53 protein-coding genes and 1 riboswitch are annotated in these 52,827 nt (G+C 34.4%); of the genes, 42 read left to right on the top strand and 11 right to left on the bottom strand.

Annotated elements, in window-relative coordinates; genetic code table 11:
• Positions 1–322 precede the first annotated feature (322 nt).
• The 12 genes from C1726_RS24990 to C1726_RS24940 all read left to right on the top strand — a co-directional run bounded on the left by C1726_RS24990 (position 323) and on the right by C1726_RS24940 (position 13,963).
• Positions 323–937: a DUF1989 domain-containing protein gene (locus C1726_RS24990; protein ID WP_235822847.1), complete on the top strand. Its 615-nt coding sequence runs from the start codon at positions 323–325 to the stop codon at positions 935–937.
• Positions 937–2,106 (top strand): M20 family metallopeptidase, encoded by a 1,170-nt coding sequence (locus C1726_RS24985; protein ID WP_102275627.1) that lies wholly within the window; start codon positions 937–939, stop codon positions 2,104–2,106. Before C1726_RS24990 ends, C1726_RS24985 begins: the two co-directional genes overlap by 1 nt.
• Positions 2,103–3,440: a 5'-deoxyadenosine deaminase gene (locus C1726_RS24980; protein WP_102275626.1), complete on the top strand. Its 1,338-nt coding sequence runs from the start codon at positions 2,103–2,105 to the stop codon at positions 3,438–3,440. The genes C1726_RS24985 and C1726_RS24980 overlap by 4 nt, the downstream gene beginning before the upstream one ends.
• 264 nt (positions 3,441–3,704) lie before the next feature.
• Positions 3,705–4,118 carry a CoA-binding protein gene (locus C1726_RS24975; RefSeq protein ID WP_102275625.1) on the top strand — a complete coding sequence of 138 codons (414 nt, stop codon included), beginning with the start codon at positions 3,705–3,707 and terminating at the stop codon, positions 4,116–4,118.
• A 370-nt stretch (positions 4,119–4,488) separates the two neighbouring features.
• On the top strand, positions 4,489–6,465 hold the full coding sequence (parE, locus tag C1726_RS24970; RefSeq protein ID WP_102275624.1) for a DNA topoisomerase IV subunit B: 1,977 nt from the start codon (positions 4,489–4,491) through the stop codon (positions 6,463–6,465).
• Entirely contained in the window at positions 6,465–8,912 is a 2,448-nt protein-coding gene (gene parC / locus C1726_RS24965) for a DNA topoisomerase IV subunit A (RefSeq protein ID WP_102275623.1), read from the top strand. The genes parE and parC overlap by 1 nt, the downstream gene beginning before the upstream one ends.
• Positions 8,913–9,081: 169 nt before the next feature.
• A complete protein-coding gene (locus C1726_RS24960; protein WP_102275622.1) occupies positions 9,082–10,509 on the top strand; it encodes an alanine/glycine:cation symporter family protein in 1,428 nt (475 codons plus the stop codon).
• Positions 10,510–10,626: 117 nt separating this feature from the next.
• Positions 10,627–11,394: a hypothetical protein gene (locus C1726_RS24955; RefSeq protein ID WP_102275621.1), complete on the top strand. Its 768-nt coding sequence runs from the start codon at positions 10,627–10,629 to the stop codon at positions 11,392–11,394.
• 65 nt (positions 11,395–11,459) lie between these two features.
• A complete protein-coding gene (locus tag C1726_RS24950; RefSeq protein WP_102275620.1) occupies positions 11,460–11,939 on the top strand; it encodes a staygreen family protein in 480 nt (159 codons plus the stop codon).
• Positions 11,940–12,054: 115 nt separating this feature from the next.
• The gene (locus tag C1726_RS26425) at positions 12,055–12,192 is read left to right on the top strand and encodes a hypothetical protein (RefSeq protein WP_180968334.1); all 138 of its coding nucleotides are present in this window, start codon (positions 12,055–12,057) and stop codon (positions 12,190–12,192) included.
• A gap of 534 nt (positions 12,193–12,726) precedes the next feature.
• A complete protein-coding gene (locus C1726_RS24945) occupies positions 12,727–13,323 on the top strand; it encodes a cell wall hydrolase (RefSeq protein ID WP_102275619.1) in 597 nt (198 codons plus the stop codon).
• A gap of 154 nt (positions 13,324–13,477) precedes the next feature.
• Positions 13,478–13,963, top strand: coding sequence for a glutathione peroxidase (locus C1726_RS24940; RefSeq protein WP_102275618.1), 486 nt, complete (start codon positions 13,478–13,480; stop codon positions 13,961–13,963).
• 53 nt (positions 13,964–14,016) lie between these two features.
• On the opposite strand, the gene C1726_RS24935 is transcribed toward C1726_RS24940, so the two are convergent.
• Complete coding sequence (locus C1726_RS24935) at positions 14,017–15,033, bottom strand: copper resistance D family protein (protein ID WP_180968299.1); 1,017 nt, start codon at positions 15,031–15,033, stop codon at positions 14,017–14,019.
• A gap of 77 nt (positions 15,034–15,110) precedes the next feature.
• Complete coding sequence (locus C1726_RS24930; protein WP_102275616.1) at positions 15,111–15,674, bottom strand: copper resistance CopC family protein; 564 nt, start codon at positions 15,672–15,674, stop codon at positions 15,111–15,113.
• Between the two features lie 187 nt (positions 15,675–15,861).
• Here C1726_RS24930 and C1726_RS24925 point away from each other — a divergent pair, with 187 nt between their 5' ends.
• Positions 15,862–16,068, top strand: a complete 207-nt coding sequence (locus tag C1726_RS24925) for a hypothetical protein (protein ID WP_102275615.1) — start codon at positions 15,862–15,864, stop codon at positions 16,066–16,068.
• Positions 16,069–16,159: 91 nt separating this feature from the next.
• Here the strand turns inward: C1726_RS24925 and C1726_RS24920 are convergent, their stop codons facing one another.
• Positions 16,160–17,167: a DUF3231 family protein gene (locus C1726_RS24920; RefSeq protein WP_102275614.1), complete on the bottom strand. Its 1,008-nt coding sequence runs from the start codon at positions 17,165–17,167 to the stop codon at positions 16,160–16,162.
• Positions 17,168–17,445: 278 nt separating this feature from the next.
• On the opposite strand from C1726_RS24920, the gene C1726_RS24915 reads away from it, so the two are divergent.
• From C1726_RS24915 to C1726_RS24875, 9 genes are all read left to right on the top strand, one after another.
• Positions 17,446–18,027, top strand: coding sequence for a TetR/AcrR family transcriptional regulator (locus tag C1726_RS24915; protein WP_102275613.1), 582 nt, complete (start codon positions 17,446–17,448; stop codon positions 18,025–18,027).
• Positions 18,028–18,173: 146 nt separating this feature from the next.
• Complete coding sequence (locus C1726_RS24910) at positions 18,174–19,586, top strand: MFS transporter (RefSeq protein ID WP_102275612.1); 1,413 nt, start codon at positions 18,174–18,176, stop codon at positions 19,584–19,586.
• A 789-nt stretch (positions 19,587–20,375) separates the two neighbouring features.
• Positions 20,376–20,828, top strand: coding sequence for a MarR family winged helix-turn-helix transcriptional regulator (locus C1726_RS24905; RefSeq protein WP_102275611.1), 453 nt, complete (start codon positions 20,376–20,378; stop codon positions 20,826–20,828).
• Between the two features lie 25 nt (positions 20,829–20,853).
• Positions 20,854–21,372: a GNAT family N-acetyltransferase gene (locus C1726_RS24900; RefSeq protein ID WP_102275610.1), complete on the top strand. Its 519-nt coding sequence runs from the start codon at positions 20,854–20,856 to the stop codon at positions 21,370–21,372.
• Between the two features lie 18 nt (positions 21,373–21,390).
• Positions 21,391–22,014: an FMN-binding negative transcriptional regulator gene (locus C1726_RS24895; protein WP_102275609.1), complete on the top strand. Its 624-nt coding sequence runs from the start codon at positions 21,391–21,393 to the stop codon at positions 22,012–22,014.
• 318 nt (positions 22,015–22,332) lie between these two features.
• Positions 22,333–22,974 (top strand): hypothetical protein, encoded by a 642-nt coding sequence (locus C1726_RS24890; RefSeq protein WP_235822846.1) that lies wholly within the window; start codon positions 22,333–22,335, stop codon positions 22,972–22,974.
• A gap of 269 nt (positions 22,975–23,243) precedes the next feature.
• The gene (locus C1726_RS24885; protein ID WP_102275608.1) at positions 23,244–23,630 is read left to right on the top strand and encodes a hypothetical protein; all 387 of its coding nucleotides are present in this window, start codon (positions 23,244–23,246) and stop codon (positions 23,628–23,630) included.
• Positions 23,631–23,800: 170 nt separating this feature from the next.
• On the top strand, positions 23,801–24,451 hold the full coding sequence (locus C1726_RS24880) for a lysozyme inhibitor LprI family protein (RefSeq protein WP_102275607.1): 651 nt from the start codon (positions 23,801–23,803) through the stop codon (positions 24,449–24,451).
• Between the two features lie 351 nt (positions 24,452–24,802).
• Positions 24,803–25,261, top strand: a complete 459-nt coding sequence (locus C1726_RS24875) for a DUF523 domain-containing protein (protein ID WP_102275606.1) — start codon at positions 24,803–24,805, stop codon at positions 25,259–25,261.
• Positions 25,262–25,531: 270 nt separating this feature from the next.
• Here the strand turns inward: C1726_RS24875 and C1726_RS24870 are convergent, their stop codons facing one another.
• Both C1726_RS24870 and C1726_RS24865 read right to left on the bottom strand, forming a co-directional pair.
• Positions 25,532–26,530, bottom strand: coding sequence for an NADP-dependent oxidoreductase (locus C1726_RS24870; RefSeq protein WP_102275605.1), 999 nt, complete (start codon positions 26,528–26,530; stop codon positions 25,532–25,534).
• A 3-nt stretch (positions 26,531–26,533) separates the two neighbouring features.
• Positions 26,534–26,893: an ArsR/SmtB family transcription factor gene (locus C1726_RS24865; RefSeq protein WP_102275604.1), complete on the bottom strand. Its 360-nt coding sequence runs from the start codon at positions 26,891–26,893 to the stop codon at positions 26,534–26,536.
• A gap of 262 nt (positions 26,894–27,155) precedes the next feature.
• On the opposite strand from C1726_RS24865, the gene C1726_RS24860 reads away from it, so the two are divergent.
• The 15 genes from C1726_RS24860 to spoIIP all read left to right on the top strand — a co-directional run bounded on the left by C1726_RS24860 (position 27,156) and on the right by spoIIP (position 41,658).
• Complete coding sequence (locus C1726_RS24860) at positions 27,156–27,602, top strand: NUDIX hydrolase (RefSeq protein ID WP_102275934.1); 447 nt, start codon at positions 27,156–27,158, stop codon at positions 27,600–27,602.
• Positions 27,603–27,769: 167 nt separating this feature from the next.
• Positions 27,770–28,006: a DUF2651 family protein gene (locus C1726_RS24855; protein ID WP_102275603.1), complete on the top strand. Its 237-nt coding sequence runs from the start codon at positions 27,770–27,772 to the stop codon at positions 28,004–28,006.
• Between the two features lie 91 nt (positions 28,007–28,097).
• Positions 28,098–28,616, top strand: coding sequence for a GNAT family N-acetyltransferase (locus C1726_RS24850; RefSeq protein ID WP_102275602.1), 519 nt, complete (start codon positions 28,098–28,100; stop codon positions 28,614–28,616).
• Positions 28,617–29,037: 421 nt separating this feature from the next.
• Positions 29,038–30,021 carry a phosphotransferase enzyme family protein gene (locus C1726_RS24845; protein WP_102275601.1) on the top strand — a complete coding sequence of 328 codons (984 nt, stop codon included), beginning with the start codon at positions 29,038–29,040 and terminating at the stop codon, positions 30,019–30,021.
• Between the two features lie 211 nt (positions 30,022–30,232).
• The gene (locus C1726_RS24840; RefSeq protein WP_102275600.1) at positions 30,233–30,973 is read left to right on the top strand and encodes a GNAT family N-acetyltransferase; all 741 of its coding nucleotides are present in this window, start codon (positions 30,233–30,235) and stop codon (positions 30,971–30,973) included.
• A 527-nt stretch (positions 30,974–31,500) separates the two neighbouring features.
• A complete protein-coding gene (locus tag C1726_RS24835) occupies positions 31,501–32,685 on the top strand; it encodes a YVTN family beta-propeller repeat protein (RefSeq protein ID WP_102275599.1) in 1,185 nt (394 codons plus the stop codon).
• 232 nt (positions 32,686–32,917) lie between these two features.
• Positions 32,918–33,361: a MarR family winged helix-turn-helix transcriptional regulator gene (locus C1726_RS24830; protein WP_102275598.1), complete on the top strand. Its 444-nt coding sequence runs from the start codon at positions 32,918–32,920 to the stop codon at positions 33,359–33,361.
• A gap of 52 nt (positions 33,362–33,413) precedes the next feature.
• Positions 33,414–34,358, top strand: a complete 945-nt coding sequence (locus C1726_RS24825) for a ring-cleaving dioxygenase (RefSeq protein WP_102275597.1) — start codon at positions 33,414–33,416, stop codon at positions 34,356–34,358.
• A 2-nt stretch (positions 34,359–34,360) separates the two neighbouring features.
• Positions 34,361–35,422 carry an LLM class flavin-dependent oxidoreductase gene (locus C1726_RS24820; RefSeq protein WP_102275596.1) on the top strand — a complete coding sequence of 354 codons (1,062 nt, stop codon included), beginning with the start codon at positions 34,361–34,363 and terminating at the stop codon, positions 35,420–35,422.
• Between the two features lie 102 nt (positions 35,423–35,524).
• Entirely contained in the window at positions 35,525–36,091 is a 567-nt protein-coding gene (locus C1726_RS24815; protein WP_102275595.1) for an NADPH-dependent FMN reductase, read from the top strand.
• Positions 36,092–36,592: 501 nt separating this feature from the next.
• A complete protein-coding gene (locus C1726_RS24810) occupies positions 36,593–37,042 on the top strand; it encodes a MarR family winged helix-turn-helix transcriptional regulator (protein ID WP_042473640.1) in 450 nt (149 codons plus the stop codon).
• A gap of 4 nt (positions 37,043–37,046) precedes the next feature.
• Positions 37,047–37,895 (top strand): MBL fold metallo-hydrolase, encoded by an 849-nt coding sequence (locus C1726_RS24805; RefSeq protein WP_042473643.1) that lies wholly within the window; start codon positions 37,047–37,049, stop codon positions 37,893–37,895.
• Positions 37,896–38,058: 163 nt separating this feature from the next.
• Entirely contained in the window at positions 38,059–39,399 is a 1,341-nt protein-coding gene (locus C1726_RS24800) for an ISL3 family transposase (RefSeq protein ID WP_102275594.1), read from the top strand.
• A 383-nt stretch (positions 39,400–39,782) separates the two neighbouring features.
• Entirely contained in the window at positions 39,783–40,403 is a 621-nt protein-coding gene (locus tag C1726_RS24790) for a YdhK family protein (protein ID WP_102275592.1), read from the top strand.
• 238 nt (positions 40,404–40,641) lie between these two features.
• Positions 40,642–41,658, top strand: a complete 1,017-nt coding sequence (spoIIP, locus tag C1726_RS24785; protein ID WP_102275591.1) for a stage II sporulation protein P — start codon at positions 40,642–40,644, stop codon at positions 41,656–41,658.
• Positions 41,659–41,908: 250 nt separating this feature from the next.
• On the opposite strand, the gene C1726_RS24780 is transcribed toward spoIIP, so the two are convergent.
• The 4 genes from C1726_RS24780 to C1726_RS24765 all read right to left on the bottom strand — a co-directional run bounded on the left by C1726_RS24780 (position 41,909) and on the right by C1726_RS24765 (position 44,716).
• Positions 41,909–42,283 carry an rRNA methyltransferase gene (locus tag C1726_RS24780; protein ID WP_102275590.1) on the bottom strand — a complete coding sequence of 125 codons (375 nt, stop codon included), beginning with the start codon at positions 42,281–42,283 and terminating at the stop codon, positions 41,909–41,911.
• Between the two features lie 146 nt (positions 42,284–42,429).
• Positions 42,430–42,633: a hypothetical protein gene (locus tag C1726_RS24775; protein WP_102275589.1), complete on the bottom strand. Its 204-nt coding sequence runs from the start codon at positions 42,631–42,633 to the stop codon at positions 42,430–42,432.
• A gap of 606 nt (positions 42,634–43,239) precedes the next feature.
• Entirely contained in the window at positions 43,240–44,121 is an 882-nt protein-coding gene (locus C1726_RS24770; RefSeq protein ID WP_235822845.1) for a M23 family metallopeptidase, read from the bottom strand.
• 205 nt (positions 44,122–44,326) lie between these two features.
• Positions 44,327–44,716: an ATP-dependent DNA ligase gene (locus tag C1726_RS24765; RefSeq protein WP_102275588.1), complete on the bottom strand. Its 390-nt coding sequence runs from the start codon at positions 44,714–44,716 to the stop codon at positions 44,327–44,329.
• A gap of 369 nt (positions 44,717–45,085) precedes the next feature.
• Here C1726_RS24765 and C1726_RS24760 point away from each other — a divergent pair, with 369 nt between their 5' ends.
• The 5 genes from C1726_RS24760 (at position 45,086) to C1726_RS24740 (ending at position 50,668) form a co-directional block, all read left to right on the top strand.
• The gene (locus tag C1726_RS24760) at positions 45,086–45,559 is read left to right on the top strand and encodes a hypothetical protein (protein ID WP_407642081.1); all 474 of its coding nucleotides are present in this window, start codon (positions 45,086–45,088) and stop codon (positions 45,557–45,559) included.
• A 267-nt stretch (positions 45,560–45,826) separates the two neighbouring features.
• On the top strand, positions 45,827–46,303 hold the full coding sequence (locus C1726_RS24755; protein ID WP_102275586.1) for a hypothetical protein: 477 nt from the start codon (positions 45,827–45,829) through the stop codon (positions 46,301–46,303).
• A gap of 158 nt (positions 46,304–46,461) precedes the next feature.
• Positions 46,462–46,679, bottom strand: a riboswitch (cobalamin riboswitch).
• Between the two features lie 205 nt (positions 46,680–46,884).
• Positions 46,885–48,411 (top strand): spore germination protein, encoded by a 1,527-nt coding sequence (locus C1726_RS24750; RefSeq protein WP_102275585.1) that lies wholly within the window; start codon positions 46,885–46,887, stop codon positions 48,409–48,411.
• An 11-nt stretch (positions 48,412–48,422) separates the two neighbouring features.
• Positions 48,423–49,529 (top strand): GerAB/ArcD/ProY family transporter, encoded by a 1,107-nt coding sequence (locus C1726_RS24745; RefSeq protein WP_180968298.1) that lies wholly within the window; start codon positions 48,423–48,425, stop codon positions 49,527–49,529.
• The gene (locus C1726_RS24740) at positions 49,526–50,668 is read left to right on the top strand and encodes a Ger(x)C family spore germination protein (RefSeq protein ID WP_102275583.1); all 1,143 of its coding nucleotides are present in this window, start codon (positions 49,526–49,528) and stop codon (positions 50,666–50,668) included. The genes C1726_RS24745 and C1726_RS24740 overlap by 4 nt, the downstream gene beginning before the upstream one ends.
• 747 nt (positions 50,669–51,415) lie before the next feature.
• On the opposite strand, the gene C1726_RS24735 is transcribed toward C1726_RS24740, so the two are convergent.
• Both C1726_RS24735 and C1726_RS24730 read right to left on the bottom strand, forming a co-directional pair.
• Positions 51,416–52,000: a hypothetical protein gene (locus C1726_RS24735; protein ID WP_102275582.1), complete on the bottom strand. Its 585-nt coding sequence runs from the start codon at positions 51,998–52,000 to the stop codon at positions 51,416–51,418.
• Positions 52,001–52,147: 147 nt separating this feature from the next.
• A partial coding sequence (locus C1726_RS24730; protein WP_142385082.1) for an IS3 family transposase occupies positions 52,148–52,827 on the bottom strand: 680 nt, incomplete at its 5' end.

Genomic DNA, 52,827 nt, shown 5'->3' with positions numbered 1-52,827 from the left:
AAAATTCATTTTATGCAAAAAACCTGGTAGCTTGCAAATAAAATTCAGTTTACGCAAAAAAACCTGGTAGCTTGCAAATAAAATTCAGTTTACGCAAAAAACCTGGTAGCTTGCAAATAAAATTCAGTTTACGCAAAAAAACCTGGTAGCTTGCAAATAAAATTCATTTTATGCAAAAAAACCTGGTAGATTGCAAATAAAATTCATTTTACGCAAAAAAATCTGGTAGCTTGCAAATAAAATTATGTATTTTGCAAATAAAATGAATTCCTTCCCAAATTAGGCGTTCCCGCAAAATAAAAAAGCATGGCAGGTGGATGAGATGTTAAATCAAGAACGGATTCGTGAGGAAATTATCATTCCTCCGTACGAAGGAAGAAGTGCATTTCTACGAAAGGGAGAAGAGCTCATTATAATTGATATGGATGGCAAACAGGTAGGCGATTTCGTTTGCTTTAATCATGCGGATCCGAGCGAATATGTCTCTCCCGTACATATGAGGGCATCTTTAAGCAGCATCCGGTTAAAAATTGGTGACTTCCTGTACAGTAACAGACGCCGTCCGCTCATGCAGCTTGTTGAAGATACGGTCGGAAAGCATGATTTCTTCTTTCCAGCATGTGATTATTACCGCTATAAGATGGATTTTGATATGGAGGATCATCCGAACTGTCATGATAACCTGCAAACGGCATTGAGAAAATACAACATCGATCCTCCAATCATTCCAGATCCAATAAATTTATTTATGAATAATGTTGTAGATGATTTAGGTGATTATTTTATTGCCGAACCGCTTTCGAAGCCAGGTGATTATGTCAGGCTAAAGGCATTGGATGATACCGTCATAGCATGTACTACATGTTCTCAAGACCTTGCGCCTGTTAATGGGTGGAAGGTCACTTCGTTAAAAATGCAAATTGTGGAGGCGAAATAATGGATGATGTCCAGTTTCTCCAAAAGCTGCTCCGCATTAATAGTTCAAATCCACCAGGGAATGAACATGAAGTAACAAAGGCTTTTATCGAAAGATGCATGGTGAACGATTTGCCTTATAAAGTAACTAGTCTTGGAAATAACCGCAGTAATTTTGAGGTTACATTGAAAGGCTCTGGAGATAAGCATCTCTTCTTTTGCGGTCATATGGATACAGTATCTCCCGGAGAATCGGAATGGACCTATCCGCCTTTTTCTGGTGAGGTTATTGGCAACAAAATTTATGGCAGAGGCGCTTCCGATATGAAGAGCGGATTAGCGGCAATGTTTTTAGCAATTGAATCGATATTTCTAGAAAAAATAGTTCCTATTCCAACCATCACGTTCCTTGCAACAGCTGGTGAGGAGGTAGATAGCTGTGGGGCTAGAGCCTTCTTAGAAGAAAATGAGAATCGAACGGTTGATGCACTTGTAATCGGTGAACCGACGAATGAGAAAGTGGTCGTTGGTCATAAAGGTGCACTTTGGCTTGAAATTACCGCCTATGGGAAAACAGCTCATGGTTCAATGCCTGATTATGGAATTAATGCTGTCGATCATATGGTACATGTGATAAATGAACTAACATCATTGAAATTAAGCTGGAAAATAGCTAGAGAACCTCTAGGCAGCAGCAGTGTAGCAGTAACAATGATTGAAGGCGGAATCCAGACAAATGTGATTCCCGATCGCTGTACCATTCGAGTAGATATTCGCACGGTTCCTCCACAAGATCATGAAGAATTAATTAAGGAACTAAACAATAAGTTAGATAAACTTGTCGAGAATCATCAGCTTTATGAATACAAAGTAGCAAAAATATTAGATCGGCCTTCCATTATTACATCATCATCATCCGCTCTTATTCAATCTGCCTTAGCTATAAAAGGTGAAACTGATGACCAATGCTATGGTGTCTCATATTATACAGATGGTACAGTCCTCAATCCGAGAAGTGAAATTCCAACTTTAATATATGGACCTGGAGATGAAAAGCTGGCTCATCAGCCAAATGAATCAGTTCCCATCGATGCATTTATCCGCGCGATAGAATTTTATAAAAAACTTGCACTTACTTTTGAGTCACAAATGGATTGGCATAATAGCCCGCTGCAAGGAGGAATAAAATGAGCAGCATCCTGATCAAAAATGCCGAAATCATCACGATGAATAGGAATGAAGAAATCGTAACTGGTGATATTTATATTGTGGATGACCGAATTGTCGAGATTGGCCATGATCTAGTTCATACAGCAGATAAAGTCATCCATGCGACTGGCCGAACGGTCATTCCAGGCTTTGTTCAGACACATATTCACCTTTGTCAGACATTATTTCGGGGTCAAGCAGATGACCTTGAACTAATGGACTGGTTAAAGCAAAGAATTTGGCCTCTCGAAGCATCACATGATGAGGAATCCATTTATTATTCGGCTATGCTTGGAATCGGAGAGCTTTTACAAAGCGGAACAACAACAGTAGTTGATATGGAAACCGTTCACCATACTGAATTTGCCTTTCAGGCACTAGCGAAGAGCGGGATACGCGCACTTGCAGGCAAGGTAATGATGGATAAGGGAAATGAAGTTCCTGTCCGCTTACGTGAAGATACAAAAACGTCCCTTCAAGAAAGTGTGGATTTGCTAGAAAAATGGCATGGATATGATAGCGGCCGTATTCAATATGCTTTTTGCCCTAGATTTGTAGTTTCGTGTTCCGAGGAATTACTAACAAATGTAAGAGATCTTTCAGCAAAATACAAGGTTTGCGTGCATACCCATGCCTCTGAAAATGCGAATGAAATCCTTCTGGTTGAGAAAGAACACGGAATGCGCAATGTTGTCTATTTAGATCATATTGGATTAGCAAATGAACGTTTGATCCTTGCTCATTGCGTATGGCTTGAAGAGGAAGAAAAAAGAATTATTAAAGAGCGGGGCGTAAAGGTAAGTCATTGTCCAGGCTCCAATTTAAAGCTTGCTTCAGGCATAGCTGAAGTGCCATCTCTTCTTAACCATCATGCGCATGTAAGCTTAGGTGCTGATGGCGCCCCGTGTAATAATAATTTGGATATGTTTAATGAGATGAGGCTAGCCGCTATTATTCAGAAGCCTGTCCATGGACCAACAGCGATGAATGCACGAACAGTCTTCCGGATGGCAACAATTGGCGGGGCAAAGGCAGTAGGAATGGAGAATGAAATTGGCAGCATTGAGACTGGGAAAAAAGCGGATCTAGTCATCTTAAACTTAAACGATTTTCATGTGTACCCTTCGTATGATATTGATCCGATTTCGCGGATTGTCTATTCTGCAACAAGAGCGGATGTAGAATCAACGATTGTAAATGGAAAATTATTAATGGAAAATCGGCAGCTTCACACAATAGATAAGGCAATCATATTAAAAGAGTCTAATATTGCGATTAAACGGCTATTAAAAAAGCTTGAGAATGTGGTTTATTAGAAATATTTTTGTCAATGATTAGAAAACGAACTAACTTTTCTGTATTATAAAGATAGATGAATAATATCTAGCTTCAGCGCCTAGCCCCTCGATGGTCTACAGCCAATCCTCCCAAAAAGGTAAAGAGCACCTTTCTGTAAGGATTGTCTTATGCTTGTCGGGGCTGAGCATTAAGGAAAGCTCCAATGAGTAATCCTCGCAGGAACAATCTGCATTTTGATTGTTCCAAAGGCGCTTACGCTTTTAAATAAGGAGGTTCGTAAATTGACAATTGAAATTCCAAGCCGGGAAGAGCTCGGGGTTATATTGAAAAAAGCAAAGAGAATTGCAGTCGTCGGTCTAAGCGGCAACCCTGAAAGAACATCTTATATGGTTTCTAAAGCGATGCAGGATGCAGGGTATGAGATTATCCCTGTTAATCCGACGGTTGATGAAGTTTTGGGAGTAAAAGCGGTTAAATCTTTAAAGGAAATTGAAGGACATATTGATATCGTAAATGTGTTTAGACGTTCAGAGCATTTGCCACAGGTAGCAGAGGAATTTGCGGATATTGATGCAGAGGTTTTTTGGGCACAGTTAGGCTGCATCAATGAAGAAGCGTATCATTTTCTTAAAGAAAAGGATTATACAGTAGTGATGGACCGCTGCATTAAAGTAGAGCATGCCTTAACAAAATAATTAAAAATGCATGAGATCGATACAGATCTCATGTTTTTTAATTATTTTTCAAAAACGTTGAAATAACGGGCTTTCTAAGCAGAAAAACCGTTGATGGATGAAAGAATTAACAGATACGTCATTTGCCAAAACAGAATAAATAGATACAATAAGCAATAGGCAACGATAAAAATTATGGTAAAATAAAGAGATGGAACGTTCGTTCTTATTTCTGGTTTTCCATATAAATAAAGGATATTTTTTATTTTAAACGAATACATAAACGAGTGTTTAACTGTATACATAGAATAAAATTTTGTTTACCGCAAAAGGTTTTCTATATACAAGTAAATTGTTAACCTGCGTTCTTGGAAATGAAAGGGGTATGTTTGTGGCAAGGAATCAAGAAACCTTTGATTATAATGATGATGCCATACAAGTACTCGAAGGGCTTGAAGCTGTAAGAAAACGCCCTGGTATGTACATTGGAAGCACAGATGCAAGAGGTCTTCACCATCTTGTTTATGAAATTGTCGACAATGCGGTGGATGAAGCGCTGGCAGGCTTTGGAGACCATATTATTGTCAAAATACATAAAGATAACTCAATAAGCGTAGTTGATAAAGGCCGGGGAATGCCAACTGGGATGCACCGTATGGGTAAGCCGACTCCAGAAGTCATTTTAACCGTTCTGCATGCTGGCGGAAAATTTGGCCAGGGCGGCTATAAAACGAGCGGCGGCCTTCATGGTGTAGGTGCCTCAGTTGTTAACGCACTATCAGAATGGCTGGTTGTAAAAATTAAACGTGACGGAATTGTATATGAACAGCGGTTTGAAGATGGTGGAAAACCAGTTACTACTCTTGAAAAAGTAGGGAAAACCAATCAATCAGGAACAACCATTCATTTCAAACCGGATCCATCTATTTTCTCGACAACGACTTATAATTATGAAACGCTTTGTGAGCGCTTGCGAGAATCAGCATTTCTATTAAAAGGGATGAAAATTGAAATCATTGATGATAGAAATGGTGTGCAGGAAACCTTTCATTATGAAAATGGAATTGAAGCATTTGTAGAATATTTAAATGAGGAAAAAGATGTCCTCCATCAAGTCGTCAGCTTTGAAGGACAGCATAATGAAATTGAAGTGGAGTTTGCTTTTCAATTTAATGATGGATATTCAGAAAATGTTCTTTCATTTGTTAATAATGTCCGCACGAAAGATGGCGGTACTCATGAAGCAGGGGCAAAAACAGCCATGACTCGGATCTTTAATGAGTACGCGAGAAAAGTGAATCTTTTAAAGGAAAAAGATAAAAATCTTGATGGTTCTGATATACGAGAAGGATTCACAGCAATTGTTTCTGTACGAGTGCCAGAGGATCAGCTTCAATTTGAAGGGCAAACAAAAGGAAAGCTTGGGACAAGTGAAGCCCGCTCAGCAGTGGATTCCGTTGTTTCTGAGCATCTTTCCTATTTTCTTGAAGAGAATCCGAATGTTAGTTCGCTTTTAATAAAAAAGGCAATAAAAGCGTATCAAGCGAGAGAAGCTGCGCGTAAAGCTCGAGAGGATGCGAGAAGCGGAAAGAAAAGAAAACGGTCTGAGGCTGTCCTCTCCGGTAAATTAACCCCAGCACAATCACGTAATCCTGAGAAAAATGAATTATATTTAGTTGAGGGAGATTCAGCTGGCGGTTCCGCAAAGCAAGGAAGAGATCGACGCTTTCAAGCAGTTTTGCCACTAAGAGGGAAAGTAATTAATACAGAGAAGGCAAAGCTTGCGGATATATTTAAAAATGAAGAGATTAACACGATTATTCACGCTGTCGGCGGAGGTGTCGGAGCGGATTTTAACGTAGCAGATATCAATTATGATAAGGTTATTATCATGACAGATGCAGATACGGATGGAGCTCATATTCAAGTGCTGCTTCTGACCTTTTTCTATCGTTATATGAAGCCATTAATTGATGTAGGAAAAGTCTTCATCGCTTTGCCTCCACTATACAAGGTAAGCAAAGGAACTGGAAAAAAAGAAATAATAGAATATGCCTGGAGTGATGATGATCTCCAAGATACGATTAAAAAGGTTGGAAAAGGATATATTCTGCAGCGGTACAAAGGGCTTGGGGAAATGAATGCGGACCAGCTTTGGGAAACGACAATGGACCCAGAAACAAGAACATTGATTCGAGTGAGGATTGATGATGCTGCCAGAGCAGAACGACGTGTAACAACACTAATGGGAGACAAGGTTGAGCCGCGCCGAAAATGGATTGAATCGAATGTGGCATTTGGACTTGAAGAGGATGCCAGCATTCTTGAAAATGAGAATATTTCTGTATTAGAGGAGGGAAATGAATAATGAATGCACCAGAAAAATTTCGTGACCTCCCTCTTGAAGACGTTCTTGGTGATCGTTTTGGCAGATATAGTAAATATATAATACAAGAACGTGCGCTACCGGATGCACGTGATGGATTAAAGCCTGTTCAGCGAAGAATTCTATTTGCTATGCATGTAGAAGGAAATACGCATGAAAAAGGATTTAGGAAATCAGCGAAAACGGTTGGTAACGTTATAGGTAATTATCACCCGCATGGAGACACTTCTGTTTATGAAGCGATGGTTCGAATGAGCCAGAATTGGAAGGTTCGTAATGTGCTCGTTCAAATGCATGGGAATAACGGCAGCATTGACGGAGACCCCCCTGCAGCAATGCGTTACACGGAAGCAAGACTATCAGCAATTTCGGCAGAATTGTTGAAGGATATTGAAAAAAGAACTGTTGATTTTGTTCCAAACTTTGATGATACTTCAGAGGAACCAACTGTACTTCCGGCCATGTACCCGAATCTTCTAGTGAACGGCTCAACAGGAATATCGGCTGGTTATGCTACGGAGATTCCTCCGCATCATCTGAATGAAGTGATTGATGGTGTCATACACCGTATGGATCATCCAGATTGTTCAGTTGATGAACTTATGGAGCATGTAAAGGGTCCAGATTTTCCTACAGGCGGGATAATCCAAGGGGTTGAAGGGATTAAGAAAGCCTATGAAACAGGAAAAGGAAAAGTAATTGTCCGCGGAAAGGCTGAGTTTGAGGATATTCGAGGCGGCAAAAAGCAGATTGTTATAACGGAAATTCCCTATGAGGTAAATAAAGCAAACCTCGTTAAGAAAATTGATGAGTTTCGCTTAGACCGTAAAGTTGAGGGAATCGCAGAGGTTCGTGACGAAACGGATCGAACGGGTTTGCGTATTGTCATAGAGTTAAAGAAGGATGCAGATCCAGAAGGAGTCCTACATTATCTTTATAAAAACAGTGATTTGCAAATTACTTATAATTTTAATATGGTGGCCATTCATAACCGTCATCCAAAGCTGATGGGTCTCAGAGAATTATTAGATGCCTATATTGGTCATCGAAAAGAAGTAGTTACAAGAAGATCTGAGTTTGAATTAGAAAAAGCTCAGGCACGACAGCATATCGTTGAAGGCTTGATGAAGGCACTGTCCATTTTGGATGAAGTAATTGCTGCTATCCGTGCATCAAAAGATAAACGAGATGCAAAGGATAATTTAATAGCCAAATTTGCATTCACTGAACCGCAAGCAGAAGCAATCGTCTCTTTACAGCTTTATCGGTTAACGAACACAGATATTACCGCATTGCGTGCAGAGGCAGAAGAATTAGCTAAGAAAATTGCAGAGCTGACAGCTATTTTACAAAGTGAAAAAAAGCTGCATGCTGTCATTCAGAAAGAGCTAAAAGATGTGAAAAAGCGCTTTGCGGATGAACGTCGAACAAAGATTGAAGCTGAAATTGAAGAGATCAAAATTAATCTTGAAGTCCTCGTTGCAAGTGAGGATGTCATTGTGACTGTTACGAAAGAAGGCTATGTGAAGCGGACAAGTCAAAGGTCATTTGCTGCATCCAATGGGCAGGATTTCGGCATGAAGGATTCTGATCGAATCCTTGCACAGCTTGAAATGAATACAACGGATGTGCTGCTTGTATTCACGAACAAAGGAAATTATTTGTATTGCCCTGTTCATACCCTTCCTGATATCCGCTGGAAGGAACTTGGCCAGCATATCGCAAATATTATTCCGATTGAAAGTGATGAGACAATTGTTAAGGCACTGCCAATTAAGGAATTTGATACTTCTTCATTTTTACTCTTTGTAACAAAGAACGGCATGGTTAAGAAATCGGAATTGAAGGATTATAAGGCTCAGCGCTATTCAAAACCTTTAGTTGCGATCAATGTAAAAGATGAGGACGAGGTCATCGATGTTCATGAAACGAACGGTGAGAAAGAACTTTTCTTATCAACTTATAATGGCTATGCCCTTTGGTTCCATGAGGAAGAGGTAAACATTGTCGGTACACGGGCTGCTGGTGTAAAAGGGATCAATTTAAAAGATGATGACTTTGTTACTGGCGGTCAGCTGATTGAACAAACGAAAGACCAGTCAGTTGTGATTGTGACTCAACGCGGTTCAATCAAAAAAATGAAATTGACTGAATTCGAGCGAACCACTCGAGCGAAACGCGGAGTTGTCATGCTGCGAGAATTAAAATCTAATCCTCATCGTGTAATTGGATCCCTAATTGCAGCGGGCAAGGATGATGTCTATATTGAAACGGATAAGGGTCATATTGAATCAACGAAAGCAGCAGATATAAGATTTAATGATCGCTATTCAAATGGTTCATTTATTATTGATGAATCAGAATATGGTCAGATAAAAGATGTTTGGAAAGTAAAGGCTTCAGAAGAAGAAAATACATCTTTTGAATAAATGAAATCCCCCGCTCATGGTGGGGGATTCTCTATTTTTTTAAGATGGAAAAACTTACAATGAAAAAATCAACTTGTCTATTAATTATAATTTTGATAGATTAGAGAAAGTAATATTATTTTGAAATAGTAAGATATCTATCTAGATCCGACAACAAGGGAGGAAAAGTATGGAATTGTTAGAATCGGTTATTGGGTATTTGAATGACATCATTTGGACCTATGTTTTAATTGCGGCATTAATTATTTTAGGTCTTTACTTCAGTTTTAGAAGCAAGTTTGTTCAACTGCGCTATTTTGGGGAAATGTTTCGTATATTGGGAGACAAGTCCATGGTTACCGCAGATGGGAAAAGAGGAATTTCTTCTTTTCAGGCTTTCTGTATTAGTGCAGCTTCACGAGTAGGAACAGGAAATATTGCTGGGGTTGCAACCGCGATCGCAGCTGGCGGTCCTGGTGCTGTATTCTGGATGTGGCTAATTGCCTTTTTAGGTGCAGCTTCAAGCTTTGTTGAGAGTACACTTGCTCAAATTTACAAGGTAAAGGATAAGGACGGATTCCGAGGCGGTCCGGCTTATTATATGGAAAAAGGGCTAAATAAACGCTGGATGGGGATTATTTTTGCCATTATTATTACGTTCTGTTTTGGTCTTGTATTTAACTCAGTACAATCAAATACAATTTCTCTAGCCTTTAATGAAGCATTTGGAACAAGCCGATTAACAATAGGAATCATACTTGCTGTATTAACTGCCATTATTATTTTTGGCGGAGTTAAACGCATTGCAAACGTCTCGCAAGTAGTTGTACCAATTATGGCTGTTATTTATTTATTCGTTGCTATTGCAGTGGTCATCATGAATATTTCTGAAATTCCAAATCTTATCGTTATGATTGTTAAAGGGGCATTTGGATTGGATGAGGTACTTGGCGGTACAATTGGTGCTGCAATTATGATGGGTGTAAAACGCGGACTGTTCTCGAATGAAGCTGGGATGGGGAGTGCCCCGAATGCGGCTGCAACTGCTGCTGTTAGCCACCCCGTCAAACAAGGATTGATACAAACATTAGGTGTGTTTGTTGACACGATTCTTATTTGTTCAGCAACAGCATTTATTATTTTATTATATGGAGACTTTTCAACGTCAGATTTAACAGGTATTCAATTAACTCAAGCTGCACTAAGCTCTCATATTGGTTCATGGGCACCGATTTTTGTTGCTGTAGCTATTTTCTTATTTGCATTTACATCAGTAATTGGCAACTATTATTATGGAGAAACAAATATTGAGTTTATTAAAAACAGTCCAACCGCGCTATTCATCTACCGCATAGCTGTTATAGGAATGGTAGTCTTTGGTGCGGTAGTGGATTTAGCTATTGTTTGGAATCTTGCCGATTTATTTATGGGAATCATGGCATTAATCAACTTAGTAGCTATTGTTATGCTAGGAAAAATAGCTTTCGCGGCATTAAAGGATTATAAGGCACAGCGTAAAGAAGGAAAAGATCCAGTTTTCTATGCCGATTCTATTCCAGGTTTAGATGGAATTGAATGCTGGGAAACAAGGGAAGAGGCATTAAAAAATAAAGGGTAACAATGAAATCCTCCTGACTTTTAAAAAGCAGGAGGATTTTTCTGTTTGCAGCCTTTTTTTCTACATTATATTTCCAAAATTGGACATAATAGATGAAGAATAAGGGAGGTATATTGAATGAAAAAAGAAATGGTTTTTGCACTTGCAGCCCTTTTCTTTATGACCCTATCGATCACTGGGGTCTATGCAGGTGAAAATAAGAATAAGTGGATAACAGTTTCAAAAAATGAAAATGATATAACCGGAGATGGAAAAGAAGACATTATTGAAATAAAAGGCATTCCATATGAAGAAGGGCAAGAATATTTGAAGGAAATGAAACTGCTTATTGCTGCCTCGAATGGGAAAGAATACGAAGCAAAATTAGAGGGTGGAATACGACCTGGTGTTCAATTTGTTGATTTAAATCATGATGAAGTGAAGGATATATTAGTTAGTGTAGAAACAGGGGGAAGTGGTGGATTATCAAATTCTTATTTGTATACCTTAAAGGAATTTCAGTTAACAGATTTAACTGTTCCAGATCCGCTCGTCATTAACGGGCAATTTCATAATGGCTATAAAGCCTCCATCATGATACAGGAGACAGGAAAATCGGTTACTTTTGATTTAAGAAATAGGGGTGCGGATTATGAAAAAAGTGGACTTTTTTTAAATGGCAAGCTAAGTGAACCTACAGAGCTGATGGTCGATGGCTACTCTGCTTTAAAACCAGCTGCAGTGGATGGAAAAAAGAACGGATTGATAGGAGTTCAAGCAATAAGTGGGGCAAACCACACTGATTGGATTGCGAATGTTGAATCAACCTGGATATATGAGAGCGGAAAATGGATAGTCAAGGATACGAAAATATTGGAAGGAAAAGGAAAGGGGAATAGGCATTAATCACGTTTTGAAGGTGATCTTCATAAACTATATGAAATGGAGCTGTAAAAAGGGGGTCACATTGAATGAATAATTGGGATCCGACGAGAATTAATGTCCTATATTTGCCTCCAGCTACTGAATTTCGACCAGTAGATCGTCGAAAATATACATGGACACAATCGAAAACAACAGGAGAATCCTATTTATCCATTGGCTATCATCACGACTTCAACGTCATACAAGAAGAATACCGTGATGAGGTGCTTGCTGAATGGATACCTCAATTGGGTCAATATGTTCTCAGCGGAAAAATTTTTATTAGTGATGAATCATTTGATGAAAAATATGCTCAAATTCGCTTCCTGATTTTTCAACGGGAGGCAAGACATGCTTTATCAGCTATGATATATGGTGATCGAACATTTTTCTCCAATTATCCTTGGCTTTTAGACTCACCGATTTATATTCATTTTCAATCAAATTATAAGGAATATAATAAAATGATTTATTATGAAACCCCACGCCAATATTTAAATAAAGCTATGCAGCTTATAGGAACATAAGTCCTCCAGTCAAGCACAGGAATCAATGCCTGTGTTTTTTGCTTTTTGGGACATTTGAGGAAAAAGGTATAAGATTTGTAAACTGTAACAAGCTAATAGCAAAGGGAGTGACTGTATGATGCAAAAGAAAAATGAAAAATTCTTTAATCTGAGCTACGAATCTGATGGAAAAATGGGTAAGAGTAAGAAAGAAACCAATATGAAAAAGGAATCAGCAGAATTCTTCTTTAATAATACGCAAAACAGTGAATGAAACAGGCACAATCTGTGTCTGTTTTTTAGAATAAAGTTGAAACGGATATTAGTTTTAAATAATATTATTATGTAAACAAACAAACATGTATGTTTGATAAATTTACGCAGTATAAATAGATAACTGAATGTTGATTTTAATGTAATCTTCTTAAGCTTCTTTTTTATACATTAGACGGAAATTTTCCGCCTATGTATTCTCATACCTATGAACAATAAGGGAATATAATTGACCTGACTTTATTCAGTCATAGTAGCAGTATGTTCCTCGAACATTTGGTGAGATCATTTATTCGATAAATAAGGCTGTTACAATACCGAAATATTTGTTACAAATAATCCTAAATTTTAAAAGTCAGTAAAATTTTTCATGAAAGTAGAAGGTACCATATTTAACCACTGCCAATACAATATTAGTATCCTTGGGAATCACAGGAATAATAAATAAAATAGAATATTTTGGTGAATGCATAACAATATTACATCTGTTAGCCTACTAATATATCAATCTTTGAGAAATTAGGAGGCTATTAAGATGAAAAAATTTAGGAAACTAGTGATTGCATCCGCAGCTGCCATTTCATTAATTAGTTTTAACTCTCAATCAGAAGCAGCAGCAAATACTCACCAAGTACATAAAGGCGAAACTTATTGGACAATTGCCAAAAAGTATGGCGTAACAATGTCTAGCTTAATGAAAGCAAATAACAAATCTAGTGATTTACTGTTGCCAGGAGAAAAACTATTGATTCCAAACAATGCTATAACAGAAGCAGATAAGGAACTAATGGCACGTCTTGTATTTGCAGAAGCAAAAGGGGAGCCCTATGCAGGAAAAGTGGCAGTTGCAACAGTGATTTTAAATAGAGTAGATAGCTCGCTCTTCCCAAATACAGTAAAAGAAGTAATCTATCAAAAAGTAAGTGGGCATTATGCCTTTACGCCAGTTCAAAATGGTGAAATCAATCATAAAGCAGATACGTCTTCGAGAAAAGCTGTAGAAGAAGCCTTAGCATTTAGAGGACAGGGGAAAGGCTCATTATATTTTTATAATCCAAAAACTTCAACGAGTAAATGGATCCTTTCACGTGAAGTAACAATAACTATTGGAAATCATCGATTCGCTAGGTAATATAAGTGTCAGTATGTATAACAAGGGGCTAAGCAGTAATTTTGCTTAGCCTCTTTTGTGTTTATTGGATATAATTAGTTTTAAGTATATTTAAATAAAAAAGACGATACTTTCGGGATGAAATGATTGCTTGTCAATGATGAGGAGGAGTATTTTGAAAACTGTATATGATTACAAAGTAAAAATGACGGACGGTAAAGAAAAATCGTTGAGAGATTATGAAGGGAAAACATTGCTGATTGTGAATACAGCAAGCAAATGCGGGTTTACGCCGCAATTTGAAGGACTTCAGAAACTATACGAAAAATACCATGATCATGGACTTGAGATATTAGGGTTTCCTTGTGATCAATTTAATAATCAGGAGTTCGCCGAAATTGAAGAAACACTACAGTTTTGCCAAAGGAATTATGGAGTTACTTTTCCCATATTTGCTAAAATAGATGTGAATGGAGAGAATGAACATCCCCTGTATACTTATTTAAAAGAACAAAAGGGTGGAATTTTGTTGAAAAATATTAAATGGAACTTCACGAAATTTTTAATAGACAGGCAGGGTCTTGTGGTTGAACGTTATGCACCTACAACTGACCCCAGTAAATTAGAAGATGATCTAGTAAAATATGCAGGAATCAGCTAACTAATTCAATAAGAGTGTGACTCCATTTCATTATTTATGAGTCACACTCTTTATTAGCGAATTACTACAGTCACCATTAACATAAAGTATATACTTACTACAAATAAGCAACAAAGAAGAAAAGATAGAATCATCGATGCTTTTTTGAAAAAGGATAATACAATTAAGCCCATAAATAAGATAGAAAGGAAAAGGAAACATACTGAATTTAAGTTTATAACAAAGCCAATTGTATGAGTAGAATTGATAATGCCATCGTGAAATAGATGGAATAAAGGCGATATTGCATCACTCGTTAATTGAGTTCCATGTGGTGGTGATTTCTGCGAAAAAGCAGCAGTTATTGTAAAAATCGCAAATAAAATCAATCCTTCTACTCGTATCCAAGGAATCGGATTGAATGTAGCATCTTTTGATATTTTATATTTTACAAAGAAGCCATTAACAAAGGCATAAAAAACAAGTGGCAGTAGGAATAAATGTTTCATTAATAACCCTTGTCCATACGAAACCATCCACGAATCAAAATACCCATCGATCATTAAATCCATCAGGAACAATCCACTAAGTATTACAGCTACTAAACAGCCAAAAGCGACATTTGTAAACCAGCTTAAAAACTCAAGCCAATTTCTATGATTGAGAGAACACCAGCCAATAACTAGCAAAACGCCAACCCAAATACTTACAGCTGCTAAATGAAGAAAATCACTTATCATTCCTACTATTGGATCTATAGCACTTGCATGGCTGGACCAAGCAACTGTAAGTATTAAGAAAAATATTAGTATTGCTCCTAAAATAGCGAAATTTCTCTTTTCGGCAGATTTCACCAAGGCAATTAATAGTATTAATACAATGGAACCGAGAAAGGTAAAATCCCAGGCAGTTCCAATTGTATAGGTAGTTAAGACAATCTTTAATGATTCAAATAGACCTAAGCGTGGAGCAATATATAAAGTAATATCAAGTACAGGAATAAACGCGAAAACAGGCAGAGATATGGCGCAAATTAGTAATAAGCGCTTTGGAATCTTAATATCTGGACGATATTTTATTGGAACAAGCATAAGAATAAAACTTCCTGTTAAGACCGAAAAGCATAAATACAAAAGTGTCTGACTAATTAATACTAATATAGTCATTATCATTTCTTTCTTTTAGTAAGTAAGAAGAAAATTACTGCTATAATGATAACTAATAGTACAATAAGAATAACTGTCATAGAAGATGATTCTTTCTCTTTCTCCACTTCATCTGATGGAGCTGCTTGTTCTTTACCTTCTGTCGATTGCACTGCTGATTCATTAGTTACTGATGGTTTCTCTTGTACTTCTTCTACAGATTCTGTGACGGGAACATTTACAGTAAAAGAGAACTTACCTTCTAAGGGGTGACCATCTGCACTAATAATGCTCCAATTTACTTGATATTTCTCATTTGGCAGCGGTTCTGAGACAGTACCTGTTAATGTACCATCACCAATAATAATTTCTTGCAGTTCTATTGCTTTTCCTTTTGTTGTTGTTATATCTATATAGCTTCCTTGTTCAATTTTTCCATCAAATTCAAGAACAATTTCTTTTAATGGCTCTGATATGATGTCACCATCAGCTGGATTCGATCCCCCTAAATGAGAATGAGCAAACACATTAGTAGAAATAGACATGGCTAGTAAAACTGCTGCTATCGCGATAAAAATACGTTTCATAATACCTCCTCCTAACTTTCCGCTATTACCATAAGGAAAATGTTATTATTCATTTTCTTCATTTAGTTTAACTAATAAATGTGAATTATGTATGAAGTAACTTAAATAATTTAAAAGAAATTTATTAATACCCATCTACAAAATTTACTGTCTACACAATTTCAATGACAATGTTGGGATGATTGGATTGGTTAAAGGGTATTACTATGAAGTGGATGGATCGTATGTTCGAATTGTAGTCTTAGTTGTTGATTCTTATTATTGTAAAAAAGGGATTGGAATAACACTAATAGAAGAAGCTGTATGCTGGGCAGAACAATTGGAGCAACTGGAACTTTGGACTTACAAAAAACGAGATTTGAAGAAAATTGATATCTTTCCGTTAGAGAACTGACTTCTTTTTATATGATGTCACTATAAATTTGTTAAAATACTGGTTATAGAATTAAACAAGAGATCGTAGAGATCCCTTGTTTAATTTACACCTAATTTTCTGCTAATTCCTTCCTATTCGGAGCGTGTGGCGGTTCTTCCATCCATCCCCTTTCTATCAAAATGTCAGTGCCCTGCTTCCCGTACTGCAAGATTTCAGGAATTAGTTTTGAATATTCATTAGCAAGGTCTATTCGTGCTGATGTAGCTAATGCATGGCCAATATAGGTTATTCCTTGTGTATTTAGTATAGTTACAAGGTTCATGATGAGCTTTTCAGAAAAAGGAGATACCTTAGAAGTTGATACTTCTGAGTTAATCATTATAGTGCCCAGAAGATCTTCCTTGATTAAAGTATCGTTTAGGAAATGAATTTGTTTTTGAGCTAATTCCTTACCTTTTATCAAAAGTTTCTTTATTTGATCATCCTTTACAACTTGAATAAATCCAGTGAGAAGGACTAAAGCAAAATAGTTTCTTTCAATGTTAAAGAATATTTCAGATAGTTCAAGAACATTTAGAGGGCGTTTCTTTTCGAACCACTTAGATAAAAATGTTTCTTTCTTATTAACGAATTCAACTTTATCTGGATAAGGGATCATTGTTGGGCGATCGTATATCCCTTTAGAAAGCATTAGATTTACTGATGTATTATAAAGATCCAATGTGGAAGTTAAACACTGAGAGAAAAAAGATCGTATATCTTCGCGGGCAACATTAGAAATTAGCATACTATAGGTCATTAAACCTATACGACTCATCCCGTAAACATAGCTTACAGGAAATAAATCGAAAAACAAAGGTGGAGCTGAAAGATCAATGTCTTCATCGGAAAATCCGTTAGGAATAGGGAATTTCTCCTTTTCAAAAATATTCTTGATTTCATCAATATGTTTTTGTGATATATCTAATGTTAGCTCAATTAATGGTTTAACATCCTCATTGTTAGACTGTTGCAGAAAATGCTTAGAGAGACAGATAGACAAGCTATCATTTAAATAGGTAGACCACAATCCTGCAATTTCTGTTGATGTTAAACCTACATTATGTTTTGTATTCATTTAAAATCTCCTCTTAAGATTAGACTTTTCTAATTTAAGTATTACTCATACCAAAACAACTTATTCTTCCATTCATTTTTCACTAGAATAAGCAAAAAAAAGAAAAATCTAAAAAGATTTGAATAAGATTGCACTAGCGTGGGAGAAAAAAACTTTATACAATAATCACTTATCGTTTTCCTAAAACAATAAATATTAATAAGAAGTACTAGGTTTTTTATTGACTAATCAGTCCAGAATGAATAAAATAATATTTAGAAAGGAGGTAAGGAAAACAAATGGCAAGAAATAAAGAATTTGATCCGTCTATTGTGTTACATAAGTCAATGGAAATTTTTGGACATTACGGCTATGAAGGAACTTCGCTGCAAAACTTAATAGAGGGTTTAGGAATCGCACGTCAAAGTTTATATGATACTTATGGGACAAAAAGGGATCTGTTTATTTCTGCAGTAAAACATTATATTAATGGAAAAAGTGCTGCTGTTATCTCGTATTTGGAGAGTCCTGGATCAGTAAAAAAGGCAATTAGTGAAATTTTCAATGAGGGCATAAATGTCTTAAAGGATGATGCAAGACGTAAAGAATGCTTTATAATGGATAGTGCAATCGCTCAAATACCTCATGATTTGGAAATCGCGGAGTTTTTCAACCAAGATTTAAAACGGTTAGAAATAGCTTTTTATAAAGCATTAGTACGCGCTCAAGAACAGGGGGAACTTGGGGATCATAAAGACTTAAATGCTCTGGCTAAGTATCTGAATCACTCCAGATATTCATTAACACAGGTAGCAAAGTTATCATCGGATCATAAAGTACTAGATGAATTTGTTTCTGTTGTTCTCACGACAATGGACTAAAAAAGTGAAGCTAATTAAACGGCTTCATTCTATTTTGACCGTTTTTGACTGTTCAGTCTAAAATGTGAATTTTATATGCATTGTATTAATTATTTTTTTATGCAAATTATAGACTGTTTGGTCTAAAAAGAGAGGAAGAATTTTTAATGAAAGAAAAGAAATTTAAGGGGTTAGCTCTAACTCTATTGGCTATATCTCAGCTAATCTTAGCACTTGATTACACGATTATTTTTGTTGGTTTGCCGTCTATTGCTTCTGAATTAGGCTTCTCTGCGAATTCATTACAATGGGTAGTAAGTGCATTTTCTCTAGTTTATGGGGGATTATTACTAATCGGAGGAAGATTGTCAGATTTATTGGGAAGAAGAAAGATGTTTATAATAGCAACCGGATTATTCGGTTTCGGGTCTCTGCTTGGAGGTTTAGTAAATTCTGATATGATGCTCATTGTAGCAAGAGGTATACAAGGACTAGGTGGAGCACTATTATCTCCTGCAACTCTATCATTGATTATGTCAAACTTTAAGGAAGGTAAAGAAAGAAACCATGCGATGTCAGTATGGGCAGCAATGGGGGGAGTTGGCTTATCTCTTGGGTTATTGCTCGGTGGTTTGTTAACAAATTATTTTGGATGGGAAGCAATTTTCTTAGTGAATGTACCAATCACCATTTTAGTTATTATACTGGCTCCAATTGCTCTTCAAGAGAGTAAAGTTACTTCAACTACACGTCATTATGATTTAGCTGGAACTGTTTCAGTGACAGCAGGAATGATTTTAGTGGTATATTATCTAATTCAATCGCCACTTGAGGGCTGGACAAATCAGACAACAATCATTCCTGGATTTATAGGATTTTGTTTACTTTTATTGTTTGTAATAATTGAGAAACGTACGAACGAACCATTAATACCATCTAGTTTGATTCGTATCCGTAGTTTAGTCAGTGCTACTATCAGTGCCGCTTTGTTTTCTGCATCTTTTGGAACACTTTACTATTTTTTAACTCTTTACACGCAAGAAGTATTACATTACTCTGCGATTCAATCAGGTGTGAGCTTTCTGCCTTTAACACTCAGTGCTTTAGTAGGTTCAAAGTTTATTAATAGAATGATTAGTTTAATAGGGATTGCTGGAACTATGGGAACTGGAATGGCACTAGGAGCGATAGGCTTTATTATTCTTACCCAATTAACTGTATACGGCTCTATTTGGGCAATGATAGTAGGCACTATTATTATAGGTTTGGGTCAAGCTTTTGTATTTACAACCATGTTTATTGCTGCTAGTTTAGGTATTGAAATGAAACAACAAGGTATTGCATCTGCTATTATAAACACAGGTCAACAAATTGGCTCTGCAGTTGGGTTGGCTGTAATTATGGCGATCGTTTCAGCTACCTTCAATACCAGTGGTTCTTTGGAACAAATGGGGAAGGCCCTTTTGACCGATGCTGTTCGTATGGCGTTGATTATTGAAGCTATAATTGCCCTTGTCGGGTTATTAGTAGCATTTACTTTAAGACAAAAGAAATCGTCTTCCTTGGTAACAAATAAATAAATTGATAAATGTTCCTGAGGAAATGGAAAAAACATGATTAGAAATATTATCGGTATTATCCTAATACTCATAAGTTGTGCGATTCTCGTAATCAATAAAGTTTATCTAGAACCAAATGGATTGAAAGTTATTCCATATTGGATTTTTGTAGTATGTGCTTGTTTAGGTGGTTACATCCCAGATTATAAGTCAAAAAAAGAGAAATAACGATTGCTTTTATTGTGCGAAATGTTTCTAGATAACTATTATAAATAATTTCTTAATCAAGAAAAGGGCGCTTTTTTTGAATAAAAAGGAGAAAACAAGTTAGACATGTCTAATGTTTTCTCCTTTATTTTTATGGATTAATAATATCTAGTTTTTATAAAATTTTTCTAATTGATCGTAAAATACGAACGGAGCAGCATTCCTGGAATTATAGAACCAAACAATATCATATAATTAGAGCTCAAGATGATCGAGGAATAGAATTTGGTTCTACTTGCTCATGAATAAATAAATTGAATCCTTTTAGCATAATGAATAAAGCTTTTTTAGATTTATATTATTAAGAGTTTTATTAAAATCGAAAATAAGCTAATTTGCATCTATGGTTCCATGTTTAATATGTTTGTATAGGGTGCATTTTTGCTACAAGAATGGCGCACTTTTTTGTGTTATATAATTGACCAAAATCTAGGTATCAAGATTGAATTTTAGTTTTTATTGCAAATGCAATAAAAGAGGAATAAAATTGACATACACCTTTCTGTTGCATTTGCAATGAAATTTACGCTGAGGGGGTTAATTATGAAAGAGATACTTCGTGAAATCGGAATGATAGCAAGGGCATTAGATTCTATAAGTAATATAGAATTTAAAGAATATGACCTTACAAAAGGGCAGTATTTGTATCTTGTCCGAATATGTGAAAATCCAGGAATTATTCAAGAGAAGTTAGCTGAAATGATAAAAGTAGATCGAACAACAGCATCTCGCGCAATAAAAAAGCTTGAAATGAATGGTTTTATTGAAAAAAAAGGTGATAGACATAACAAAAAAATTAAAAAGCTCTTTCCAACAGAGAAAGGGAAAAATGTCTATCCTTTTATAAAAAGAGAAAATGATTATTCCAATATTGTTGCATTAGAGGGATTTTCCGAAATAGAAGCAGAAACCATTTTCAATCTTCTCCAAAGAGTAAGAGAAAATATAGAAAAAGACTGGGAATATGTAAAGAAGGGAAACAAGAGAAATTATTGATTATCTAAAGGAGCGAAATACTTAAATGACTATAAAGATTAAAAAGTGTACCCTAGAAGATTTACCCCACCTTCAAGAAATTAGTTATGAAACATTTAATGAAACATTTAAGCATCAGAATTCACCTGAAAATATGAATGCCTATTTGGAAAAGGCGTTTAACGTTAAACAATTAGAAAAAGAATTATCTAATAGTTGTTCGCAATTCTTATTTGTTTATTTTAATCATGAAATCGCTGGATATTTAAAGGTAAATACCGATGATGCTCAGTCGGAAGAAATGAATGACGAATCGCTTGAAATCGAGAGGATATATATTAAGAATAAATTTCAAAAACATGGACTTGGGAAATGTCTGCTAAATCATGCTATAGAAATTGCAGTAGAACTTAATAAAAAGAAAATCTGGCTAGGCGTTTGGGAAAAAAATGAAAATGCGATTGCCTTTTATAAGAAAATGGGATTTGTTCAAACAGGAGCCCACTCATTTTTTATGGGTGATGAAGAGCAAATAGACTATATAATGACTAAACCACTCAATTAAATTGAAAGGTGGATTTGTATGTATATTCCAAAGTATTTTAAGGTCACCAATGTAGAAGAAATTTGGGATTTTGTTCAGAAAAACTCCTTTGGCACGGTTATCACAACAGAGCAAGGGAAACCAACAGCCACTCATTTGCCTTTAGGTTTAAATAAAATGGGTGATGATTACTATATTACCGGGCATATGGCTATTGGAAATCCTCAATGGAGAGCATTTGAAACATGTGATAATGTGCTTGTTATGTTTCAGGGACCGCATGCATATGTTTCTTCTTCCTGGTATTCCCATAAAAACGTACCAACTTGGAATTATCAGGCGGTCCATATGTATGGAAAAGGAAGTATTTTAGAGGAATATGAGTTAATAGAAGATTTAAAGAGAATGTTAGAAAAATATGAACAACATCGTGAAAATCCGGTTTTATGGGATAACCTTTCTCCTGACTTAATAGAAACCCAGCTAAAAGGTATTGTTGGTTTTAAGATTAAAGTCAAAGAAATCCAAGCAGCTTATAAATTAAGTCAGAACCGAAATGAAACGGATTATATTAACATAATTGAAAAATTACAAGATGAAGTGAATCCAAATTCGAAACAAATGGCAAAACTGATGGAAAAGAGATTAAAAAATCGAAAGTAAATTTCAAGTGGAAAAACCCTCCCTTTTGATCGAATTAACCAATGATATCCAAGTATCATTTGAGTATATCTTCTAAATGGAGAAGGTTAAAGGATAGTAAACATTTATTGTACTAACAGGCGCATTTCTGGAGCAGGAAATGTGCCTTTCTTAGTTAATTGGGTCAGATTGTTGAGGATTTAAAATAAATTACGAAATTAAAAAATATGTATTGAGCTAAAGAGAAGAGTTAATTGAATAAAGAATGAGGCTAGGGAACACTATAATGAGGTGTTTTCTATAAAAACTTACATCGTATTAATGGCAGTCATATTTCTTATGATTCATTCTAACAATGAACAAGCGGAAATTGAAGGATATGAAATTGTTAGTAGGAACGAAAAAGTGAACATAACGCTGTATGCTAAGAAAATTAATGGATTATTTATGGATTTTAAAATAAATTTTAAAGGTAGAATATACTTAAAACCTTTTTGGATTAGTGAAACGAACCCTACCTATGCTCCACAAATTATTTACAAGGACATCAATAAAGACCAAAATCCAGAGTTACTCATAATTTTGACAAAGGGTTATGGTACAGGTCTCTTATGGGAAGATGTTTATGTTTTTGAGACAATGAATAATCGCTTTAATTTAAGCGAAGAAATTGTTGATAATCCTTTAGCAATTATCCATAAGAACGTAAAAACCAAGATAAATGCAGAAAAAGCAGAGGTAATTGTTGGTGACAAAAAATGTACTGTTGACATAACCCCTTTAGAAATCAAACTCGAGAACATATTTGATGATATAAGTTTTGGAAGTATTATTGATTATGAAGTTAGAAACAATCAACTAACTGTAAGTGTGGCTGGACAAATATCTCCTGCCAGTTTTGCAGGAAGTATAATAATTGTTTATGAGCATCGAGATAAAATGTATCAGGCAAAATCAGTAGAATTTATACCATACAAATAAGTGTGATAGGGGATCAAAAGCTCTATCTCTTTCGACCAACGCAGAAAACCCAAATTAAAAAAGACCAATCTGTCGACCCATAAATGTAAAAAAAATCATAAATAAGTTCAACCAATACAAACTTTTATCTGGGAAGGATTAGCGCTTGTTTTGGTGAAACTATAGGACTTACATGGAGTCTTGATTAATACCGTGTTAGCGAAATCGGACAGTTGAAGAAGCAACTTTTGTTTGAGAATTACCGTCTATACGATAAAGGAGAAAATGAGATGGTACATAAACTATATTATGTTTTGTTTACATTCACTATATTTACTCTTTTAGGATGCTCGAATGGTGAGGAAATAACCAAAGTAACTATTGACAGTATTGATGCGGATGAAGTATTAGCATTAGATCCTGAAGCTGATATTTTTCAGTATGATGGAGTAATTTTCAAGACTGATGTTGACTGGGTCGAAGAACTATCGTTAACAAAAGACCATCAAATCGGTAAAATAAAATCGAGAAATGAGACTAATAAAGACTTCAAAGATGAAATGTCGAATAAACTACCTGTTGGTGCAAAGATTTACTCTGCTAAGGAAAGAGGAGATATTTTAATTGTTGAATCCGAAGGGAAGATTTTAAAATATCTTGCAATCGTTGAAGGGTAATCTTATATATATCTATCAACATCTAAGGTCGCTTGCATTTTAAGGTAAGATAGTTGAAAATCGTTTTGAAATATATAGTGAAGAGAGACGATTAAATGAACGAAGCAGGATGATAGTTTAATAGTAGTTTACTTCAAATGTGATAGTCATTATAAAAGGAAGGTTATATTATGAAAATAAAGAGAGAAATTATTATCGTAATGTTTTCTATTGTATTTTTACTGTTATTGGCTGCATGTGAAAGCTCATCCAAAGAGTCAAGTGCTGCTTTGGACAATAACTCACAAAATAGCCATTCATCACAAAACACTAAGGACTTTTCTACTAACATTGATTCTAAGGAAAATGTTTTAAACAAAGACAACAATAATGGAGAAACCTCAGGGAATGTCAATCCTAACGAAGAAGAGGATATATCAAACAATGTGCCAACGAAAGATGAAGATTCCTCTAATCGTTCTACAGCAAATCTAAAGGAAGTGTACTTAAAGAAATTAAATGAGGCTAAAATAGAAGTGGAAAAAATGGAAGCAGAAGATACATCGACATACGCTTTAAAAAAGGTGGAAAATGATAGATTTGATGTTTGGGATGCCTTGTTAAATGAAATTTATGGTGTCCTGAAGGAAGAACTTACGCCAGAAAAGATGGATCAATTGAGAACAGAACAACGGAATTGGATAACCTATCGAGATGATAGTGCAAAAGAGGCATCCTTAAAATTTCAAGGTGGTACGATGGAACATTTAGAATATGTGGCAGTGTTAGCAAACCTTACTGAAGAAAGATGCTATGAAATAGTTGAAGATTATATGAAGTAATTTTTCATCGCTTACCAGAAATCCTTCAGGAGAACAGTTCGTTTAGTAGTGAAATTTTCAAGTAAAATCAATGGATTGCAAGAGTTGTATAGTGAAGCCAGCTTTTCATCCTTTACTATAAATTTGTTTGTTTAGAAATATTTCTAGCAAATAGTCTTCCTGCAGTATTTTTGCCATGTATTTATTCATTATTAGTTCATTTTTGGATGGAGATGGAATTTTTTAAATCCGTTATTGGCTTGAATCCTGCATCAAGAATTACACTTTTTCTTTATGTTAAGGGTAATTTTATGGTGGAAAATTCCCAATAAGAAGGACAACATAAGATACGAATTAATGGAGGTGATACAAATGATATTAGTAAGTTCTTGTTTAGCAGGATTAGAGGTAAGGTATAACGGTACACACAGTTTAGATCATAAGATACGTAGACTATTAGAAGAGAATAAGGCTATTACTGTATGCCCTGAATTGCTTGGTGGATTTTCAACTCCTAGACAACCAGCTGAGATAATAGGTGGTAATGGAGAAGATGTATTAGATGGAAAAGCTAAAGTGGTCGAGATAACGGGTAGAGACGTTACAGAATTATACATAAAAGGAGCTTACTTAACACTAAAGAAGGCAATAGAGATCGGAGCATCTATAGTGGTTCTTAAAGAATATAGCCCATCCTGTGGCAGTTCAATGGTTTATAATGGTGAATTTAAAGGGAAGAAAATTGCTGGCAACGGGGTTACAACTGCTTTACTCAAAAGAAATGGATTACAAGTAATTTCAGAAGAGCAGTTTTCTGATAATATCCTTTGAAATATGTATAAAAATTAACTGCAATTAAACCAGCTAATAGGGGCAGCATCGTGAAAATGAGGATTTACAACTCAAAGCAAATCACAATATAACAAGCCTAAATTCCCAGTATTATATGTGAGAATTTAGGCTTTAGACTTCATTAGTGCAGTGCACCCGTTCGTTGAAGATCATTTGTAGCTTTAGATAGATATTGATAGAAAGATTCCCTCTAATCTATATTTAACATCCATACAAAAGCTTGGAAAGATTTTTTGCTTCGTTTGACAACTATTTGATTTTTACTATTATTTTCCCTTTTGCCCTTCCAGCCTCCGCATATTCCATCGCTATTTGAGCATCTTCAAAAGGAAAAACTTTATCAATTACAGGTTTGATTTTACCGGCTTCAATATGGTTTGCGATTATACGTAATTGTTCTCCACTTGGCTTCATAAACAAAAATGTATATTGTACATCATGCTTTTTTTCAAGCGCAGTAAGTTTATGACTTGCCGCTGAAAACAGCAGCGTTTTAAAAAATCCGGAACCATATTCTTTCCCGAAACGGGCATTCGGCAAACCCGAAACGGAAACGATTTTACCTCCGTCTTTTAAAATATTGAATGATTTTTCGAGTGTCTCGCCTCCAAGTGTATCAAATACGGCATCATAGTTTTCCAGTATCTCTTCAAATTTTTCTGTCTTGTAATTAATAATCTCATCTGCACCTAAAGATTTTACTAAATTCGTACCAGCTTCACTTGCAGTTGTTGCAACAGCGGCACCCATTGCTTTAGCCAGCTGAATCGCAAAGGTACCGACACCACCAGCCCCAGCTTGAATCAAAATTTTTTTTCCCTTTTGTAATTGCAAAATGTCTGTTAGTGCTTGATAGGAGGTTAACCCCACAAGCGGGATCGATGATGCTTCTTCAAAGCTCAAATTTTTCGGTTTTAAGGCAATGTCATCCTCGTGAATAGCAATATATTCAGCAAAAGTCCCGATTTTACTCTTACGTGGACGAGCGTATATTTCGTCGCCAACTTTAAAACGAGTCACTTTTGCGCCAACCTTTGCAACGACACCAGAAAAGTCATTCCCTAAGATAAGAGGCATTTTATATTTAACTAACAATTTCACCTTCCCATCGCGGATCTTAAAATCAATAGGATTAATACTAGCAGCATGAATTTCTGCGAGTACTTCATATTCACCAATTTCAGGTGTGGGCAGTTCTGCCAAACGCATCGGGACTTTCCCGTATTTATCAATAACCATTGCTTTCATTGCTTATCCCTCCGAAATTCCATCATTTACATAAAAGTTCTGCATGAACGTATCAATATCCAAGACAAGCGTTTTTAATAAATCTAATTCTGAACGTACGTTAATATAATAAAAGTTTTTTGTCCCTTCTTTACGCATTAAAATAATACCAGCATCACGCAAGATTTTAAGATGATGGGACACCGCAGGGCGGGAAAGATGTGTTTGTTCCGTGATTTCACCTACACGCAAGCCTGTTTGGCAGTCTGTTCCCATTAAAACGAGCAAAATCGCTTGACGTGTTTCATCCCCAATCGCTAATAGTACTTTTTGACAATTAATAAAATCCTCTTTGATCATTTTTAGTTGGTCCTGTTTATTCATTCAGTAAAATACCTCCAAAAATCAGTTTAATGGTTTAAGTTGATAAACCATATAGCTGATTTCAACAATATACGATTGTTATGATAGGTGCAACATTGAGAAAGCAAATCGAGACGAATACAACTTAGAGGGAATGATAATAAACCATTAATGACTCTATACGGAAGCTGGAAATATTTTGGAAAGCGAAGATTGTGAAGCAGGATTTTCGTATATAGAAAGAGAATTAATGAAACAATTGGTCAATTGGAGTGAGGGAAAAATGGGTGAATACATAAAGGATATAAGAGAACTTATTGGCAGCAGGCCATTTATTATAGTTGGTTCTACAATTATAGTTATGAATAATAAAAAAGAGATTTTATTTCAGCATCGTTCTGATACAAAAGAATGGGGGTTGCCAGGTGGGGCAATGGAAATTGGTGAAAGCTTAGAAGAAACTGCTGAACGTGAACTCTTCGAGGAAACGGGTCTTCAAGCAAAGAGTTTAAAGTTTATTGATATTTTGTCAGGAAAAAATCTTTACTTTAAATTTCCAAATGGTGACGAAGTCTATAATGTTATTTGTGTTTTCTTAGCACAAGATTCAAGCGGTGAGTTAGCAATGAATGATGGTGAAAGTTTGGATTTAAAATATTTCTCAATTAAGGAATTACCTTCTCGACTTGATGAAAGGGCGAAGTTAATTATTGAAAAACATTTTATTTAGGTTATCTTATTTTTTGAACTAATGGGATTTTAATATTGGAGGTAAAATTTGGTTAATGCAATGCAGGGAAAACATCTAAAGATAGACTTACGCACTTTTCAATCAACAAATTGATACTAAAAGAATTTGCAAAATTAAGAGAGTTTTATGAAAAGAGGAGAAAAATAATGGAATTTCAATTCGTTCTTTTAATTTTTCCTGCAATGGTTATTGTAGCTTCAATAATTGGAATATTTTTGTTTAAAAAATGGTTTGTGGTGCCTGCATTAACATTAATTGTTTTTACATTCTTGTTGTTTACAGTATTTAATGAATCCTTTTTAATCTGGGTGGTGGTCTATACAATTCTGTCGGTTATTATTAGTTTGATCGTGCAATTAATAAAAAGATTAGTAAAATCATAGATAAATAAGTTTGTTCCTAAAAAGAATCGAGATGTTTGTAAAATCATACTGGATATCAAGGTGAGATATTCGAAAATTGGAGGAATGCAAAATGCCAAATAACTTAGTTTCTTTAGATAGCGTATATGAAGTATCTATAGCAATGAGTAAAGATGCAGACAAAATATTAGACCTTCTAAAAGATGTTGCAAAATGGCTAAAAGAAAAAGGGATAGATCAATGGGGATTCCTAGCGGCTGGAGGGGAAGATGATGAAGTAAGACAAGCAATAAATAATAATAATACTTATATTGTAAAAAGAGATGGAGTGATTGTGGCTACGTTTACGCTGTATCCGACTCAGAGCTCTTGGGATAAATATACGTGGGGAAATTTAAATGATGGGGCTGTATACCTGCATAGACTAGCCATTAGTCGAACTAAAATCGGTTCTGGTTTAGGAAAAAAAATTTTACAATGGATGGAAACTATTCTTGAAAAAGAAGGGAAAAATTCCTTAAGATTGGATTGCGTAGGGAATAATAGTAAATTAAATGAATTTTATCGTAATTATGGCTTTGAAAAAGTTGGTAATGCTGATGGACATTCTTTGTTTCAAAAGAACATATAAGCGAGTTTATTATAATAAAGTCAGAGAAAGATTATAAAAGTAAATTAAAGTATATTAAGCATAGCAATTAAGTATTGATTTTTGAAATTTTAATTGATATATTTTTTGTAATATTACAGAAGGGAGTGAGATAACGCAATGATAAATTTCATGAAGATAACCTTGGAAATTAAATATATTGCCTCTCACTCATACGGATTAAATTAGTTAAAAGTTGGATGATTTGTCGTATGATTTGAGCTTGGGCAATATAAAGCACAGGCTTTTTTGTTATGGATTAAACATTTTGAGCCACAGGGTTATTTAATATAATTCTGTGGTTTTTTTGTTTGATTAATAAAGATTTAATTCCAGTTGGTATTTTCAAAAAAGATATTGAGAAGTAAATAAATAAAAAATCGTAGGGAGTTGTCTATTTATTATGTTGAAATTAAAATATCTTTTTGACAATGTGAATTTAGCAGAAATGTTATTGAATAACTGGGAATATGATGAGAAATCTATCGACTTATTTAAATACTATAGGATATCTTCAAATGCTATTTATCCTTTTCAAAACCAAGGCAGGACTCAAATGTTAAGATTTTCTCCAATGTCAGAGAAGCTGAAAAATAATATTTTAGCAGAACTAGAATTTATTTCTTATTTAAGTTCAAAACAGTATGGTGTTCTAGAAACAGTTGCATCAAAAAATGGAGAAGAACTTGTTGAAGCACAAACCCCATGGGGCGATTACTTTGCTTCTGTATTTAAACGTGTAGCAGGCATTCAGCTTGACAGGACTGAATTAAATGATAGGATCATCTTCAATTATGGAAAAGCATTAGGAAAACTTCATCAATTATCTAGTAAATATAAACCTATAAAAAACAAGAGATGGTCATACAGTGACGTGTTAAATTGGATTCAAACAATTCTAATAGATTTTCCAAATGAAACATCAGCTTTAATGGAAACAAAATTACTCCAAGTCTATTTTGATTCTATTCCTATTACAAAAAGCAATTTTGGACTGATTCATTATGATTTTGAATATGATAATGTATTCTATGATGAAAAGTCCCAATCCTGTAACATAATTGATTTTGACGATGCTATGTATCACTGGTATGTAATGGATATTGTACAAGCTCTTGATAGTTTGCAAGATTGTATACCAGCTGATATATTTCAGCAAAAACAACAATGCTTTATGGATGGATATCGTACAGAATATGAACTTTCAGATGATATGCTATCTTTATTACCAGCTTGCAGACGCTTTGCTAATTTATATGGGTATATTCGTGTATTAAGATCAGTAGAGGAAAAGTGGGAGAATGAACCTGAGTGGTTAGTAAGTTTGAGAGAGGATTTGAAACAAGGGATGAAAAATGAATCTTCTTATTTTGGAATGGATATTTAATTTTAGAAATCCAATCGTTTAAAGTCTTTTAAAAAAGGACGCTTTCATTGAGTAAAGAAAGTGTTCTTTTTCTTTTATTGCAAGTGTTCTCGTGGTTTGAGTGTTTTCGATTGATGGATAATCAGCGTATAAATATGACTCTGGAATAAGGCTATGCCTGTTTTTACTTTGTTTCAATAGCTAAAGAATTACGAAAGAAAGGAAGTTGGAAGTGCACATATCATTAGGATTAAAAATTCTTGATGGGACACCAAATTATTTTGTTATAGAGGATATTGGCAGGGTATCCTCTATAAGACACTTTGAAAAACTTCTGCAAGAGATGATGGTGTACGTAAGAGAGAATGGAATTCAATCTGTATCAATCGTCTTAAACGAAAAAGAATCTGCGAATATTGAATATCTTGATCTGCTTAGGACTTTTGATTTTTGGCAGCAGGAGACACAATATTTTTATAAACGAGATCTGTCTTCTTTTAAACACAGCGGGAAAGGATTTATCGAAATAAAATCGATCGAACAAACATCCGCTGATTTATTTAAAGAGGTTTGGCAAGAAACTACCATAGGCATGTTAAATGCTTCTTCAACCCTTTCCGTTGAAAAGGAATTTATAGGAATGAAGTCGGAACTGGGTCATGATTATGCCAAAAGTTGTTTGATCGCATTTTATGGAAATAGTCCTATAGGCATCACCATGCCTCACATCGAACCGGGTACTGCTGATGAGGGCAGAATTTTTTATTTTGGGTTACTCCCCAGGTATCGGAGAAAAGGCTGGGGTTCAATACTTCACAAACTTTCATTGTATTTCCTTAAAAATATGGGAGCCTCTTATTATATCGGGGCAACTGGACATAAAAACATCCCCATGCAGCGCATCTTTCAGGTGAATGGTTGTCAAATGTTCGAAAAAAAATTCACCTATAGATTAAAAGGACATTCTAATTGAACTTTTGTAGATTATAGAGAGTGGGTTATTCTTTTATCGAAGGTAATATAATACTCTTTATTACTTCTGTGGCCAAAAGGGACAACTTTCAAAATAAATAAAATGTGTACAACAGCCAATAAAAAGTAAGTGATTTTCTAATTGTTGCTTCGGAGGTAAGAAGATTTGCAGAAGAAAAAAAGGAATATGAGAGCTTAAGTTAACCTATATTTCTATTTGGAACCTAGAGAATGAGAAAATATCAAGGCTGATTTATGAAATATATGATCTTGCGCTCGTCAATAAATGACGAGTTTTTTGTTTTGTAATTATAGAAATTCGGAAAGAAAATATTAGTTCATAAAAAGTCAATAAGTAAAACATTTAGCAAATTAATTAATTTTATTAGGTAAGTTTGCAGTTTCTATGGATTTTCACAGAACATTACTATGTTGGCATTCTTTTTTTTTCTGAGTGAACTGCATCACACTTTGAAGAAATTGCAGTCATTATTATAACTACTATGTAAGAAAAAAGGAGGAGAAATAGTGAAAAAAGTAAAGCTGAGTTTTATCATAATACTAGTGGTTCTGGGAGTAATACTCACAGGTTGTAGTACAGGGACCGATAAAAATTCTGAAGCCGAAGCAAATGCTAATGAAGTAAATAAGTCTTCAGACGAAAACAAGAGTTCAAGTGAATCCGACTTAGAAACATTCCATTTTTATTTTACTGCCAATGAGGGTGGAAGTATCTCCAAAATAGATGCAGCTACTGATAAGGTGGTAGATACAATCGATGTTGATGGTGTAGTCCATAATGTTCAGGTATCACCAGATGGAAAAATGCTAGGTGCTACAGTTATCCCAGGAGGGGGAGAGGGACACGGGGAAGATTCTCATGGGGAGTCAGATGGAAATGATACACACGGTGATTCACACGGGAAATCAAATGAAAGTAGTTCAAATAACGATCAATCACATGGGGGAGGCTCCATGGGAATAGCTCTGTTCTATGACATTGAAACAAATGAATTGTTAAATACTGTTGAAGTAGGCAGCCATCCAGCTCACTTTGTTTTCACAGAGGATGGGAAGTATGCATTAGTAACAAATTCGGAAGATAATAATATTTCAGTGATAGATATGAATAATTTTACTGTAACAGACACGATTATTACTGGAAAAGGCCCACACGGTTTTAGAATTTCCGCAGATAGTCAAAGGGCATATATTGCAAATATGAGCGAAGATACAGTGAGTGTTGTAAATTTAGAATTGTTAAAGGAAGAGAAAAGAATTAAGGTTGGTTCAACACCAGTTACAACAGGCATTACATCTGATGGTAAAACGCTTGTAGCTACTTTGAACGCAGAAAATATGCTTGCAATTGTAGATGTAGAAACGGAACAGGTTGAAAAAGTAGAAGTTGGAAATGGTCCTGCCCAAGTCTATATTGATGGAAACAATAAATTTGCATACGTTGCAAATCAAGGATCAGAAGAACTTCCATCAAATTCTGTTTCTGTAGTAGACCTAGCTGAAAAAAAAGTAACAGCTACGATTGAAACAGGGAAAGGTGCACATGGAGTTGTAACAAGCTCTGATAGCAAGCGGCTCTATGTGACAAATATGTTTGAAAATACGGTTACGATTATCGACACAGAACAAAATAAAGTGATTGATACAATTGAAGTCGGGGAAGTACCTAATGGGATTAGTATTATGAACTAGGGAATAAAAATAAATGAGTTCAAATAGCCGTTACCTAATAAAGGGTAACGGCTATTTGTTTGAAAAAACATGATAAGAGTGTTCTAAAGGTTTTAACTCCTATCTTTTTTGGACAAATTCTCGATATTCATATTGTCATCTTTAGTAAAATACTTCGAATTCGAGATATTTCTCTTGCGCTCCTTTCAATTGAGTGGTAAAGTGATAATGACGAAAGGGAGTGATGAACAATATGCACAAAAATACTCGCGGTTCGTTAATCTGGCTGCGGCTTACTCGATTTACACATCAAAGTAATTTACTATCAAATGACTTTTTAAAGCAATTTGATTTAACAACTGCACAATTTGATGTATTAATGCAAATTTCAACATATGAACCATTAACACAAAGTGAGCTAGCTGAGAAAGTCACAGTGACACAAGGTGGTATTTCGCGTATGCTCGCTCGACTTGAAAAAGAAGGACTCATTCAACGCAAGCAAGAGTGGAAAACGAAAACGATCTCGTTAACGAATAAGGGACGGGAAAAACTAGATAATGCCTTTGAGAATCAGCTTGAGTTTCAATCCTCATTCTTTGATGAGTGTTTATCAGAAGAGGAACAAAAAATGCTGTATTCTCTCATGTCACGTGTACAAAAAAATAGTGAAAAAAAGAAATTGCCGAACAGGTAATTTTTTTATCTCATCACTTGATTATTCAATTGATAATTAGGAGGAAAAACTTATGAATACAATTTCTGGACATCATCATATTTCAATGATTACAAAAAGTGCAAAACAAAATAACTACTTTTATCGTGACGTACTTGGGTTACGGCGAGTGAAAATGACGGTAAACCAAGATGATCCGTCGATGTATCACTTATTTTATGGAGATAAAACTGGAAGTGCCGGCACAGAATTATCTTTCTTTGAGATACCACTCGCAGGCCGCACATACCGAGGCACAAATGCGATCACCCAAATCGGTTTACTTATACCAACTGAAGCGAGCTTAATCTATTGGAAAAACCGTTTTGAGGAATATGGCGTACAACATAGTGAAATCACAACGTATGCCAATAAACCAGCCCTTCACTTTGAAGATTCTGAAGGTCTTCGCATGGTGTTACTTGTGTCGACAGGTGAGAAAGCCCGGCATTGGGAAACGTGGGAAAAATCAACCGTGCCAGTAGAACATCAAATTCAAGGAATGGGCTCCGTGGAAATGACGGTGCGCCGACTTGATAAACTAGCGAGTACACTTACCCAAGTTTTTGGCTATATAGAAGTTTCACGTATGGAAGATGAAGCAATTTTCCAATCAATACGGGGCCAAGTATTTGGTGAAATCGTTGTGAAATCTTTAGATGGTCCTTCTGAAAAACCAGGACGTGGCAGTATTCATCATTTAGCCATTCGAGTTAAAGATGAGGTAGAGCTTGCTTACTGGGATAAACAAGTACAAACACGCGGTTTCCATTCTTCGGGCATTGTGGATCGATTCTACTTTAAGAGCTTATACTTCCGTGAATCAAACGGGATTCTATTTGAAATTGCTACAGACGGACCAGGATTTACAATCGATGGGGATATTGAAACACTGGGTGAAAATTTAGATTTACCACCGTTTTTAGAAAGTCGACGTACTGAAATTGAAGAAAACCTACAACCAATTGGGGGGGATTAATTATGGAACAATATCGAATCAATCCATCAAAGGGCTTGGAATTTGGACTTTACTCTTTGGGAGACCATATTCCCAACCCAATTACAGGTGAACGTATTTCAGCTCAGGCTAGAATTAATGAACTAATTGAGGCAAGCAAACTAGCAGAACAAGCTGGTATTGACGTATTTGGCGTTGGTGAAAGTCATCAAACATATTTTACAACTCAAGCTCATACCGTAGTACTTGGTGCCATCGCCCAAGCAACAAGTAAAATTAAAATTACAAGTTCTGCAACGGTACTAAGCGTATCAGACCCTGTACGTGTGTATGAGGACTTCGCCACAATCGATTTAATTTCAGACGGACGTGCTGAAATCGTTGCAGGTCGTGGTTCTCGTGTTGGTGCTTATCACTTACTTGGCATTGATTTACAGGATTACGAGGAAATTTTCGAGGAGAAATTAGAACTTCTCAAAAAAATAAACGAAGAAGATCATGTTACATGGCAAGGCGAATTCCGTGCTCCATTACAAAATGCACATATTCTGCCACAGCCAAAAAATGGATCACTTCCCATTTGGCGTGCTGTCGGTGGGCCACCTGCGAGTGCTATTAAAGCCGGTCATATGGGAATTCCAATGATGCTGACGACATTAGGCGGACCAGCAATCAACTTTAAGCACTCTGTTGATGCATATCGTGAAGCAGCTGAACAGAGTGGCTTTGATTCAAAATCATTACCAATTGCAACAACAAGCCTGTTCTATGTTGCAGATACAACTAAAGAAGCATTGCAAGGCATGTATCCACATATCAATGGTGGATTCCAGGCGATTCGAGGTGGCGGCTACCCTAAACAGCAATTTGCCCAAGCACCTGATACACGTGATGCATTAATGGTTGGCAGTACACAACAAGTTATCGAAAAAATGCTATATCAAAATGAACTTTATGGTATGCAGCGCTTTATGGCACAAATTGACTTCGGTGGCGTACCTTTTGAAAAGATTATGAAAAACATCGAAATCATTGGCAATGATATCATTCCAGCCATCAAAAAATATTCAGCCAAAAATAATTAGGAGAGAACAACATGAAAGACCTCGCATGCAGGTCCAATCACAGGCACAAAAACAAAAAAAGCAATCAATAAACATACAACTATTAGAATAGAGGCGAATAACATGAAAATTGTAGCACTAGCGGGATCTATCGTCGGTTCAAAGACAAAAACAGCCATGCTTAAAACAGTTGAAATCCTTAAACAAAAGTATCCTGAGCATGAAGTCATACTTCTAGATTTAGCAGAATATAAAGTGGAATTTAGTGATGGACGTAATTACTTTGAATATGAAGGAGATACAAAATACGTTTCAGAGACAATAATGGCAGCAGAAGCTATTATCATTGGAACACCAACATTTCAAGCATCCATTCCGGCAACACTTAAAAATATCTTCGACTTGCTACCAGTCAACGCATTCCGTGACAAAGTCGTAAGTAGTATCGTGACAGCTGGCACAGCGAAGCACTATTTAATGGTGGAGCAACAATTAAAACCGATCTTATCGTATATGAAAGCTCATATCGTTCCAACGTATGTATATATTGAAGAAAAAGACTTCTTACGAAAAGAAATTGTAAATGATGATATCCTTTTCCGTTTAGAACGCCTAGTCGAAGATACAGTATTAACAGTTGAAGCTTTCAAGTCCATCCGTGCAAAAAAAGACGAAGAATATGATTTTTAAGGAGAACGGCTATAAGGATTTTGTAAAAAAATGGACCTATGTCGTTCAGTTAAACATTATATTTACTTGATGCTAGACCAGGGCGGCGCATTAAAAAAATACGATAAAAGCAAATATATATAAGAAATAAGGAGGATAATATTTTATCCTCCTTATTATGCGTGTATTTTTGGGTATTCGGATTATCGTGTGGAATACTCCACAAAATTAAAAACTTAATCAGAGTACAATTAACATAGTAAGTAAGCAAAAATTAATTACTTTTCATTAAATCATTTTCCCATTATGGCTATTAATCTTCCTTCAAAAAATACCTCGGATAAGGCACATAACCTCTAAACTTTCCGTACACCCCTCTATTTCTATTTAAACAAATAAGATGATAGTTAGTTAAAACTTTTTCATATCTCTTGAATGGCTTTAATAATTGACATATATATAATAGTTAAGTAAACTTAACTTAACTATAAAACTTTAAAATGAATTGGAGATGATAGATCTATGCAAGATTATTTGATAATCATAGACAAAATCAATCAAAAGTTTGAGCAATTTAAGTTATTAGTTTTACAAGAAACCGAAGAGGTTAAGGAATTAGAAAACTTTCACTTAACTCCTCAACAAGAAATAATAATGTTTTATATCATTCGTAATGAGCCAGTAATTGCGAATGATATTGCAAACTATTTTGATGTTTCAAAAAGTGCAGTTAGCCAAGTAATTTCAAAACTTGAAGAAATGAAAATGATAAATCGTCAAGTGAATTCAATAAATCGTAGGGAGACCCTTATTTATCTTGGGGATAAGGGTCAAGAATTTCATCAGCTTCTTAAAAAAATCGATGAAATTCTTGTGAAAAAGTATTACTCAAAAGTAAGTTTAACAGAATTAAAAAATGTTCTTGATATATTAAATATGATTGTCGGAACTAAAAAAAACAAAGGGAGTTAAGATAATGGGGAAAAACTTGAAGCAACTAACCGATTGTATATACTATTTACCGCATGATCCTGAAACAGATCGACCAATCCTATCTGCCATATGTGGGACTCACCAAACTTTAATTGTTGATGCAGGAAATTCTGATAAGCATGCAAAGTTATTTCTAAATGAACTAAATCAACGTCAGATTACTAATTATCATTCTGTAGCATTAACACATTGGCATTGGGATCATAGCTTTGGAACAAATCAGATGAATCTGTTAGCCATAGCACATGAAAAAACAAAAATGCAACTTAGAAAAATTACGGAATATGAATGGTCAGATGACGCTTTAGATGATCGTGTAGAAAAAGGCTTAGAGAATCAATTTTGTTCAGATATGATAAAAAAAGAATTTGGGGTAGACAGAAATATCACCATCACTTTACCTAATATTACATTTAAAGAACAATTTGAGATTGATTTAGGTGGTATTCGGTGTTTAATCAAACATGTAGGTGGGGATCATTCTGATGACTCTTCACTCATTTTTGTAGAGGAAGAAAAAGTACTTTTTTTAGGTGACTGTTTATATCCAAGTATTTATACACAACAACCACAATATAAGATTGATAATGTTAGACACCTCTTAGAAAATATTGAAATGTTTGATGCCGAGATTTATGTGCTCTCGCATGAAACTCCATTATCTAAAGATGATTTTATGGGTTATATAAGTCTATTGAAGTTAATTTGTGATTTAACAGAAAAACATCAAAGCAACCACATGAATTTGGTCAATGAACTAACTACTAAAATGAATCGTAAATTAAGTCAGTTAGAAGAAGAAATTATTTATTGTTTTATTAACGGATTATAAATTGATCAATCCAGAGAACCCTGAACCCCAAAAAATTGCTGATTATAGAAATAAAACTTAAAGACAATATTCATAATTTCAATGTCTGAGAAGTGCAATGCTCAGGCATTTTTTATTATTTAAGTTTTAACAATGAAACGATATATAGTAAAGGATAGTTTAAATGTTAACCAATATGATTAATCTTCCAAACTTTAAGATTCTGGATATGAAAGAAAGTGCAGATGATTATAGATTCTTAGTTGAGTCTACTACTCTACCTCCTTCTCATTGTCTAAAATGTGGTACTGTTGCAAACTTATATAAACATGGTAAGAAACAACAGCTATTTTTCGACCTGCCAATGCACGCAAAACGTGTCGGCATTTATGTCAATCGCCAACGATATAAATATAGGGAATGTAATGAAACATTTTTTGAAAATTTACCAGATATGGATGTCAATCGTTCTGTTACTAATAGACTAATAAATTGGATTCAAGAAGCAAGTCTGGAAAAAACATTTACCAGTGTTGCGGAGGAGATTGGCGTTGACGAAAAAACTGTACGAAACATCTTTAATGACTACGTTGCTGAACTTGAAGCTCAAACTGATTTTAGAACACCTAAATGGCTTGGTATTGATGAAGTTCATTTGCTTAAAAATTATCGTTGTGTAATTACTGATGTTGAAAACAAGTCGGTAATTGATATTTTACGAAAACGGAATAAAGATGTGGTTATCAGTTACCTTTCAAGACTCCAAGACATTGATAAAATTGAACTTGTAGCAATGGATATGTGGAATCCTTATAAAAGTGCTGTGAATTTAGTGATACCACATGCTAAAATCGTAATTGATAAATTTCATGTTGTTAAATTAGCCAATGAAGCCTTGGAAAAGATCCGAAAGGCTAATCGTCAAAATGTGTCAGCCAAAGAACGTAGGCAACTCATGAGAGACCGTTATGTACTTCTTACAAGACGTAAAGACCTTAATGACTTTGATAACCAAATAAAATTACAAATATGGACTGATATGTTCCCGTTACTTGGTCAAGCATATGAGCTTAAAGAGCAATTCTTTGACATTTATGAGGCTGAATCAATCAACGAAGCCTATAAACTGTATCAAAACTGGTTTTCAAATGTACCTAAAGAATTGATGGCTTATTTTGAGGGTCTAATAAAAGCAATGAATAATTGGGAAGAAGAGATATTCAACTATTTCAATTCTCCAATTACAAACGCCTATACAGAATCCTTGAATCGTTTAATTAAGACAATGAACCATATTGGTCGTGGTTACTCTTTTGAAACCCTCAGAGCAAAAATCTTATTTACACAAGGCTATCGTAAATTAAAAAAGAAAAAGAAATTCAAAGAAGTTGAAGTTACGTTCGGAAAAATGTTACCTGATCATTTACCGAATTGGGAACAAACTGGCTATGAATGGGTGTATGAGGAAATCTATGGAGCTGATTTTTCCACACTTACCAAGTCTATGGAAGAGGGTACTTTTTAGCCCTCTTTCCACACTATTTTCCGATTACCCGTATTTTTATAGGTGTACGTTTGGTGTTAAACTCAAAAGTGGACACTTAGTAAGACTCGATCACAAGGAAACCATTATACAGTTCAGTGACGTTTTTCCAAAGGTCACAGGTGCTGAGGGGGCTTGGGTTACAGCTGATGATCAACGCCTCCTACTTTTGGGATCGATGTTCTTGTCGACAATTTGTGGGGAAAAAGCGCTAAACAGAGTGGGGAAAAAGTTGAATTTTTTCTTAAAAAAAGGGAATACAGATAAAGCGATATCCATAATAATTATTTTTTTAAAACTACTGCAGAACTTCTGCACATTTTCCTGATAAGTTACAACTAAATATTGAAGGAGGAATTAATTAAATGCTGATAAAAAAAATAAAGAAGCCACTACTATTATCATTACTAGCAAGCATTTTCTTATTATTAGGAGCCTGCTCTAATGCTACGGAAGATATTAAAGAGAATAACAATGATGAGAAGAACACTATTGACAGTGAAGAAAATCAAGGTGGTTCAGAGGAAATGGAAGGAATGGATCATAGCAATATGGAAATGTCCAGCTCAGGAGCAGTACCTGAAGGTTTGAAGGTTGCGGAAAATCCAACTTATAAAGTTGGAAGTAAAGCGATAATTAATTCAGATCATATGGAAGGTATGAAAGGAGCTGAAGCAACTATTGCAGGAGCCTATGATACTACTGCTTATTCCATTTCGTATGACCCAACTACCGGAGGAGAAAGAGTAAAGAATCATAAGTGGGTGATTCATGAGGAAATTCCAGATGCAGGTGACCAACCATTAGAGCCGGGATCAGAATTTACTATAGATGCTTCTCATATGGAGGGCATGGATGGTGCTAAAGCAGCAATTGATACTGCTGAGAAAACAACTGTCTATATGGTTGATTTCAAAACAGCTAGCGGTACTGAAGTAAAAAATCATAAATGGGTAACAGAAAGTGAATTATCACCGGTTGAATAATATAAGCACAATTTATAAAAATAAGTATTTTTCATTGCTTGATACTCTTATAAGAAAAAATGGCCATTTTTGGCCGTTTTTTTGTGGGTGTTAATGAATCTTATTGATTACCTTTTAATGACGTATCTCTCTATTATAAAATTTGCATGATAATACTTATGGAAATAGTTGGTACATTAATAATGTTTAATTTAATCCGATAAAAATAGAGTCAAAATATTTTACATGAGGGAGTATAGTGAGAAATTTTAACATAAGAACTTTAAAGGTATTACTTGCCATTTCGATTATCTTGTTTTTGAGTCTTCTAATGCTTATTACTTTTCAATATGGAAAGTTGCCCGAGGTCATAAGAGGAAATTATGTAATTGAGGATAAAAACAAAGGAAAAAAGGAAAATACAGATGACAGCAATACAAAACAAATTTCAAAAAATAAGGCACTTATACTAAACAATAATATTGAAGATGAAAAACAGTCAAATGAAATAATACCAGATGAATCAGCAATTCAAAAGGATGCTGCACTAGATCAAATGAAAATTGATGCATTTTTTAATGATAATTCTCTAGAAATGCCAAAGATCAATGCTGAAAAATATCAAAGTACATTTGGTCGTAAGGTGGCTTTTATTTATTTTTCTCATAATCGTGAATCTTTTTTACCGTATTTTAAAGATGGAACAACTCCTAACAAAGCCTATCACTCAAAATTAAATGTTTCACTAATTGGAAAAAGATTAGGGAAATCATTGAAACGTAATGGAATATGGAATACGGTTAATGATGTGGATATAATAAATATGCTTAATAACCAAAATCTTAATTTTGGCAGTTCCTATCAAATGTCTAGAAAGATTGTTTTAAATGAAATGAAATTAAATCACGACTTAGAAATGACATTTGATATTCACCGCGATGCATTACCTAGAAAATTATCTACAGTTGATATAAACGGGAAATCATTTGCAAAGATTTCATTTGTAATTGGAAGTGCACATGACAATTACAAGAAGAATATGAAATTTACGAATGGCATTAATAAAGTAATTGAAAAGAATTATCCAGGTCTATCAAGAGGAGTCATAATAAAGGATAAGAAACAAGGAAATGGTGTATATAATCAGGATTTATTACCAAATAGTGTAATTATTGAAATAGGCGGTGTAGAGAATAATTTAGAAGAGCTTTATCGAACCGCAGATGTACTTGGGCATGCTATTAGTCAATATTATTGGGGAAACGTACATAAGTAATAGAATTATATTATATTTTTTATTAAACCCACGGTAAACACAATCTAATGCCGTGGGTTTAATAATTTTTCTTATCTAAATCATTTTTATATGGTAATACATTTGGTTCAACGGCTAAATTTTTATTCCGTCTCAATGTCTTAAGTATACTTTGATATTGAGACTAGATATATGATTTAAAATTCAACTTCCTATAATATATATTATGTTTGGGGCGTTGGTTTAAAATATAAAAACAATAATAGCAGCACTACTGCTCTATTCTGTTTTTATAACTACTATCTTTAATTTTATCGAAATCTATGTACTTTACACTATACTCAATGACATCGTTGATAAATAAATGATGATTTTTAGCAAACTCTTTGACTTGTTCTAATAATTCATTATCATACGTAGTTTTGTATTGGATTCTATCTTTTGGTCTAGCTTCTTTATTGAAATGAATAACACCTTGAGTCAAGACAGTTTGTAAACCACTTTCAATCAAATAATTAACATGTGTATCATGTTCTAAGGCTAGTTTGTTTAAAGTTTCTAAAATTGATTTACTTATATTCGTTCTAAATTTGACTCTCGTATGATCCGTAGTCTGTATTAGATGGCCATTAACTAATTTCCACATATAAAACACTCCATTTTCAAATTAATCCTTTGTCTGTTTTAACATATTTTCTTTTTTATAAGATATAAAATTCGTTGAAACCTTATTATAAATAATGTTTGCTAGTTTAGGAAGTTCAAATTTCCCTTTTACCCAAACTCTATAAATTAAGTTCCCAGATTGGCTAGTTTCTGTTCGGTAATAAATAATCCTAAAACCCATGCCATTTCATAAGTCCAAATTTTAAAAAAATCCTCATTTACTTTATGTTTTTGCGGCTGCCCAGAAAATTGTTCACGATTCATTTCAATGCCATGCTTATATATAACATTACGAATGGCTCGATCACTTAGCCCGATAATTGGAACCATTTCTTTATCGCATACCGCTTTGATACAAGTTAATGATTATTCGTCAGTGATTCCTGGTTTTCTCAGCATTCCTCTCACTCCCGCAATAAGGCTTTTTATTTTACTATTAATCCGATTATACAAACGCACGTTCTTTTGATCAAGAAATTTAAAAGTTATATAAAATATAAAATTTGGCATACTCATTTTTTGTATATCATTCTATTTTTTATTAGAAAATGTTACAACTTTTAGCTCGTTTTGTTGAATATAGTTATTTAATCAAGGAATCCGTTAGTACATTTTCATCGTTACTATAGTGTTATTCAATTAAATGACCCGTTTGTAGAATAAGAAAAATCCTGCATAACAACACAGGATTTTTAATCAAACTTAATTATTAATGACCAATATTTTTTACAAACCACACCAAGATACTTCGATTATTGTAAATGCTTGGGTGGGGCGTTTCTATGTGCTTTATTCTGAACTTCGGCGAATATATCTTCATTGCTTTCGGTCTTATACTGCTTGTTTATCAAATTTAAAATTTCGTTTATATGCGTAAGTTGAGAATTACTAGGTACTAAATTAATCATTGCTTGTTTAAAATCTTCGAAATCCTTTTTAATTAGTTGATATCATATCTCCTTTTATGGGCATTGCACCTCCGTCAATACCTTCAAAAAACAATGGAAGTCCTTCTGCCAAAATAGGATATATCACCTTAGTTGGATCTTGTCTTTGATGATGAATATGTAAATGGGGTTCTGAAGTCGATCCACTATTCCCAACTCGTCCAATTAGATCCCCTGGTTGTACATGTTCCCCTACTTCTACAGAAACACTATCTTTTTTTAAATGATTTAATAATAAGTATGTCCCGGTTTTATCTATCTTTATATAAACATAATTCCCTTCCATTGAAAAAAACTCTTCTGACCCTGGTTCAATATCTGCTTCTTTATCGTAAGCTGCTACAACAATTCCAGACACAGGGGCATATACTTCTTTGTCCCATATTCCATAATCTTCGTTATCATTGCTTTCTAATTTATATGGCTCCATAACCAAATCGTATGCCCATCTTTCCGATGACCATATAACATGAGGTAAATTATTTTTCGTAGTATCTCCTCCCCATCCGACAACTGTAGGTTCGTCTAAAGGCCATTTTACGGTAATGGATGGTTTTACACGTTCAATATCATTCGGATAAGCAAAAGGAATAATATTCATTGTCATTAGTAAAGGAAAGGTAAATATTATATTTACAATAAAATTCACCAATAATTTGCTGTACTTTTTCTTTTTTATTAGAAAAATAATGAATAGAATGATATTGAGGAAAATCCCAATGATACCTATTATAGGTAAAACGATTTTAAGCAATGTCCATGCGTATGCACCAAATAAACCACTAATTAAAAAAACACTGATCCATAATAGCAAAAATACACCTATCAAAATACTATTAAAAAAACCTAGATTTCGAATAACCCTAATCAAATTAAGGACCCCTTATACTTAATATTTTAGACTGATGATATAACACCACACATTTTCTAGTTAAATATGCAATGTTTTATTAAAAGACAATCACAAATTTGCTCCATAGACGAAAATTATCATACTATGATTATAACTTGGGGATATCTAAAAATTATGAAATAAGCATAAATTTTTCTATCATACAAACATTGGTAAGCTCTTTTCATTTCGGAACAAATTCCATGATACCTGCAGGTCGAATGTCATTTCCTTCTTGAATAGCAAGAAGCCAGCCAAATTTATGCTTCCTCAGCCCTAAAATAAAACACTCTGCATACTTGTAATTTACACATTTTAACCAGTTAGGTGAACGTTTATTTATATGATAAGGAGTATTGTTTTTTATGTCTTTAAACACTACTTCTTCTAGCTCATTTTCTACAATAAGGTCAAAATAACTCTTTCCATTGCCAATTATGTATTGTACTGGTACGATTTTATCGTTCTTTGGAAGAACTTTTTCCAGCAGCTCTTTTCTTTTTAGACTATGAAGGTTGGTCACCTTTTTATAGTTATGATATAAAATATCAAAGCAAAAAGTACTGGCTGATATTCACTGTGCTTAGACTGAAACACTTGTTGTATATTTTCAAAATCAGGTCTGCCTTTATCATCGGTAACAATAATTTCACAATCAATGATGCAGCCATCTGGAATTTGAACGTCCTTAAAATACTTAGAAAAAGTTATGTTACATCATTATTATGACAAGTGAAAAATTTCAATTTCCCCTGCCACTTAGATAGTAATAATCAGAATCCATCAGCTTTCAGATATCACCATAATTATGCACAAAGATGTTATGTTCAGCAATCGGTCCATATTGTGTAGTAAGGATTTTTTAAATATTTTTAATAAAGTCCCTAAAACTGGGTAAATTATTTTCTAAAGACAGTTAGAAGAGGTAGTTATTTTGAAATATGTGAAACCATTTTTGGTATTGATGACCGTTCTTTCTTGGTTTTCCCTTGCTTTTGCAGGCAAAAAATCCGTTAAACGATTTCTCCCCACATCCCTTTTTATGGCTATTATTGTGACATTGGTTCAATTTATTGCGAAAAAGAGAAGATGGTGGTTTTGGTACGGAAAAAAACACCCCACCGTTTTGGCTTCATTTCCTTTTACTTGGGGGACATTCTTTGCCGGTTCATTATGGATTATGAAATTTACTTATGGCAATTTCAAAAGATATATAGGGTTGAATTTAATCGTGCATTTAGCTTTTACATATGTTGGAGAGCCTATCCTTAAAAAATTTGGGGTTGCACAATTGGTGCGTATGAAAAAAATCCAGTTAATGTATGTTTTAATGATGTTAGCACTTCTTTTTTATGGATTTCATTTTGTTAAAGAGAAGGAATTAGTAAAAAGAAATGTACTTAATAAAATTGAATGATTCATTAAAAATAACCGAGTTTAACCTGGATTAATTAACAGTTCCTTTACTTAAGGGCGCTTTTATTTAATTGTGGAAGACCTTGTGAAATTTTTACTTAAACTATAGTGTACTTTCCTTAAAGATTGGGCTGGCAAAAATGCAGCCTTTTTCTTATTCCACTAACGGGGAATAATAGTTTAACAAGAAAAAATAATAATAAGATTTAGTTAAGGGAATTTTATAAAAAACATAACTGAAGGAAGTTAATTTATATGGATAAAAAAAATGACATTTGCTTTAGCGATGTTAATAGTTCCTTGGCTAACTGTTCCTTTCATGAGGAAAAAATCATTTTTTAGGTTTTTACCTTTAGCAAGTTTTACAAATTTATTCATAAGTGTATTTAGTTTAATTGCTAATAAGAAAAAATGGTGGGAAAATAAAAACCCTTTATCTCCCGGTCCTATAGACTTTACATATATATTAGGTTTATATTTTGTAGCTACACTTTGGATTTTTAAACTAACATATGGAAATTTCTCCAAATATTTAATTACAAATATAGTATTGGATGGTATTAGTTCTAATCCTTTTTCTCAATTATGGGAAAAAGCAGGAGTATTTAAATTTAAAAAGATAAATCATACTATATGGTATTTTATATGTGTGTCATTAGCAATTATTATTTATGGTTATCAGTATATAGTGGAAAAATCGATTAATAAAAATCAAGACGCGGTTTTAAGAGATACTTTAGAGTAAAATAACAATGTTTAGTGTGTGAAAATATATACTTAAAGTAACGGGTGCATATATACAGTATGATTTTTGACCGTATTCATCGTAAATAACGAACAATAACAGCCTCTTTTCTAACTTTGTTTACTTATTAACTTCAGTAGATAATTATAGTTTTCTAGGAAGGAAACAGCATTACAGCAGTTGCAGTTACTAAATCACCTGCTTGGCTATTGATAGCTGTAATTCATTCACAGTAACACCAGCTGCTAAAGGTTTAACAACTATCAGTGCTGTAGTAAGTTATGGTTCATTCAGTTTTACAGTTACGGGCACAGTTCTGGACTCTCACCAGATTCCCTATTAAGTCTTTTTTAACACCATTATCTTCAGTTGATTATCTATATATAGGTTCTCGAACGAAGGAAATACCATATATTGTATAATTAAATATAATATATACTTATATTGACAACCTCTTTTTCCAAATAAGTAATAATAATGAGATTAATTTATTATTTTGCTGGTTAGTGGGACTGGTTCTCGAATATTTACCTAGTAATTGGTAAAGATACATACATCAACTTACAAGTTAGGTGTGAACGATGTTTTATAAAACGAAGAATAAACGATTCTCAAATGCAGATAAGTCATCCAATCTACATAGTTTAATAATTAATGAGTTAGAAGAAGAAATTAGGTCTCGTTTAAAACAATATACAGAGTTAACTTTTCGTTCCTTATCCTTTTCTAAAAGAAAAGCTGTATTTATTTTCGTGAAAAATGTAGTAAAAAGCGAGGCAATTGCCGAGTTTATCATTGCCCCATTACAAAAAGTGAAAAATATGGAGATGAATTTTGAAAAGCTTGCTGAAACGGTATCAATTGCAGATGTTTCCTATTGTAATCAGCTGGAGGCCATTTGTGAGCATCTTATAAAAGGATACGGGTATCTATACATTGAGGAAGACCCTTGCGGTGTTCTAATTAATGTTTCATACACAGTCAATCGAACCTTGGCTGCTTCTGAAAAAGAATCTCACATTTACGGTCCACAGGTATCATTTACAGAATCTCTTTCTACAAACATGAATTTAGTCCATTACTTAATTGATGATCCAGATTTAAAAATAATTCCCTTACAAATTGGTAAGAGAGTAAAAAAAGAAGTCAAAATCATCTATATTGAAGGAATTGCAGATGATGAGAATGTGCAAACTTTTAAGCAACGCATCAAAGATATAGTAGTGGATGATGTACAAGACTCTTCCAGATTGGCTCAGATGTTAGAGGATAATTCTTTCTCAGCATTTCCGCAATATCTTCTGTCTGAACTTCCGAACCGACTTCGGATTGCACTATTAAAAGGGAGAATTGGTGTATTAGTAGATCAAAGCCCTAACGTGATTATTGGTCCTGTCACGTTTTTCAGTTTCTTTGAATCAACAGGGGATCTCTATATGCGCTGGAATATAGGCACATTTTCTAGAATGTTAAGGTTTTTAGCTATTCTATTCTCGATTCTATTAACTCCAGCATATGTAGCAGTTATTACTTTTCACTATGAGGTCATTCCATCTGCTTTGCTTAAATCATTGGGTGAATCTCGTTCTAATGTCCCCTTTCCTCCACTATTTGAAGCACTTTTGCTCGAATTCTTAATTGAACTTTTGCGGGAAGCTGGGATCCGATTGCCAACCAAAGTAGGTCAAACGATTGGAATTGTTGGTGGGATTGTTATTGGTCAGGCAGCCGTAGATGCTGGTTTCACCAGCAATATTTTAATTATTATCACTGCATTAAGTGCACTTGCTTCCTATACAACACCGAGCTATATGATGGGTTCATCGCTAAGATTATTAAGATTTCCAATAATTCTCTTTGCTGGTATGTGGGGAGGTATTGGAATTATGTTTGGTTTTTGTTTAATTATTATTCATTTACTGCACACAACATCACTAGGAAGACCATATTTAATCCCTTTTTATCCCTTTCGGTTTAAAGATTTTAAGTATGCTTTTTACACTCTGCCAAATCAATTTTATAATAACCGGCCGATCACCAATCATCCAGAAGACCCGTCAAGGTTTAATTCACAAAAACAAAATAAGAAAAAGGATGTTGATGAATAGGGGCGTATATGATGAATACCAATACAATGCCGAATGAAAAATTAATGTTTAATGCAATGCTGTTGTTTTATGTCGTTCATGCAAATCAAATCGGTGTCGGAATACTTGGATTGCCAAGAATTCTTTTATTGGAAGCTGGTCATGATGCATGGATATCCGTCCTTCTTACTACTGTCGGTGTCGGCATAGATATTTTGATCATCATTACGATATTGAAGCAGTTTTCGAATCTTGATTTGTACGATATACATACGATTGTTTTCGGAAAATGGGTAGGAAAACTCTTTAATTTTCTTTTTGTGCTATATTCGCTAGGTGTATTTTTCATTATTCTGATCAATTATATTGAAATTGTACAAGTTTGGGTATTCCCAGAAATGAAAACATGGTTTTTAACTATTTTACTGCTCATATTAGCGTCATACGGGACTTTAGGAGGCGTAAGAATGATTGTGGGTATTGCATTTGTCTCAATTGTCTTTACGTTTTGGATTTTTTTCGTTTTAATAACCCCTTTTCGCTATATTGATTTTACGCATTACTTCCCAATTATGGCAGCAACACCAAAAGAGCTATTAATGGGGGCATATAAAACTAGTTTTTCCATTTTTGGTTTTGAAATTTTATTTTTGTTCTGGCCTTACATTAAAGAAAAACAAAAAGCCATAAAAATCTCTCTTCTTGCAAACATGGTTACCATCCTTTTATTGGCTTTTGTTACTTTTGTTTCAATCGGTTTTTTTGCTAAAGAGGGTTTGGGAAATTCTATATGGCCATTGCTTTCTATGTTTAAAATTGTACGGATTCCTAATTTAGAACGGTTTGAAATCATCGCGATCTCCTTCTGGATGTTGGTGATATTGCCGAATTTATGTTTTTATCTTTGGAGTGCAACAAAAGGGTTAAAGAAAATTTTGAAAATCTCTCAACGCAAAAATATTTGGGCAACCTGTATCATACTTTGGTTAAGTACCTTTTTAATTAATTCAACAGTTTCTATTAGAAAGATTTCTGATTTAGTGTCCGCAATCGGTTTTTATATCGTCTTTGTCTATCCATTATTTCTGCTCATAATTATTTTTGTTCGAAAAAAGGCCTTTAAGAAGGGATTATCATGAAAAAAACGACGATAGCGGTTCTCATAATTGTTCACTTATTTTTATTGACAGCATGTGTTCAAGAACGATATTTAGAAAAGCAAGGGTTAATCACTGCAGTTGGGTATGATTTACTAGAGGATAATAAGCTTTTCGGTTCAATAGTTGTCTTACTTTTTAATCCAACTGCTCCAAATTTCTCGATTGTTCTTAAAGAAGAGACCAATACGAGTAAAGGAATAAGAGGAAAGCTTACATTGGATACAAGTCATAATCTTGTTTCAGGTCAGCTTAGAACGGCTATTTTTGGGCGTGAGTTGGCTGAAAAAGGCATCAGCAGTATGGTTGACTCATTAAATCGGGATGCGACAATCGGAAATATGGTTTATATGATGATTAGTGAAACGACAGCAGAGGATGTAATTGAATTTAATGAAATAATTAAGAAAAATAATGATGTAGGGACATATTTGTATAATTTAATCAAACATAACATAGATACTGAGGAAATCACCTCCAACACCCTACATGAATTTATGCATGATTTCCAGGATATTGGAAATGATCCGATTTTGCCAATAATACAGATGAAAAACAATCGAGTTGGAATTTCAGGGATTGCTCTATTTCATGATGATCGTTTAGTTGACACAATGCCAATTAGTCGCAAGTTTTATTTAAAACTATTAGTGAATCGCTATCGTGAAGGTGGTTTAGAAATAAAACTATCCAAAAATGGGTTTCAAAAAATTACTGGGGATAAGTTATTAGGTCAATTGAACAATGATCATTTCTTTTTAGTATTGGATAGTATTGAAAGTAATAAAAAGATTTCGTTAAAAGGTGGAGAAAATTTGAAGTTTAAGGTGGATATTGACATTACATTTCGTCTTTTGGAAGTTTCAGAAAAACTTGATTTAGGAGATCCAAATGTAATTAAGCAACTTGAAAAGGCAATTAACAATGAAATAAAACATAATATCGAACAAACATTGAATCAATTACAAGAAGTTCAATCCGACCCTGTTAATTTTGCTGGTGTTTATCAAGAGCATTCACGCCAAAAATTAACTCAGGAAAAATGGGATGACCTATACAATAAAGCAACGTTTTCCATTCATATCCATTCAAAATTGAAGAGTACAGGGGTAACAAATTAGCGGAGACTGACCGACTAGTTTTGCGTAACAGTAGATTTTTAGGTGAACGAAATTTCATTAGAATCGATGAACTATCCACATCTTACTTGTATAAGTATATTTCTGGCTAGGTGGAAAAAGACGTTTTCCAACTTTATACATTTATTTGATATTAATGGGTATTGGTAGTGATTATTTGGTAAAGTCATAGACATCGCGTGTGATAATTTGATTATTTTACCGAAATTATAATTTTATCGTAATTCGGAAAACCCTAATCCATATTATGAAAGTTGATAACACATTAAGTAGGAAGTGAATATGGGATACAAAAAGCTGTAGTTGATACTGGTCTCCGTTTTTTTTAGGATCTTTCATCGTATTACTCTATTTTGATGGAGAAATTTATCAGAAAAAACCGCCCATTCCTTACCAGGTTGTAATAGAATCTAGAGATGTTGTCTTTACAAAAAAAGATATACACGAAGGACAAAAGGTATTGCAGCGAACTGGAATGAAATTAATTCGAAAGTATTTAGGAGTGGCGGAATATAGTTATTTGCTTAACAAAATAATGAGTAAATAGGACATACGTTTTAAAAGTATTGTACTTACTATATAATTCGTAAAAAGATAATATAGGGCTTACAGAGGTTACTCATATTCTCTGGATAAAAAATGAACTATTCCTCACTGGGTAGCCCCACCAAAGAAAGAAACCTTGAAAGGCTTAGGCAATCAAGGTTTTCTAGAAAAACTTCAATAATGTTAGATATCACCTTTCCATACTTCAAATAAGTTGAATAAATCTTCTTTATCTGTGTTACCATTAATTTCTTTTAGAGTTAAATTGTATACTAAATTTCTTGGGTCTAATTCAATTCCAGTACTAAACCCCATGATTACAGGACTATTAACGTAAACCAAAGATTTTGGCTTTGTAACAAATCCCCAATATAACTTATCAAAGTTATGAATAAACACTTCTGCAAAATAAATAGCTATATCCATTGCTAAACTAATACTTCCAACACTTAATTTCCTTTTATTCTCGATAACTTTATCCATAAACCATTCAGGAACTTTCTTTAATTCATCTGCAATTTCTTCATCAGACTTAGTTACAGTGACAATCCTAGGTATAAACCATGACCATAATTTCACTAGAGACTGAGGAGACAAATCCAAATCTTCTAATTTTCCCCCACCAGTTTCTAGAAATGCCTTTTTAATTAATTCAACTCTTTCAGGTACTTCACTTACATACCAATAAAAATGTAATTGTGCTTCTTTTTTTGTCATTTTTTCAAATGGCTTTATTTCAAATGGTGGAGTCATTAATGGGTATTCCAAGAGTATCACCTCTTAATAATGTATTTTATATTTTATTCCATTTTGCACTAAGAACTGAAGCAATTGTTTAGAAGCACCTATTTTACCAGTATCTGCACTTCTAAAAAAGGTCCATTCTGAACTGAACCCAAAAAGTTAGACATGGGTTTAGGCAGCTACTTGGGCATGAGTTCGGTATTGCACTGGACTCATGCCTTTTAACTTTGCCTTAATCCGTTTGTGGTTATAATAGTGAATGTATTTTTCTAACTCTATTTTAAAATGCTCCACACTCTCGAATTTCTTCAAATAAAGCAATTCAGACTTTAATAAGCCAAAGAAGTTCTCCATGACTGCGTTATCCAAGCAGTTCCCCTTACGGGACATACTTTGAATGATACCATGTTTTTTTAATGCAAATTGATACTGCTTCATCTGATAATGCCAGCCTTGATCAGAATGGAGGATGGGGGTTTCTCCCTCGTTTAATCGCTCAATGGCCTTGTCCAACATTTTAGAAACAAGTGGATATACAGGGCGTTGCTCTATATTATAAGCTATTATCTCACCATTATATAAGTCGAGAATGGGCGATAAATATAGCTTTTCCCCATGCAGGTGGAATTCTGTCACATCCGTCACCCACTTCTTGTTAGGCTTAGATGCATGAAAATCCCGTTCTAATATATTAGCTGTAGTTTTGCCTACTTGTCCTCGGTATGACCGATATTTTTTCATTCGAACGAGACATTTTAATCCCAGCTCATTCATTAGACGTCGGATCGTTTTATGATTGATTACATACCCTCTGTTGCGTAATTCTAATGTAATCCGACGGTAACCATAAC

The sequence above is a fragment of the Cytobacillus massiliigabonensis genome, assembly GCF_900199725.1.
GTDB classification, from domain to species: Bacteria; Bacillota; Bacilli; order Bacillales; family Cytobacillaceae; genus Cytobacillus; species Cytobacillus massiliigabonensis.
This window is presented reverse-complemented; position numbering and strand designations above follow the sequence as displayed.

Coding starts and splice junctions, on each gene's coding strand:
- C1726_RS24990 (WP_235822847.1), top strand. CDS start 323: ATGTTAAATCAAGAACGGATTCGTGAGGAAATTATCATTCCTCCGTAC.
- C1726_RS24985 (WP_102275627.1), top strand. CDS start 937: ATGGATGATGTCCAGTTTCTCCAAAAGCTGCTCCGCATTAATAGTTCA.
- C1726_RS24980 (WP_102275626.1), top strand. CDS start 2,103: ATGAGCAGCATCCTGATCAAAAATGCCGAAATCATCACGATGAATAGG.
- parC (WP_102275623.1), top strand. CDS start 6,465: ATGAATGCACCAGAAAAATTTCGTGACCTCCCTCTTGAAGACGTTCTT.
- C1726_RS24960 (WP_102275622.1), top strand. CDS start 9,082: ATGGAATTGTTAGAATCGGTTATTGGGTATTTGAATGACATCATTTGG.
- C1726_RS24955 (WP_102275621.1), top strand. CDS start 10,627: ATGAAAAAAGAAATGGTTTTTGCACTTGCAGCCCTTTTCTTTATGACC.
- C1726_RS24950 (WP_102275620.1), top strand. CDS start 11,460: ATGAATAATTGGGATCCGACGAGAATTAATGTCCTATATTTGCCTCCA.
- C1726_RS26425 (WP_180968334.1), top strand. CDS start 12,055: ATGATGCAAAAGAAAAATGAAAAATTCTTTAATCTGAGCTACGAATCT.
- C1726_RS24945 (WP_102275619.1), top strand. CDS start 12,727: ATGAAAAAATTTAGGAAACTAGTGATTGCATCCGCAGCTGCCATTTCA.
- C1726_RS24935 (WP_180968299.1), bottom strand. CDS start 15,033: ATGCTTGTTCCAATAAAATATCGTCCAGATATTAAGATTCCAAAGCGC.
- C1726_RS24930 (WP_102275616.1), bottom strand. CDS start 15,674: ATGAAACGTATTTTTATCGCGATAGCAGCAGTTTTACTAGCCATGTCT.
- C1726_RS24920 (WP_102275614.1), bottom strand. CDS start 17,167: ATGAATACAAAACATAATGTAGGTTTAACATCAACAGAAATTGCAGGA.
- C1726_RS24915 (WP_102275613.1), top strand. CDS start 17,446: ATGGCAAGAAATAAAGAATTTGATCCGTCTATTGTGTTACATAAGTCA.
- C1726_RS24910 (WP_102275612.1), top strand. CDS start 18,174: ATGAAAGAAAAGAAATTTAAGGGGTTAGCTCTAACTCTATTGGCTATA.
- C1726_RS24905 (WP_102275611.1), top strand. CDS start 20,376: ATGAAAGAGATACTTCGTGAAATCGGAATGATAGCAAGGGCATTAGAT.
- C1726_RS24900 (WP_102275610.1), top strand. CDS start 20,854: ATGACTATAAAGATTAAAAAGTGTACCCTAGAAGATTTACCCCACCTT.
- C1726_RS24895 (WP_102275609.1), top strand. CDS start 21,391: ATGTATATTCCAAAGTATTTTAAGGTCACCAATGTAGAAGAAATTTGG.
- C1726_RS24890 (WP_235822846.1), top strand. CDS start 22,333: ATGATTCATTCTAACAATGAACAAGCGGAAATTGAAGGATATGAAATT.
- C1726_RS24885 (WP_102275608.1), top strand. CDS start 23,244: ATGGTACATAAACTATATTATGTTTTGTTTACATTCACTATATTTACT.
- C1726_RS24880 (WP_102275607.1), top strand. CDS start 23,801: ATGAAAATAAAGAGAGAAATTATTATCGTAATGTTTTCTATTGTATTT.
- C1726_RS24875 (WP_102275606.1), top strand. CDS start 24,803: ATGATATTAGTAAGTTCTTGTTTAGCAGGATTAGAGGTAAGGTATAAC.
- C1726_RS24870 (WP_102275605.1), bottom strand. CDS start 26,530: ATGAAAGCAATGGTTATTGATAAATACGGGAAAGTCCCGATGCGTTTG.
- C1726_RS24865 (WP_102275604.1), bottom strand. CDS start 26,893: ATGAATAAACAGGACCAACTAAAAATGATCAAAGAGGATTTTATTAAT.
- C1726_RS24860 (WP_102275934.1), top strand. CDS start 27,156: ATGGGTGAATACATAAAGGATATAAGAGAACTTATTGGCAGCAGGCCA.
- C1726_RS24855 (WP_102275603.1), top strand. CDS start 27,770: ATGGAATTTCAATTCGTTCTTTTAATTTTTCCTGCAATGGTTATTGTA.
- C1726_RS24850 (WP_102275602.1), top strand. CDS start 28,098: ATGCCAAATAACTTAGTTTCTTTAGATAGCGTATATGAAGTATCTATA.
- C1726_RS24845 (WP_102275601.1), top strand. CDS start 29,038: ATGTTGAAATTAAAATATCTTTTTGACAATGTGAATTTAGCAGAAATG.
- C1726_RS24830 (WP_102275598.1), top strand. CDS start 32,918: ATGCACAAAAATACTCGCGGTTCGTTAATCTGGCTGCGGCTTACTCGA.
- C1726_RS24825 (WP_102275597.1), top strand. CDS start 33,414: ATGAATACAATTTCTGGACATCATCATATTTCAATGATTACAAAAAGT.
- C1726_RS24820 (WP_102275596.1), top strand. CDS start 34,361: ATGGAACAATATCGAATCAATCCATCAAAGGGCTTGGAATTTGGACTT.
- C1726_RS24815 (WP_102275595.1), top strand. CDS start 35,525: ATGAAAATTGTAGCACTAGCGGGATCTATCGTCGGTTCAAAGACAAAA.
- C1726_RS24810 (WP_042473640.1), top strand. CDS start 36,593: ATGCAAGATTATTTGATAATCATAGACAAAATCAATCAAAAGTTTGAG.
- C1726_RS24805 (WP_042473643.1), top strand. CDS start 37,047: ATGGGGAAAAACTTGAAGCAACTAACCGATTGTATATACTATTTACCG.
- C1726_RS24800 (WP_102275594.1), top strand. CDS start 38,059: ATGTTAACCAATATGATTAATCTTCCAAACTTTAAGATTCTGGATATG.
- C1726_RS24790 (WP_102275592.1), top strand. CDS start 39,783: ATGCTGATAAAAAAAATAAAGAAGCCACTACTATTATCATTACTAGCA.
- C1726_RS24780 (WP_102275590.1), bottom strand. CDS start 42,283: ATGTGGAAATTAGTTAATGGCCATCTAATACAGACTACGGATCATACG.
- C1726_RS24775 (WP_102275589.1), bottom strand. CDS start 42,633: ATGGTTCCAATTATCGGGCTAAGTGATCGAGCCATTCGTAATGTTATA.
- C1726_RS24755 (WP_102275586.1), top strand. CDS start 45,827: ATGACATTTGCTTTAGCGATGTTAATAGTTCCTTGGCTAACTGTTCCT.
- C1726_RS24750 (WP_102275585.1), top strand. CDS start 46,885: ATGTTTTATAAAACGAAGAATAAACGATTCTCAAATGCAGATAAGTCA.
- C1726_RS24745 (WP_180968298.1), top strand. CDS start 48,423: ATGAATACCAATACAATGCCGAATGAAAAATTAATGTTTAATGCAATG.
- C1726_RS24740 (WP_102275583.1), top strand. CDS start 49,526: ATGAAAAAAACGACGATAGCGGTTCTCATAATTGTTCACTTATTTTTA.